Genomic DNA, 54,925 nt, shown 5'->3' on the forward strand with positions numbered 1-54,925 from the left:
TTGTAGTGAAACGCCACGTGCGCGCCCTCCCGGGCGAAACCCAGCCCGAGCGCCCGGCCCAGACCCTGCCCCGCCCCGGTGACCAGCACGACCGTGCCGGCAAGCTGCAGATCCATCGGTGTTCCTCCTAGAGAGCCTGAAAGACGGGGTGGCCGGCGTCGCTCACGCGGACGCCTCGCCCGGCGTCACGACGGTGCGGATGCCCCGGCCGGCTGCGAGCTCGTCGAGCGCGGACTCGACGTCGGTCAGGTGCCCGTGGCCGGTGACCATCCGGCGCAGGTCCAGCTTGCCGGTACGCACCCACTCGAAGAACTCGGGCATGTCCGTGGTGGCGTCGAGCGAGCCGGCGACGCAGCCGCGCAGGGTGCGGGCGAAGTGGAACAGCTCCAGCGCGCTGAACGACACGGTGTCGTCCTTGCCGCCGATGCCGACGACGGTGCACGAGCCGCCGCGGCGGGCCATCGACCACATGTCACGGATCGTGCGCGCCGAGCCGACGCAGTCGAACACGAAGTCCGCGCCGCGCTTCTCGGTCAGCCCGCGGACGGCCTTCTTGGTGTCGTCGTCGGCGACGAGGAAGTGGGTTGCGCCGGCGGCCAGCGCGAGATCGGCCTTGTCCGGGTTGCGGTCCACCGCGATGACGGTGCCCGCCCCGGCCAGCTTGGCGCCCTGCAGCACCGACAGCCCGACCCCGCCGAGCCCGATCACCAGCACCGACGACCCCGCGGTGACACCCGCGGTGCGGGTCACCGCGCCGACGCCGGTGGTCACCGCGCAGCCCAGCAGCGCGGCGTCGGTGGTGTCGATGTCGTCCGGGACTCCGATGACCGCGCCGCGCGGGACGACGGTCTGCTCGGCGAAGGAACCGACGGTCAGCCCGGGGTAGACCGGCTCGCCCTGCTCGGTGACCGCGTAGGGCTCGCCGGCGCGGCTGGAACCGTTGGCGCACAAGTGCGGCTCGCCGTGCTCGCAGTGGAAGCACTCCCCGCACGGGGTGATCCACAGCAGGATCACGCGCTGCCCCTCGGCGATGTCGGTGACGCCCTCGCCGACCTCGACGACGGTGCCGCAGGCCTCGTGCCCGAGCACCGCGGGCAGCGGCTGGGCCAGCACCCCGCGGGCCAGCGACAGGTCGGAGTGGCACACGCCGGTGGCGTCGATGCGGACCCGGACGTCGCCCGCTCCGACTGCGCGCAGCCGGATCGTCTCCACCGCCATCGGCTCGCCGACCGCGCGCAGCAGCGCCGCGCGCACCGCGTGCGGGTAGGCCGCCTCGTCGATCGCCACGCTCGTCGAGTTCTCCGCCTGAACCGTCATCGCTGCACCGCCTTGATCTCGAGGACGTCGGCGATGCCGTACTCGCCGATCTCACGTCCGATGCCGGACTGCTTGAAGCCGCCGAACGGCGCGCCGGGGTTGAACGCCCCGCCGTTGACGTCGACCTGACCGGTCTCGATCCGCGCCGCCACCGCGAGCGCGGCGTCCTGGTCGGCACCCCAGACGGCCCCGCCGAGGCCGTAGATGCTGTTGTTGGCCAGCGCCACCGCGTCGTCGTCGGACTGCGCGGCGAAGATCGACAGCACCGGCCCGAAGACCTCCTCCTGGGCCAGCCGCGAGTCCGGGTCGACCCGGCTGATCACCGTGGGGCTGACGTAGTAGCCGCGCTCGGGGAGCTCGGCGCCGCCGAAGACGGTCGTGGCCCCCGCGCCGGCGGCGGCCGGGTCGAGGAAGGACTCGACCTCCTTGCGCTGCCCGGCGGAGATCAGCGGGCCCAGCCGCGAGCCGGGCACGTACTTGGCCGCGGCCTCGGCCGCGAGGGTCTCCACCTGCTCGAGCCGGTCCGCCGGCACGATCAGCCGGGACAGCGCGGTGCAGGTCTGGCCACCGTTGAGGTAGCAGTTGGCCACAGTGATCTTGACCGCCTTGGCCAGCAGCTCGTCGGTGGCGTCGGCGAGCACCACGCTCGCGGACTTGCCGCCGAGCTCGAGGGTGACCCGCTTGAGGGTCTCGGCCGCCGCGGCGGCGATGGTCCGGCCGACCGGGGTGGAGCCGGTGAACGACACCTGGTCGACGCCGGGGTGCCGGGTGAGCAGGTCGCCCACCACCCGGCCGCTGCCCGGGACCAGGTTGAACACGCCGTTGGGCAGGCCGGCGGCCTCGAACGCGCGGGCCAGCTCGAACGCGGCCAGCGGGGTGAGCCCGGCCGGCTTGAGCACGACGGTGGTGCCGGCGGCCAGCGCCGGGATGACCTTCACGACGACCTGGTGCAGCGGCAGGTTCCACGGGGTGATCGCGGCGACCACACCCACCGGCTGGCGCAGGATCAGCGAGTTGCCGATCTCGCTGGTGAACGGGAACGCCTCCAGCGCGTCGATCGTCTTGTCGAGGACGGCGACCGGGGTGTCCACGTGCAGGGCGCGGGCCACCTTGGGCGGCGATCCCTGCTCGCGGTTGATGAGGTCGGCGAAGTGGTCGGCCCGCTCGACGATGACGTCGCGGATCCGGCGCAGCACGGCGGCGCGCTCGGCGACCGGGGTGGCGGCCCACGCCGGGAAGGCGGCCCGGGCGGCGGCCACCGCGGCGTCGACATCGGACTCCGACGCCTGGGTGATCACACCGGTGACCTCCTCGGTCGCCGGGTTCTCCACCTCCAGGTCGTCCCCGCCGCCGGGCACCCAGCGCCCGTCGATGTACAGCGCCGGCTCACGCAGGATGTCGGCCATCTCCGCGCTCCTCTCTTCTCGTCGGTCGTTGGTCGTCGTGGTGCGGCCGCAGATCAGGCCGGTCGCCGGGTGGCGCCGCCGGCGCGGCGGGCGAACCGCCAGCCGAGCAGCACGGCCAGCAGGGCAGCGATCACCGGCACCGCCCTCGGGAGGCCCGCGCCGTCGCGGGCCGGGATCGGGTCGGGCGCGCTGACGGCGGGCTCGCGCGGTGCGGCGGCCTCCCCGGCGGCCGGAGGGGCGGCGGCACGCAGCGCGGCCTCGAGTCGCTGCGCCGCCTGCCCGACCAGCTTCGCGACCGCGCCCGCGATCACGCCGCGGCCGGTCCGGGCGGTCGCGCCACCCGGGGTGAGGCCGGTCTCGACGCCGATCCGGGTACCGGTGCCCTGTGGCTGCAGGGCCACCCGGACCGTCGCCGACACGCCCCCCTCGACGCGCAGCACCATCCGGTGCGCGTCGTCGTCGCGCTCGACGATCCGCGCCGTCACGTCGTCGCGGCACAGCGGTGAGTGCCACGCCACGGTTGTTTGATCATGGTCGTGAGGACCGTGCTGTGGCACTCGGCGTGCGTCCGGCAGGTACGACACGACCTGCCGCAGGTCCGTGACGGCCGCCCAGGTGCGGTCGACCGGCGCGTCGACCGTGACGGTGCTGATCAGTTCCACGACCCTGCCCTCTCCGCTAACTAGCGCTCATTAGTCACCGTAGCGCAGCACTGTGCCCACCGCTACGGGTGGCGATGGGCCAGTACGTCACACGGACCTGCCTGCCAGCTGCTGCTGCAACCGGAAGCGCAGGATCTTGCCCGAGCCGGTCCGCGGGATGGTGTCGATCTCGATCACTTCCGCGGGCACCTTGAAGTACGACAGCCGCTCCCGGCACACCGCCAGCACCTGCTCGGCGTCCAGCTCGCCGGGCCGGCGCGCGACGACGAACGCCACCGGGACCTCGCCGAGCTGGTCGTGCGGCGCCCCGACCACCGCGGCATCGCCCACCGACTCGCTGGCCAGCAACGCGTCCTCCACCTCGGCCGGGTAGATGTTCTCCCCGCCACGGATGATCAGCTCCTTGGTCCGGCCACTGATCCGCAGGTAACCGTGCTCGTCACGGCGGGCCAGGTCACCGGTGCGGTACCAGCCGTCGACCAGCACCGCGGCCGTCGCCTCCGGCAGGTTGTGATAGCCCGGCGTCACGTTCGGGCCCTGCACCCACAGCTCGCCCTCCTCACCGGGGGGCACGTCACGCCCGGTGTCCGGGTCCACCAGCCGCACGGTAAGGCCCGGCAGCGCAAGCCCGCACGAACCCATCACCCGGGTCCCGGTGGGCCAGTTCATGGTCACCATGGTCGAGGTCTCGGTGATGCCGTAGCCGTCGAGCAGCGGTACCGCGAACGCCTTCTCGAAGCCCTCGTTCAACGCGGCCGGCATGATCGCCCCCGCCGAGACGCACATCCGCAGCCGCTTCGCGCCCAGGCCGTCCGCCCCCGCGCGGTCGAGCAGGTAGTGGAACATCGTCGGCACGCCGGGGAACACGGTGACGTCGCCCTCGGGCCCGCCGCTGCGCAGCCGCGCGAGCACGTCCTGCACCGAGAACCGGGGCAGGATGCGCTCGGTCGCGCCGACCGCGGCGATCCCGAGGACGCACAGCACGAGCGCGTAGGAGTGGAACAACGGCAGCGGGGAGAGCACGACGTCGTCCGGGCCGAGGCCGGCGATCGGCGCCCAGCACGCGGCGACCACCCAGAAGCAGCCGCGCTGGGTCAGGTACACGCCCTTCGGCCGGCCGGTGGTCCCGGACGTGTAGAGCATCCACGCCGTGTCGTCGAGCCCGAGGCAGTCCCGCGGGGCCGGGGACTCGCGGGTCAGCAGCTCGGCGTAGGAGAGTCCGGAGCCGTCCGGGAAGCCGTCCGGCAGCTCGCCTGCCACGACGACCGCCAGCACGCCGTCGCGCTCGGCGACCAGGCCGCGCACCACGTCCAGGTGCGCGGCGTCGGTGATCACGATCCGGGAGCCGCTGTCGTCGAGGATGTGCGCCACCTCGGCCGTCGCGGCCTGCGGGTTCGCGCAGACCGCGATGCCGCCGGCCCGCGGGATGGCCAGGTAGGCCTCGGCGGTCTCCACCCGGTTGTCCATGTAGATCAGGGCCCGGTCGCCCTGCTCGAGCCCCAGGTCCTGCAGATGCCCGGCCAGCCGGGCGGTCGTGCCGACGAGGTCGCCGTAGGTGACCGCGCGATGGTCGTCGACGAACGCGACCTTCTCCGGGCGCCGTCGTGCGTGATCCGCCAGCAGCTCCGGCACCGTCCGGATCAATTCCGTGCGCAGCACCGCGCCTCCTCGTCAATTAGGGTCGATCAGCGTCGAACAGGTCGATCAAGGTCGAAAAGCTGGTTCACCTCCGGTGCCGCCGCGACATCGCACCGGCACCGGAGGCGCGTTCGGGGAGCGGTCAGTGCACCGCAACGGCCCCCTCGGAGCCCAACCCGGTCTGCGAGCGCACCTGCAACTCCTCGAAGGAGCGCTCCGCGCCCTTCTCCGAGGACAGCAGGCTGCCGATCCAGCAGGCCAGGAAGCCAACGGGCAGCGCGACGAGCGTGGGGTACTCGATCTGGTACGGCGCCGACTCCGCACCGCCCGGCCAGACCGAGGGGCTCAGCACGATGAGCACCACCGAGGTGGCCAACCCGGCGGTGATGCCGGCGATCGCTCCCGTGGTGGTGAACCGCTTCCACGTCATGGCGAGCAGCAGCGCCGGGAAGTTGGCCCCGGCCGCGACCGACAGCGCGAGCCCGACCAGGAACGCGACGTTGAACCCGGGCCCGGCCGCCAGCGTGATGACGATGGCCACCGCGCCGATACCCGCCGCCGCGATCCGGGCGACCTTCGTCTCGTTCACGTCGTCCCGTCCGCGCCGCACGACGTTGGCCCACAGGTCGTGGGCGACCGCACCGGACGCGGAGAGCACCAGCCCGGCGACCACGGCCAGGATCGTGGCAAACGCGACCGCGGAGACGAACGCGGTGAACACGTCGCCACCGAACGTCCCGGCGCCGCCGCCGAGGAACTCGGCGAGCAGCGGGGCGGCCAGGTTGCCGCTCTTGCCGACCTGCTCGCCGGCCTCCGCCGGCAGCACGGCCCGGGCACCGAAGCCGATGATCGCGGTCATCACGAAGAACGCGCCGATCAGCGCGGTCGCCCAGCCCGCGGAGCTGCGGGCCTGCTTCGCGTCGGGGACGGTGAAGAACCGGATGAGGATGTGCGGCAGCGCCGCGGTGCCGATCGCGAAGGCCAGCGCCACCGACACGGTGTCGAGGAAGGACCGCCCGGACCCGCCCGGGGCGAGGTAGGCGTCGCCCGCGGGGTGGTTGGCCGCGGCGGTGCTGAACAGGGTGCCGAGGTTGAACCCCGTCTTGATCAGGACACCGAGGGAGAGCGCGAGTCCGGCGACCATCAGCAGGACGGCCTTGATGATCTGCACCCAGGTGGTGGCGAGCATCCCGCCGAACACGACGTAGGCCAGCATCGCAATGCCCGTGACGATCACTGCCGGAACGAAGTTCAGGCCGGTCAGGGCCCGGATGAGCACGCCCGCGCCGACGAGCTGGGCCACCAGGTAGATGACCGCGACCAGCATGGTCGCCGACGCGGTGGCCGCGCGGACCGGGCGCTCGCTGAGCCGGAAGGACAGCACGTCGGCGACGGTGTAGCGACCCGCGTTGCGCATCCGCTCGGCGAACAGCAGCAGGATGAGCACGAAGGCGACGAGCGTGACCGACGGCATGATCCAGCCGTCGAAGCCGGAGAGGTACATCATCCCGGTGAAGCCGAGGAAGGTCGCGGCGGACATCAGGTCACCGGCGATGGCCAGGCCGTTCTGCGGCCCGGAGATCGAGCGGCCGGCCGCGAAGAACTCACTCGCCGAGCGGGTCCGCCGCGACGCCCACACGGTGACGGCCAGCGTGATGCCCACGAGGAGCGCGAAGGCGATGAGCCGGGTGGCGTTCACGCGTGGACCTCGCCGGTCACCGCCGGGGTCGCGGCTGCGAGCGCCGCGGCCTCCAGCCCGGAGAACACCGTGGCCGACAGCCTGAGGTAGCGCCAGGTCAGGAACCAGGCGAGGAGAAACTGGCTCAGGCCGAGCAGGAAGCCGACCGTCATCCCCGCCACCACGACCTGTCCGGCGAGGTCGGGAGCAGCGCCGACGACGAGCAGGAAGACCGCGAACCAGCCCAGCACGGCGGTGGCCGCCGCGCGGACGAAGCTTCCCCGGCGCGTCACGAGCTCCTGGAACGGGACGGACGCGTGCACGGCGCGCCAGTCCGGCGACACCTCCCCGCCGCCTGGCGGCGGGTCCTGCTGACTCATCATCGAGTACCTCCTCTGTGGGAGCACGACGCTAGCTAACGCTCGTTCGTACCACAAGAGTGGTTTCCGTCCGGTTATCCACGCGGCCCCGGCCCGGCCGCAGCTGTGATCTGGAGCGCGATCGTTCGCGGCCCGCGGGCCGCAGCCACCAGGGTGGGCCGATGCAGTCGAGCGAGGTGGCCGCGTGCCACCGGTAGGAACGAGCAACGAACCCCGGCAGGCGGTCAGCGGGAGCGCGGTGCTGGACACCGCCCTGACCCTCTTCGCGCAGCGGGGCTACCACGGGACCGCGCTCAGCCAGATCGCCGAGGTGCTGGGCATCCGCACGCCCAGCCTGTACAACCACATGCGCTCCAAGCAGGAGCTGCTGCAGACGATCATCCGCCAGACCCTCGACGGCGTCATGGACGACTTCGAGGCCGCCGTCGCCGGAGTGGACGACCCGGTGGAGCGGCTCCGGCGCGCCACCCGGGTCTACGCGCTGCGCCACGCCACCCATCGCCGGGAGGCACTGGTCGTCAACCGGGACACGGCCAGCCTCGAGGAGCCGGTGCTGTCCGCCCTGCGCGCCCGGCGCCGCGAGCACGAGCGCGCCTTCCGCGCCCTGATCTCGGACGGCGTCGAGTCCGGCGCCTTCACCGTCGACTCCCCCGCACTCGCCTCCTTCGCGATCCTCGAGATGTGCGTCAGCATCGCGCGCTGGTTCCGCGACGGCGGCCCGCTGCCGGCCGAGGGCGTGGCCGAGCAGTACACCGGGTTCGCCCTGCAGATCGTGGGCGTGCAGGTCTGACGCCGTTCGCGCGGCGCCACGTTCTTCCCCTGGCGATCCCCTTCTGGGACCCTTTCGGTGAACGGCTCATCTCGCCGGTGGCCGTCGCGGGAGAACTCCCAGCTCGCCCGAGCCGATCATTGCCGACGAAGCAGACAGGCCGCCCCGAAGCGGAGCCGCTCTTCGATCAAGCTCCACGAGCGTGACGAGGGAGGCCCTCCCGTGAGCGACTACTACTCCGAGGAGACGCACGGACCCCACGAGTTCTTCGAACTCGGCGATGTCGAACTGGAGAGCGGGATCACGCTCCCGAACGCGCGAATCGCCTACAAGACGCACGGCTCGCTGAACGAGGGCCGGGACAACGCCATCCTGTTCCCGCACATGTGGTCGGGCACGCCGAAGGCGATGGAGATCTTCATCGGCCAGGGCCGGCCGCTCGATCCGAGCAGATACTTCATCATCCTGCCGGGACAGTTCGCGAACGGCTTCTCGTCCTCGCCCAGCAATACCCCGCCCCCGTTCGACGGCGGCGCCTTCCCGAACGTCACCATCGGCGACGACGTGCGCGCCCAGCATCGACTGGTATCGGAGCGTTACCGGATCGAACGACTCGAACTGGTGCTCGGCTGGTCGATGGGTGCCGAACAGACGTATGAATGGGCCGTGCGCTTCCCCGACATGGTCAAGCGGGCACTTCCGTTCGCCGGCACCGCCAAGACCACGCCGCACGACTACCTTTTCGTCCGGGCACACGAAGACGCGCTGAAGTCCGATCCGGCGTGGAACGACGGTTTCTACCGGGACTCCAGCGACGTGCACGTCGGGCTGCGCCGGCATGCCCAGATCTGGTCGGTCATGGGCCTGTGCCCGGAGTTCTACAGCGCGGAGGCGTGGCGCGGGGTCGGGTTCACTTCGGTGGAGGATTTCGTGAAGCGGTTCTGGGAGGCCTACTTCCTCCCGATGGATCCGAACAACCTGATCTGGATGGGCTGGAAGTGGCGCCACGGTGATGTCAGCCGGCACACCGGCGGCGACCTGGCGGCAGCCCTCGGCCGCATCACGGCCAGGACCTACGTCGTGCCCTTCGCACACGACATGTTCTTCCCGCCGGGCGACTGCGAGGCCGAGCAGAGATTGATCCCGAACAGCACGTTCCGCATCGTCGACAGCCTGTGGGCCCACTTCGCGATGTTCTGCATGACCGCGTCGGACCGGGAACAGATCGACGCCTGCATCGGCGACCTGCTGAAGGAGGAGGTCACCTGACCGCCGCGGGCGCGCCCTCGCCGGGCGGGTCTACAGGCTGAAGGCCTTCGCCTCGTCGATCCAGGTCTGGCACTCCTTCTCCGACAGGCCGACCACCTGGCCGTGCCTGGCCTCGATCATCTCCTTGAGATGGGCCGCGTTGCGGTGCCGCAACTCCTTGATCGAGTCCACGCCGATGCTCTTCAGCACGTCCGCGTACCGGGGGCCGATGCCCTTGAGGTTCGCCAGATCGTTCGGTACGTGGCCGTGGTGTCCACCTGACGACGTCGGCCCGGTTGATTCGGCCATGACGCCTCTCCCGTCCGTTGTGTCCCCGTCGGAACGTCCCAGCATGGCCGAGCCCCGGAGGGGTCGGGAAGGTCGAAGGTCCCGCGATGTCAGGCGCCGGCCGGGCTGATCACGGCCTGATCGCACCGGCGCGTGCGGGGCCGGCACCCTTGACCGTCCGTGACCGACCTCCTACTGTGCAGACGCGTTATCTGCTGAGCAGAAAAGGGGCGGTCGATGGGGATTCGCTGCGGACCACCGGCGGACGCCGGTCCCGGGCCTGGCAGGCGGGCCGGCAGGGCTCGCTCGGCACCGGTTCTGGCCGCCGTCGTCGCGGCGTTGGCCCTGGGCGCATCCGGCTGCTCGGCGGCCGCGGCAGACGAGTCGGTCTATCGCCTGGGCGTCATCACGAGCCAGACGGGAGCGGCGAGCCAACTGGGCCTGGGCGAGCTGCAGGGCGCGCAACTTGCGGCCGACACGATCAACGCCCGCGGCGGGATCAACGGTCGCCGGATCCAGCTCGTCGTGGCCGACGACCAGAGCACACCGGTGCAGGCCGTCCTGCAGGCCCGCCGCATGATCGGGAACGTCGACGCCGTCGTGGGACCGTCGGTCTCCTCGACGTGCAACGCGGTCACCCCGCTGGCCGAGAGCAGCCGCACGGTCGTCTACTGCCTGTCCCCCGGCATCAAGCCGAAGCCGAACGGCCACGTGTGGTCGGCCAGCGTCGCGACATCGGACCTCATCCGCCGGGCCCTGGAGCACTGGCGGGCCGAGGGGATCACCCGGGTCGCGATCCTGAACAGTACCGACGCGAGCGGCCAGGAGGGTGCGGCGTCGCTGCAGAAGGCGGCCGCCGCGATGCCCGGGACGCAGGTCGTCGGCGCCGCGACGTTCGAACCCGGTGCGGTCTCGGTGACGTCCCAGCTCCAGGCGCTGCTCGCCGCGCGGCCCCAGGCATTGATCGTGTGGAGCACCGGCGCCGCGGCGGCCGTCGCCCTGAAGGGCATTTCGCAGCTGAGCGTCCAGTTGCCGGTGGCCACCACCGACGGCAACCTCACCTACGCGTTCCTGCGCCGCGTCGCCGACTACACGCCGCAGACGCTGCTGATCCCCGCCACCCAGGACTTCTGGTGGCAGCAGTCGGACCGGCCCGCGCCCGCGCGCGAACTGGAGGAGGCCTACCACCGCGACTTCGAGGCCCGATTCGGCAGCCGGCCCGACTTCGGTCCCGGCGTGGCCTACGACGCGGTACTCGTGCTGGCCGACGCGCTGGCGCACGGCTCCGGCGAGCCGACCACGCTCAAGGAGACCCTGGAGCGGCGCACCGGGGTCGTCGGCGTGGTCGGGACCTACAACTTCAGCCCCGGCGACCACCGCGGGCTGAGCCTCGACGACGTCGCGATGGTCCGGGTGCACGGCGGCGGCTTCGTCCCCGAGAAGAGGAGGTGAGCGCGGTGCAGGCAACTCTGCAGGTGTTGCTCGGCGGGCTGGTCGACGGCTGCGTCTACGCGCTCATCGCCGTCGGCATGTCCCTGGTCTACTCGATCACCCGGGTGATCAACCTGGCGCAGGGCGGGTTCGTCGTGCTGGCCGCGCTGCTCGCCGCGTCCCTGCAGCAGGCGGGGATGAACCCACTGGTCACCCTCGCCGTGGTCGTCGCGATCTTCGCGGCCGGGTTGGCGGTGGTGGACCGGCTGGTGATCCTGCCGGCGTCCCGGCGGGCGACCCCGGAGCGGATGCTGCTGGTCACCGTCGGCGTGCTGCAGGCGGTCGGCGGCGTGCTGCTGCTGGTGTGGGGGAACCTGCCCTACACCGGCCAGCCGTTCACGCCCGGCGCGCCGCTGGACGTCCTCGGCGTGGCCGTGCAGCGCCAGCAGCTGTGGATCCTCGGTGCGCTGGCCGTCGCCGTCGTCGGCCTGACGCTGCTGCTGAACCGGACCGAGCTCGGCCTGACGATGCGGGCCACCGCGTCGAAACCCGATGCGGCCCAACTGGTGGGTGTGGACGTCGACCGGATCCGGCTGATCGCGTTCAGCCTCTCCGGGGCGATGGCCGCCCTCGCCGGCGCCGCCGTCATCCCGATCACGTTCCTGCAGTTCGACACCGCCACCTCCTATGCGGTCTCCGGGTTCGTCGCGGCGGTGGTCGGTGGGCTCGGCAGCGTCACCGGAGCCGTGCTCGGCGGACTGCTGCTCGGCGTCGCCGAGGGCGTCTTCGCCCGCTTCACCGGCGCGTCGCTCGCCGAGGTCGCCGCCATCGGACTGCTCATCGCCCTGCTGCTCGTCCGGCCCGCCGGGCTGCTGGGCCGCACCGCGGAGGTCCGCCGATGAGCACCGCAGACACCACCCGCGCCCGCCCCGGCGCCGTCCGCCCGGACGAGGTCGCGCCGACCGCGTCGGGCACACCCGGCCGCGGCCGGCGGCGCATCGGTCTCACCGTCGCGGCGGCGGCACTGTTGATCGCGCTGCCCTGGCTCACCCCGGGGTGGACCGAGCTGCTGGTGATCGTCCAGATCTTCCTGCTCGTGGTCCTCGGTCTCGACGTGCTCACCGGCCAGGCCGGCCAGGTCAGCCTGGGCCAGACGCTGTTCATGGCCATCGGCGGCTACGGCGCGGGCCTGCTCACGGTGCGCGCGGGCTGGCCGACCTGGCTCGCGGCCATCGCCCCCGCGGTGCTCGCCGCCCTCGTCGCCGCCGTACTGGGGCGGGCGTTCCTGCGGCTGCGTGGCTACTACCTCGCCCTGGCCACCCTGGGGCTCGCCGTCGTCACCCAGGCCACCACCACCGGGTGGGGCGCGGTCACCGGCGGTCCGTCCGGCCTCGTCGGGGTACCCAGCCTGAACTTCGGCAGCTGGGTGGTCTTCTCCGACGAGGCCAACTACATGGTGCTGCTGGTGCTGTGCACGCTCGGTGCGGTGTTCACCACGAACCTGCGCAACAGCCAGACCGGCCGGGCGCTGGCCGCGGTGGCCCACGACCCGCAGGCCGCCGCGATGCTCGGCATCGACGCGGCCCGCTACCGGACCGGCGCGTTCGTGGTCTCCGCCGTCTTCGCCTCGCTCGCCGGCAGCCTGTACGCCTACTACCTGCGGTTCATCTCCCCCGACGTGATCAACGTGACCGTCGCGCTGTCCATCGTGGTCATGCTGTCCCTCGGTGGCGTCCGGTCGGTGGTCGGGCCGCTGCTGGGCGTGCTGCTGCTGCAGGGGCTGCCGCTCGTCGGGCAGTCCTTCGCGCTCTGGCAGCCCCTCGTCGCCGGCATCGTCCTGATCCTGGTGCTGACCTACCTGCCCGAGGGGCTGTGGGGCGGGCTGCGGGCACTCACCCGGCGCGCGCTCGACCGGGGGAGGAACCGATGACGGCCGCCACGCACGTCCAGCCGACCCCACCGGCCACCGGCCCGGAACCGATCCTGCAGGTCACCGGCCTGACGCGGCGCTTCGGCGGGCTGACCGCCGTCGACCACGTCGATCTGACCGTGCGCCCGGACACCGTCCGCGCCGTGATCGGCCCGAACGGGGCCGGCAAGACCACCCTGCTGGACCTGATCACCGGCTTCACCCGGCCCGACGAGGGCAGCGTGACCTTCCTCGGGCAGGACGTCCTGGCGCTCGCGCCGCACCGGCTGCCCGGGATCGGCCTGATGCGCACCTTCCAGTCCGCGCGGCTCGTCCCCCGGCTGTCCGCCCGGGAGAACGTCATGCTCGGGGCCCATCACCTGACCCGCTCCGGGTTCCTCGCCGACGGCCTGCGGCTGCCCCGGTCCCGGCGCGAGCAGCGGGCCCTCGCCGAACGCGCCGACGCCGTCCTCGACTTCCTGGAGCTGCGGCGGTTCGCCGCCACCCCGGGATCGGATCTCCCGACCGGGGTGCAGCGCCTGCTCGAGGTCGGACGGGCGCTCGCCGGCGCCCCGAAGCTGCTGCTGCTCGACGAGCCGGCCGCCGGTCTCGACGGTACCGAGACCCGGGAACTGGCCGCCGTGCTGCGCGCGGTCTCCCGGGCGGGCACCGCGATCGTGCTGATCGAACACGACGTCGAGATGGTGATGTCGATCAGCGACGACGTCCTGGTACTGGATGCCGGCGCGGTCGTCGCCGACGGGCCACCCGCGGCGGTGCGCGCCGACCCAGCCGTGCTGGCGGCCTACCTCGGCCAGCCCGACGAGCGCGGCCAGGAGGACTCATGACACTGAGCATCGCCAACCTCGACGTCCGCTACGGCGCGGTCCGCGCGCTGCGCGGGGTGTCCCTGCGGGCCGAGACCGGTCGCGCCACCGCCCTGATCGGGGCGAACGGCGCGGGCAAGACCAGCCTGCTGCGCACCGTCGCCGGTCTGCACCGTCCCGCCGGTGGCCGGGTCGAGCTGGACGGCGCGGACATCACCGGCGCCCCGGCGCATCGGCTGGCCCGGCGCGGGGTGTGCCTGGTGCCCGAGGGCCGCCAGCTGTTCACCGAGCTCACGGTCGCGGAGAACCTGCGGATGGGCCTGCACGGCACCGGCGTCCGCGGTGCCGAGGCGAACGCCCGCATCGAGGAGGCGTGCGGCCTGTTCCCGGCCCTGCACGACGCCCTCGGACGCCGATCGGGACTGCTCTCGGGCGGCCAGCAGCAGATGGTCGCGATCGCCCGGGCGCTCGTCCGGCGGCCCAGCGTGCTGCTGCTCGACGAGCCCTCCCTCGGGCTCGCGCCCCGGCTGGTCACCGAGATCCTGACGACGGTGCGCCGGCTGGCCGACGACGGGGTGACCGTCCTGCTCGCGGAGCAGAACGCCGCCGCGACACTGCGGGTCGCGCACCGCGGCGTCGTCGTCCAGAACGGTGAGATCGTCCGCGACGACGAGGCCGCCGCGCTGCTGGCCGACGACGAGGTGAGCCGGCACTACCTCGGCTCGTCGGCGCCGCCGGCGTCGGACGACGCCGGGTACGCGGGCACCCCGGCCGAACTCCCGGCCGTCCTGCGCGGCCCGCTGCTGCCCTCCTGACCCCCGGCCGACCGCACAGAATGCTGAGGACACCGTGACCGACGTGGACGCACTCCGCCACGACATCGCCGCCGCCTGCCGGGTCCTGGCCGCCCGCGGGCTCGCCGACGGCATCCTGGGCCACATCAGCGTCCGCATCGACGCCGACCACCTGCTGATCCGGTGCCGGGGGCCGCGCGAGCGGGGGCTGGCGTTCACCGAGTACGCCGACATCCGGTTGGTGAACCTCGACGGCGAGGGCGACCTCACCGGTGGGTACCGCCCGCCCAACGAGCTGCCGCTGCACACCGAGGTGCTGCGCGCGCGGCCCGAGGTCGGCACCGTGGTGCACGCCCACCCGCCGGCGGTGGTCGCGGCCGATCTCGCCGGGATCCGGATCCGCCCCGTCGTCGGGGCGTTCGACATCCCCGGCGCGCGGCTCGCCGAGGGTGGGGTCCCGGTCTATCCGCGCGGCGTGCTGGTGCGCGACCGGCGGCTGGCGAAGGAGATGACCGCCGCGATGGCCGACCGGCCCGTGGTGGTGCTGCGCGGACACGGCCTCACGGCGGCCGGCGACTCACCGGCCCAGGCCGTGCTGCGCGCGATCAGCGTGGACACCATCGCCCGGATGTCGCTGGCCGTGGTCGGCGCGGGCGGCACCCTGGTGGATCTGCCCGCCGAGGACATGGCCGAGCTGCCGGACCTGGGCAGCGGGTTCAACGAGGCCACGGCGTGGCGCCACGAGCTCGCCCGGCTCGGCGGGACCGCACCGGTGTGAGCGCCGCGGCTAGGCTTCTGCTGTGAAGAAATCCTCTGCGGCCTTACACGGCGCCGCGGGAGCGCGGGTCCCGCAGTACCCCATCGAGTCGGTCGACAATGCGCTCAAGGTGCTGCTCCTGCTCGGCGAACGCAGCGAGCTGCGCCTGACCGAGGTGAGCGAGTACCTGGGGGTCGCCTCGTCGACCGCGCACCGGCTGCTCGCCATGCTGCAGTACCGCGGGTTCGTGCGGCAGAACGAACGCACGAAGGCCTACGGTCCCGGCACGGCGCTGACCGGGGTGGCGTTCTCGATCATGCAGCGGTTCGATTTCCGGAGCGTGCTGCGGCCCTATCTGGAGAGGCTCAACACCGAGCTGGCCGAGACGGTGCACCTCGGACTGCTCGACGGCGCCATGGTGCGGTTCATCGACGCGGTGGAGAGTCCCCGTGCCGTCCGGGTGGCCTCGCGCCTCGGGCTGTCCATACCCGCCCACGCCACCTCGACCGGCAAGGCGATGCTCGCCCAGCTCACCCCGGACGAGCTGCACACCCTGTATCCGGAGGAGGAGCTCGAGGGGCTCACCGAGCGCAGCATCCGCAGCCGCTCCCAGCTGGAGGAGCAGCTCGCCACGGTGCGCCGCCGCGGCTACGCGACGAGCACCGAGGAGAGCGAGAGCGGGGTCTCCTCGGTCGCCGTCGCCTTCCCGTACCGCGGGACGCCGGCGCGGATCGCGTTCAACGCCGCGGTGCCGGCGAGCCGGATGTCGGCGGCCGACCAGCGTGCGATCGGGGCGGCACTGCGCGCCGTCGTGGACGAGGCCGCGCCGCTGCTGCACGGCTGACCGGTGATGGGTGCCGCTCAGGGTGGCGGGGCCGGGCGCCGCCGCCGGGGCTGCTCGTGCAGCCTCGACCGCAGCTCGGCGAGCCCGGCACCGGCGGCGAGGGCCTTGCGGCCGGCGACCAGCGCCCGCGGCCAGTTGACGGTGACCAGCCCGGACAGCGCCGAGTCCCCGGCGTCGGTGTAGAGCACGGCGAACCGGGGATCCGTCGTCGGGTCGCCGATGATCTCGTGGTGCGCGGTTCCGGTCCGCCCGGCGATCTGGATCTTCCAGTCGTACTGGTCGCTCCACACGTACTCCACCGGCGCGTACGCGCGCAGGTCGTCGGGGTGCACGATGTTGTGCGCCACCAGCGCGGCCTGCTCGACAGCGTTGGTCCAGTGCTCCACCCGCACCCGCGCGCCGTGCCGCGGGTGCCACCAGCGGGCGACGTCACCGACCGCGTGCACGCGCGGTTCGTCGAGCGCGCGGCAGTGCTCGTCGCACACCAGCCCGTCCTCGACCAGCAGCCCGGAGGATGCGAGCCAGCCGTCGTTCGGGGTGGCGCCGATGCCGACGACGACCGTCGACGCCTCGATCACCCGGCCATCGGTCAGCGTGACCCGCAGCGCCCCGCGCTCGCCGGCGATGTCGGCGACCCCGGCCCCGAAGTATGTGGCGACGCCGTGCCGCTCGTGCAGCCCCGTGATGATCCGCCCGACCTCGATCCCCAGCAGCCGCGACATCGGGACCTCGACGGGATCCACCATGGACACCTGCAGACCGAGCGTACGGGCGGTCGCCGCCACCTCGGCACCGACGAAGCCACCGCCCACCACCACGAGGTGCCCGCCGGCGAGCAGGTCCTCGCGCACCGCGCAGGCGTCGTCCAGGGTGCGCAGGACGTGCACGCCGGGCCCGGTGCCCCAGGGTGCGGGACGGGCGCTCGCCCCCGTGGCCACCACGAGGTCGTCGAACCCGAGACGCTCACCGCCGTCGAGCTCGAGTTCGCTCGCGGCCACATCGAGCCGCTCCGCGCGGCGACCGAGCAGCAGCCGGAGGCCCGCCTCCCGGGCCGCGTCGTCGGTGAGCAGCGCGATGCCGGCCTCGGCGCCGGCGAGCACGGCCTTCGACAGCGGCGGCTTGTCGTAGGGCAGGCGCTGCTCCTCGCCGATCAGCACCACCTCACCGGCGTAGCCCGCGGCGCGCAGCGCCTGCGCGGTCCGGACGCCGCCGATGGAGGACCCGACGACGAGCGTGGTCGGGCCGCTCACGCGTCCTCGACCACCAGCGCCGAGACCGGGCAGCTGCGCGCGGCCTCCTCCACCCGGGGCCGGTCGGCCTCGTCGATCTCGGTGCGCAGCAGGACGACGACACCGTCGTCGTCGATGTCGAACACGTCGTCGGCCCCGACGACGCAGTTGGCGTAGCCCTGGCACGCTTCGAGGTCGGCCTTGACGACGGGCATGACGACCACCTTTCGTGAGTGGCCCGTGCGCGGTAGGTGGTGGCAGAGCACCGCTTGCCGCGCACAGGGCTATTTGACGCCGATTCCGCCGTCGGGGTGCACGACGCCGCCGGTGATCCCGCGGGACCGTTCGGAGGCGAGGAAGACGTAGCTCCACGCGTGGTCGGCGCCGGACAGGGCGACGCCGAGCGGGACCCGGCCGGCGAGCTCGGCCGCCCGGCCCGGGGTGTCGTCGAGCCGGCGGTCGTTCAGCCCCAGGCTGTTCAGTCCGCGCAGATCCGTGTTCAGGGTGCCGCCCGGCGCCACCCCGTTGACCCGGATCTCCGGCGCCAGCTCGTGCGCCAGCGCAGTGACCAGCCCGCGCACGGCGAACTTGGACGACACGTACAGCACGCCGCCGCGGCCGGGGTAGTAGGCCGAGGTCGACTCGGTGAGCAGGATGGTGCCGCGCGACGCGCGCAGGACCGGCAGCGCGGCCTTCACCCCGTGCAGGTGGCTCTTCACGTTGACCCGGAACATCTCGTCGAACGCGTCGTCGAGCCGGTCGGCGTCGAGCGCCTCGATGCCCTGGTAGAAGTCGAAGATCCCGACGCAGTTGACCAGCACGTCCAGCCCGCCGAAGGCGTCGACGGCTGCCGCGACCGCCTGCTCGTTGGCCTGCCGCGTCGTCGCGTCCCCGGTGACCACCGGAACGTCCGCGCAGTCCGCGGTCAGCGCCGCGCACTTGTCCGGGTCGCGTTCCAGGGCGGCCACCCGGGCGCCCTCGGCGCGGAAGGCGTCCACCACCGCCCGGCCGATTCCCGAGCCGGCGCCCACGATCAGGGCGCGGCGGCCCTCCAGCCAGCCGGGCATCAGTCCTCCTCCCCGACCAGGGGCCCGAACGGGCTGCCGATCATCGCGGAGAACGTCGCCGGGCCCTGCCAGGTCAGCGCCTCCAGCTCCAGCGGGCACAGCGCAACCCACTGCCCCGAGCGCGGCGACTCGATCAGCAGCCGCGAACCGTTGCGGGTCTCGACCCGGCTGACCCGGATCTCGGCGAACTCGTTGCCGAGCACGATCGGCTCCCCGACCGCGTGTGCGGCCAGCTCCGCACGCCGGGCCGCGGCGCGCCGCGCCGCCTCCCGGTCCTCCTGCTCACCCTCCCAGGTGAGGCCGGGGCGCCCGGGGTTCACAGGAACACCGCCAGGTTCTGCATCCGCAGCACCGACTCGTCGACCAGGATGGTGCGCCGGGCGAGCTGCCAGGTGTCCCCGACGCGGCGAAGCAGGTCCTCCCGCCCCGCGGACACCAGCGCCGACTCGCGGACGTCACCCCGGTTGCGGAACAGCAGCACCGCCGAGTCGGCGATCAGGTGGTCCGGTTCCTCGGTGGCGAAGGTCCGCACGTTGGACAGGTGGTGGCGCATCCGCGACGGCGGGTCCTCGGTCCAGGCGTGCTCGGTGGCGAAGCGGGCCACCCGCCGGTCCAGCGAGTACTTGTCCTCGTCGAAGTGCGCCATTCCCGGCGCGGTGTCGAAGCCCGACCCCAGGGCCGTGGTGACCCGGACCGGCATCAGGTAGTGGATGTCGTCGGTGAGCAGGTCGAGCCAGGCGCGGTAGTCCTGCGCGTCGAGCAGGTAGGTCTCGTCCACCAGCCAGCGGTGCGCGAGCAGGTGCCGCGGGTCGTCGAAGGGCAGCGAGCGGCCGACGCGCTGCAGCGTCGGCGCGTGCCCGCCCAGCGGCGACCGCGAGGAGTGCGTGCCGGCGGCGGGATCGGCCGTGCTCGAGGTGGAGGCGCTCATGACGACACCGCCCCGTTGACCGCGGCCGGCCGGGCGTCGGCCGGGGCCTGGCCGACCTGCAGCCGGGCGGCGTCACCAGGCGGTCGCTCGAGATGGTCGGCCCACCGGTTGAGCAACTCGCGCTGGTTGAACTCGCTGTATCCGACGTGCGCGACACCCGGCCCGGCGAACTGCTCGGGAGTCAGCTGCGGCGAGACCTCGGTCCCGTCCTCCAGCAGGCCCATCCGGCTGTTCAGCAGCAGCCGGCGCGCCATCGTCCCGGCGGCGGTGTTCGTCAGCGACACCCAGTTCTCGACGTCGTCCTGCTCGAACATGCCGGTGCTGCCGAAGCACATCAGGTACGCCTTGTAGGACAGCCGCTTGAACTCCTCGGGCGCCTCGGCGTCCACGGCGAACCAGGACAGCACCTCGGTCTCGTCCTCGCTGATCGGCTGCCACTGCCGGATCGAGATGAACGGCAGCACCTCGTCGGAGTCGGCGACCCGCGGCCAGTTGTGCACGAGCGACAGGTTCGGGAAGACCGACGCCGCGGAGATCATGAAGCCGTCCTCGCCGACCACCCGCAGCTGCTCGGGCGAGAGGTTCTGCTTCATCCGCTCGACCATCTCGTCGGGGTAGCCGACGTAGCGCAGCCGCTCCTCCAGCGTTCCCGGCGGCAGCTTGTAGGTCGTGCCCCCGCCGTTGCCCGCCCAGTAGGTCGCGCCGTCCTTGCGCTTCTCGGCCTTCGGCTCGCGGAACAGGCCGATCTCCACGACGGAGGTGTGGGTCTGCGGCGTGTGGTACATGTCGCCGGCGAAGTTCTCGGCGCCGATCTTCCAGTTGGCCTTTACCCGCCAGCGCTGCGGGCCGCGCAGCTCGATCCCGCTGGGGCTCTGCTTGGTGTAGTAGTCCAGATAGAACCGGAAGTCGCCGAGGAACTCCTCCAGCGGCGGGGCGTCCGGGTCCATGCTGATGAAGATCAGTCCGTTGTAGCTGGCCAGCGCCGGGGCCGGCAGCAGCGTCTGGCCCTTGCGCTTGAAGCCGTCCTCGCCGCCGTAGGCATCCTTGTGAAAGGGCAGCCCGACGATCCGGCCGTCGTTGCGGTAGGACCAGCCGTGGTAGGGGCAGCGGAAGTGCGACGCGTTGCCCATCTCCGCACGACAGACCTGCATCCCGCGGTGCAGGCACATGTTGAACATCGCCCGCACCTCGCCGTGCTCGTCACGGGCGATGATGAAGGAGTCCTCGAGCACCCGGCGGACCACGTAGTCCCCCGGTTGCGCCACCTCGGACTCGTGCGCCACGAACAGCCAGCTCCGGCTGAACAGACGCTCCCTCTCGAGCCGGAAGATCTCCGCGTCGTTGTAGATGTGCGCCGGGATCATGCCTCGGCGCACGTCGTCGAGCACTCCGGACTGGTCCGTCATCGCTGGCTCCACCCCTGCGGCGACCGTTGGGCCGTACCGCGCTACGGCTTTTCTGTTCAGCAGAGAGGATTTCCTCTTGCGAGAGAGCATTGCCGACACACCGCACACCGTCAAGTGGTTGACCGTGTGTGACCGGCTACTGCGCCCGAGAGCGTGAACGGCCGCAGACGACGTGCGGCGGGCAGCCGGGGCCGGGATCAGGGCTGCAGTTCCGCGAGTACGAGAGGTGCCTCGTCGAGGAGTTCGCGGGCCAGGAGCCCGAACAGGCCGGGCCCGATCAGGACCGCCGGGGCCGAGCCCAGCAGGTCGGTGAGGAAGTCGACGGCGTCACCGGACACGGAGCCCTTGTCCGTCTCGGGGCCGAGAGGGCGAGCGCGCGGTGCCGCGCGTCTTCTTGTCGCCGTCCCCGGAACCGGCAACGGCCAGCTGCGGAGGGCGGCGGGGGTCGGGATCCGGCGGTCAGGCTGATGACGCTCGGACATCGGGTTCCACCCTGGATGTGGCACCGCGCTCGTGGAGCATCCCGGTGGCGTTGAAAGCGACGAGTCGCAGGCCCCCGTCCGGGCCGCGCTCGTACATGGTCAGCGAACAGTGGGCCAGTCTGGTCGAGCGGGCGATCGTCATGAGCTCGCCCTCGGAGAGCTCCTCGACGATGTAGCGGGTCAGCAGGATCGGTGCTTCGTGGGTGAAGCAGACGACCCGCTCCCCCGGGAGGTCGAGGCTCACCTCGCCGAGCACCGAGCGCAGCCGCAGCACGACATCGGCCCACGACTCCCCGCCGAGCGGCCGGAAGTAGAACTTCCCCAGCCGCCGGCGGCGGACGGCCTCCTGCGGGTGCCGGGCCTCGATGCCGGCCTTGGTGTGCAGGTCGAAGACGCCCAGCTCCCGGTCACGCAGCCGCTCGTCCGCGTGCAGCGGCACCGCCCCCAGCGCCGCCAACGCCTCGTGCGCGGTGTCCAGGGCCCGCCGGTACGACGAGGACACCGCAACCGTCGGGCGCTGCTCGGCGGGCAGTCCGGCCAGCCATTTCCCGAGGTCGCGCGCCTGCCGGCGTCCTCGATCGGTGAGCGGTACGTCCGCGTCACGCTCGGCGAGGTCGAGCAGCTCGAAGCCGCCACGTTCGGCCACCTCCCGAGCGACGTTGCCCGTGCTCTCGGCGTGCCGGACGAGCCACAGGGCGGCGGGACCATTCCGTCGCATGGCTCAGTGGCTACCCGCCGGCGCCGCGGGAAAACACGAGCCGCCGCGGCGCGCCCCCTCCGGCGAACTCAGACGGCTTCGAGCGCCTCGCCCACGCCCCGGGCCAGCCGGAAGTGTTGCTGGTCGGCCAGCACGTGCCCGACGGTGATGATCAGCGCGATCGGCCATTCCACCAGCCCGAGCGCGGCGAGCACCCCGATCCCGGCGTAGAAGGCCACCTTCTCGGGCGGAGGCACGATCACCGTGCCCAGCACCGGCACCTGCACGGGCGTGCCGACGTACTTGTGGATCGCCTCGGGCGTCAGGTTCGCCATGGCCAGCCTCCCGTCCACCATCATGCTGCCACGCCGCCGACCGCCACGAAATCGAACACGACAGGTGCTGCACCAGCTCGCACAGCACGACCCCGCCCGCGTGCGGGCAGACCGGCACCCCGTACGCCGCCGCGAGCAGCACCGCGACGGCCTCAACCACCGGATGTCGAACGGTGCCAGCGCCTCCATCCACGCGATCACCTCACCGACGCCGGGGGTCTGATTGGCGTCGACCATCAGCCGGCGGTCCGGACCGATGGCCGGATGGGCCCCCTCCGCGTTGCGGACGCTTCGTCACTGTGTCGCGCCGGCCGTCGACGCCGAACCGGCGCACAGCCGACGACATCGGACTCGCCGGGATCGCTCCGCCCAGCGTGATCCGCCGCTGCGACGCATCCTCGGACGACGCGATCCTGCGGGCGAGAGGCAGCGCAGATCGGCGGCGTGCTGATGCTTACGGCGGGCATCGTCGGCTGGGCGATGTGGATCAGCTACGGGGGCAACCCGCCGACGGAGGCGGCCGGGGTGGTGCAGTCTGGATCTCCATGATGCTGATCGCGATCGGTGTCGTCGTCCATGCGGGCATCTGGCTGCGCGGCAGGCGGATGACGACCGAGCTCGCCGGCGGGCGGTGACTGATCACCTGCCTGGTCCTGCTCACCGCGCTGGCCGGCGTCGGCAGCCTCGGCGGGCCGAGGCGGACGCGGATCGGGGCGACGAACCCAGCACGGCATGAGGCTCGTCGTCGGCTCCGTCAGCGCGACGACCTCGGCGAGTGTTGCGGGTCGCTCCGGCGAGTAGCGTCGGGGTGCATGGTCGACCAGAGTCTCAACGAGCAGGCCCGGGAGGCCATCTTCCGGGCGATCATCAAGTCAGCCCCGACCGTCGGCAACAGCCCGTCAGGGATCCGTGATCTGGCCCAGGCGTTCGCCTTGCTGGCCGAACCCGGTCCCCAGCGCGCCGATGGTGCCGGGCCGGGCCTGAGAGCCGACGCCAGACACCCCGGCCGCCGGGATGCCCTCAGCCCGCGTGATTCCGCTCAGCCGGGCACGGCGTAGGCGACCACGTTGTCGGCGTATTGCCGGGTGTGCCGGTCGAACGACCCACCGCAGGTGATCAAGGCCAGGCGCGGTGGGCCGTCGATCGCGAACAGGTCCGGCGGCGGCGCGGACTTCGGGAAGCTGCGCAGCGCGCGCACCACATAGCCCTGTGTGCCGCGGTCCGTGCCGAGCTGGACCCGGTCGCCGAGCCGCACTGCGCGCAGGTGGTACAGAGCGCCGGGCCCCGCGACCGCGCTGTCGACGTGGCCGTCCACCACCACCGTTCCGTGTCCGCTGCCGGGCCGGGCGCCGGCCTGCCACCAACCGAGCACACCGGGGTCGTCAGGGACCACCAGCGCGCCGCCCGCCGCGACGCCGACCGGCACGACGGGGGCGTCCACGCCCAGCGACGGCAACCGCAGCCGCTGCGGGGTCGCCGGCACCGGGACGGGCGCGGATGACGCTGCGATCGCCTCCGGGTCAGCAATCGGGCTCCGGCCCCGGCGACGAGCAGGGAGCCGGCGGCCACCCCGCTCGGTGTGACGCCGAGTTGCCGCTGATGGATTCTTGATGGCCGGAGATCTCGGGCTGCAGGTAAGCGAGGTCGAATGCGGTGCCGGTGGCTCCGGTGAGCTGCTGCAGCGCCTGCTGATGATCACTGACGGGCGTCTGGGCGGTCTGCTTGATGGCTGCGGTCGTCCCCCGTTGGGCCGGCAACCGAGGTAGGCGGATGCGGGACAGCAGGCATCGGAGCGCCCCCCGTTCCGGAGGTCCCGAGTCTCCATGTGGGGCATCCCCCGAAGACGGTGCGCCGCCGGCTCCACGCCGTGCCTCCGGGGTGGGATCCACCGTCCTCACCACCCCACCCCGTGGCAAGACTCCGGCCGGACGCGGCGGCGGGGCGGAACGGCGGGTCAGGCGATCCGGTCTACCTCGGCGAGACGGACCGCGCTCTCGGAGACCAGCCCGAACTGCACGATCTGACGGCCGGCCACCACATCGGCGAACCAGTCGAGCACTACCCGCGACCGGCCGGTCGGCAGCGCCGCCAGGTGGTAACCGCGGGTGATGGACTTGGCGAGCGGGCCGGTGACGGGAACGTGCAGCGGGTCGGCGACGGCCTCCCGGCCGCCCAGGTCGACCGTGAATCCCAGGTCCCTGTGCCGGTAGCGACGCGGCTGTCCGTATCCCAGCGATGCGGCCACGTTGATCCCGGCCACGTGGCCCTGGCGCTGGGCGTGTTGCGCGGTCATCGGGGTGATCTGGCCGGGGTGGGCCGGATCCGGCACCGCCGCCGCGTCACCCGCGGCGAACAGGCCGTCCTGGCCGGGCACCGTCAGGTGGTCGTCCACAGCCAGGCGGCCTTCGCGGGTCGGGAGGCGGAGGACGTCCACGAGCGGGTCGGGGCGTACCCCGACACACCACACGACGGTGCGGGTGGGGATCTCGGTGCCGTCGCTGAGGCTGACGCAGGTGTCGCTGACCTCGCTGACGGTGGTGCGCAGCCGGACCTCGACACCTCGCCGGCACAGCACCCGCTGGGCCGGCCCGGACAGCCGCGGATTGAGCCCGGGCAGCACCCGGGAGGCCAGATCGACGAGCAGCCAGCGCACCTCGTCGGCGCGAAGGCCGGGGAAGAAGCGCAGCGCGTCGCGGGTGAGCAACTGGCCCTGCCCGACGACCTCGGTCCCGGTGTAGCCGGCACCGACCACCACGAACGTGGTCCGGGCCGCCCGTTCGGCGGCATCGGTGGCCTGCTCGGCCAGCTCCAGCTGACGCAGGATGTGGTCACGCAGGTAGACCGCCTCGGCGATGGACTTGAAGCCCATGGCGTGCTCGGCGACCCCGGGGACCGACAGCAATCGGGTGACCGCCCCGCAGGCGAGCACCAACCGATCCCACCTCAGGACCGTGGGCCGACGCTCGACGTCGATCACCGAGCATGTCCGCGCCGCGAGATCGATCCCCGAGACGTTGCCGAGCACCACCCGGGTCCGCGCCAGCTCCGCTCGCAGCGGCACGGCGACCCGGCGCGGCTCCAGGATCGCGGCCGCCACCTCCGGCAGCAGCGGCACATAGAGCATGTAATCCGCGGGATTCACGACGACGAGTTCGGCCGCCCCCGCGGGCAGGCGGTTCTCCAGGGTCCGCAGACAGTGGAACCCCGCGAACCCCGCGCCCACGACCACCACCCGCGGGCGATCCGCTTCGCCGTTCACTCGTCGTACCCGACCATCACAGCCCCCGCAGAATGCGTACCGGCCCAGGTGGGCGAGCGTGCCCGGGCCGGCCCGAGCGAGCCTTCGGCCCCGGGGCGCCAGATCCGCCGCCCGGGGTCGACCTGCCGAGACCTATGCCGGTGCCGGGGTATCTCGCCCGCCCCGTACAGCTCACCCGCCGAGGTCGACGTCGGCGGACATGAGCGTGGTGATGAGGTCGTGGCCGAGATCGGTCGCCGAACCGCAGCTCATGGGGAGGGCGCTCTCGGCGAACCATTTCTCGGTCGCTTCGGGATGTGGGCCGACGACGCCGACGGCACCCGCCCCGTACGGCACCACCGCAGCTGCGATGGTCCCGTTGTCGTAAGTGGCGAGAATCGTCGTGCCGGGAGCGGGTTCGAGCAGGAAATGGGGGCCGTCCTGGAAGAAGAGGGTGCGACGCCGGCCGCGCCACGTGACGGTGATCGTCGTGTCGGCCTCGGTGCGAACGGTGGCGCCGGGCGAGGTGATGTATTGGTCGGTGTCTCCGGGCAACAGCCGGAAGCCGGGCCGTGCGCCACAGAGGTAGGCACCCAGGCACACTCCCAGGTATCTGCCGCCTCGGTGGACGAAGGCCCGGATGTCGTCCGCATGACGGCGAAGGTGCCTGTAGGCCTCGTCGAGGCCGGCGCCGCCGGGTTGGGCGTAGAGCGCGGCGCTCTCGAGCGAGGGGCCGGACAGCTTCCGGCCCTCGTTCGGGCCGACGAAGCTCACCGCGAATCCGAAACCGTCCAGCAGAGCGGCGACCGCTTCGGGACAGCCGCGGCCGGCGGCCGGGCCTCGGTACACCACAGCGACCGGCGGCGAATCGGTGGTGGGGCGGGGATGGTGCTGGCGCCGAGTCCCGACGGTCATCGTTGCTCCATCCTCTCCCGTTCCCGCCGAGCGGGCGCACCACCCGTGCATCCCGTGGCCGACAACATCCCGAAGGTCGCTGGGTCGCGCCCGATGACCGGGCGCCGGCATCCGCACACCACTCGGCGGCCACGTCGTGTTCGCCCATCGGTCGCGACGACGATCCCGGCGGCGCGCCGGCCCGGCACACCGGCGTGGAGCGGCCGCAGGTCGCCGGGTCGCTGCACATCATGCCGAGCGTGCACGCACTGGTATCGCGGCCGGATGCTGCTGGTCGGCGACTCCGCGCACGCGCCGTCCCGACAGCTCCGGCCAGGCGCGTCCCCTGGCCATCGAGAGCGCGATCGAGCCGGCCCGTTGCCCCGTGCCGGGCGGTGTGGGGGCGCGGGACGGCCGTTTCACGCTCAGGGCCGGCTGCGGCTCGTCGCCTCGACGGCGCTCAGGATCAGCCGCGTCGCGCCCTCCGGCTGCGAAACCATGGACGCGTGCGACGCCGCCACCTCCTCGATCCGCGCCTTCGCACGCTCGGCCATGAATCGCTGAGCCGCGGGCGGGATAGCTCGGTCCTCCGTGCCGAGCAGATACCACGACGGGATGGACCGCCATGCGGGCGGGCCCGAGGGCGTGGCCGCCGCGGCGCCGCTCCACGGTCGCTGCGTAGCCGCCATCACGCCGGCCGTCTCGGGGCCGACATCGTGGGCAAACGCCGCGTGGAACGCCTCGCGATCGAGGTAGAGGTCCACGCCGTCGCTCCCGTCCGGGTTCCTGATCGGCACCGGTCTGATCGCCGGCGGAATCAGACTGCCCTGGAAGATCTCGGACTCGATGAGCTGCTGGATGCTCTCGCCTTCGTCGGGCATCCACCCATTGAGGTAGACGAGCGCCGTCACCTGCTCGTTCCCGGGAGCGGCGTTGGTGATGACCGCGCCGCCGTAGGAGTGGCCGACGAGGACAACGGGCCCGGGGATGCTCCGCAGCAAGTCCGCGAGGTACGCGGCGTCGTCCGTCAGGTGGCGAAGCGGGTTGGCCGCTCCGATGGCGACAAACCCGCGGTCGCGCAGGCCGCGAATCACCCCGCCGAAGCCGGTGGCGTCGGCCCACGCGCCGTGGACGAGCACGATCGTCGGGGCATCAGGAGTCATCGCCGTCACCGCTCCTCCCTTGACTGTGACCGATGCCGCGACGGTACGCCGCAGGCGTGCGCGCAGCCTGGAGATCTGCCCGGCCGGCGAGGGCGAGCACCGCACTCCTGAAGCGATCCTGCCGCGCCGGCCACCTGCGGGAACTCTCCCGAACCGCGGATCTGTTCCGGCCGGATGTGCCCCCGTTGTGTCGGTGGTGCGGTGGTGTGGGTCAGCGTCAGCTGTTGAATTGGCTGTAGGCACCCACGAACAAGGTGTATGGATTTCCGTAGTGCGAGTATTTCGCCATCATGGTGTCGATCACTTCGGGTGCTGAACCAGACCCCGCGACCGCGCGGTCGAAATCCTCGATGTAGCTCCGGGATTGGTCGAGCAGCCGCTGCGCGTCGTCGTCGGGGGCGTCCGGATCCCTGTGTCCGGTGATGATCGTCGCCGGTTCGAGCGCGGCGATCGCGTCGATGGAATGCAGCCAGGTCGCGCGGCTGTGCGGTGTCGAGTTCCACAACCACATGTGGATGTTGTTGTAGACGGCGTCGCCCGAGCAGATCGTGTCGCGGTCGGGAACATGGACGATCGTTGCGAACGCACCGTCGGCACCGCCGACGGCGATCAGATTCACCGGATGACCCTCGATCTGCAGCTCGCCGGTGTTCAGGGCGGTCGGGATCGCAGGATCGCGGTCGAACTGGTCGCCGAACCAGCCGGTCCAGTTGTCCAGCACCGCCGGTCGGGTCTGCGCGCGGGCCTCGTCCACGACCTGCGCGGTCATCGCCACGACCCGCGCGTCGGGGAACGCAGCCAGGATCGGTCCGGCGCCGAAGAAGTGGTCTCCGTGCCCATGGGTGATGACGATCAGTGACGGGTCTTTGCCGGCGCCTGTGACCCAGGCCGCCAGTTGTTCGCCTTCCCTGGTGGTCATCAACGCGTCGACGAGGATGGCGTCGCGATCACCGGCGATCAGTGTGGCGGTGGAGGCAGGCCAGGTTGCCTGCCGGGTGGGATCCCAGCCGGGACCCCCGTTGACGGGTAGATATCCGCTGTTGAAAACACTGATGGACAGGGAATCCGGCATGGTCGCTCACCCTTCACATCTGTTCAGTGGCCTCCGCCGGCCAGGTGGCGGCCAGAGTTCGGCCTGCCCTGCGCCCTGGGCCGGGCCGAGGCTGTGCGGGCCGTGGGCGAGAACATGCCGGGCGCGGGATGGGACGTCGGCGTCGTCGGCGGTGTGCCACGGCAACATCGGCGGCGCCGTCGGGGTGACCGGACGGTCGAGACTGGTGACCAACCGAGCCTCGATGGTCGGAGCGTCGCCCAGGGCAGAGTCGCCCAGTGGGAAGTCTTGGGCTGAGCGGTACGTGGCCAGTTCCATCGAGGTGACGCAGTAGCCGAGCACGGCGAAGCCAGGGCGCGGCTGCGGTGTGCAGCCGTGCGCCAGCGCGGCGAGCGTTCAGCGCCCCGGGGTGCCGCGTCTGCAACGGGTAACGGAACACGCTGGCGTCGTGTCCCAAGGTTTCGAGCCAGTCGACGATCGGCTCGGCCTCGTGGGAGACGTGCGACGAGTACCCGGGGCCCGACAGCACCACGATGTGTACGGTCATCGGCAAGTTGTTCCGTTCTGCGCCGTTGGGCCGTCCTGACCTGGGCGGGGATCCGGGAGGGCCATGCCCGGCCGCGATCAGGTTCGCGGAAGGTCGGGAAGCTGAACCGCGCACACGGCATCGGGGAGTGCCTGAGCGAGAAGCACTGGATGTCGTCGGGCTCGAGCACTGCCAGTCCTCACCTCCGGAGCCAATGCGGCGGCACCGAGCGGGCGTCCGCCACCGGGGTAGGAATCCGGGAACCGTTCCCCATCGTGACCGGCCGGCGCATCACCTACCGAGGATGAGGCATCCGCAGCGGAGGGCTTCTGCTTCTGCACGGTCGGCGGTGGGCTGGTTCACCGCTCCCCTCGGTGGCCTGCGCGATCCGTCCACCACACCGGCGGACCTGCGAGTGGTCTTCGAGGCAGCCGACTACCCGTGGGTGACCTCGCACGTCTACCGCAAGACCGTGGCCACTCTGATGGACGAGGCCGGCCTCAGCGCCCGAGCCGCCGCCGACCAGCTCGACCATGCCAACGTCTCGATGGCACAGGACAACTACTTCGGCCGGAAGGCCGCGCGGACGGGCGCCGCCACCGTCCTGGAGGGGATCGCGACCACGCCGAAGAAGTTCCGCGAAGATAAAGGAGGGGCGTGATCTTGCTGGCGGCTCTGATCAGGCCTCTGAGCTGGGGGGAAGCTCCTCCGACTGGACTCGAACCAGTAACCCTGCGAAACAAGATCCACTCTGCTCGACGACTGCGCTCGTCTGCCGTTGTGGCTCGTACGCTGTATGACTCCGCCCCGGGACGATCTCGTCCCGGGGCGTCCGTCGTGGACTTCTGTCGTTGATTTCTGGGGGTAAAGGAGGGGTGCCCCTCCCCTGCCTGCTGAGTGCCATCCCGTCGACCTGGCACAGCCCGACCGCGCGGTCGCTCGTGGGCGGCCCTCGACGTCACCGCACCCGAGCTTGCCAGGCTCCGCCCACGAGAGGCCGGGTGGTAGCCCTCCGGGAGGTCGTCGGGATGGCACGGGACGCCATCCTGGAGACCTGCCCGCCCGGCGAGGGCAGCTGGTTCTGCCGCTTGACCCGCCTCGGCCTGCCACGTTCGAGGGAACCACGCTCCGCGCGTTGACCACACTGGAGCGATCATGTTTCGCTTCGAATCGACGTTCAATGTCCGGTACTTCGGGGGGCAGTCGTGCGGATCAGAGGCATTACATCAGTTGCCCTTATGTTGGCGATAGGTGCCGTCTTGGTGACCGCCTCACCGGCCAGCGCCGAACCAGCACCCCCTGGCTACCGCAGGCGCTCGCTGGCGCATCGGGAAGCCCAGAAGGCCAGCGAAGTGATGCCAAGGTCCACACAACTAGGTCCTACGAGGCACAGAAGTGATGACAGATCGCCACAATCATGACAGCAATTGGTACGCGGATTTTGTTGGGGCGTTGGACTCCCTACTCCGAGAGAAGGAGTCTGCTGGCGTCCTTGCCATAGATCGCTTGGTCCGTCAAGGCGGCAAGGTGACCACCGTCCTGCAAGTTCCGCCCGGGAGCGGTCAGCGATACGGCCGCGTTGTCGACCTGGACCATTTCCGGTCACTCTTCGTGCCCGATCGCCCAACAGCTGTGGCGGAGGCTTGGTTTCAGTCGATCTATCCGCCGGACGGAACACCCGCACAGGCCGTCGACGGCGTGATGTGGCATGAGGGTGAGCGACCTCAGTAGCCAGCGCGCGCGGGGACCGGCCGGAGGCCGCAGCCCCGCGCAGCCGGCGCCGGAGGCGCCCTTGACCAGGTAGAGAAAGTCTGAACCCCGCGGCCCTGAGCTGCGCGAAACTGCAGGTCATGGCGGCTTCCGGACAGAGAGCCAGCGAGACGCGGTCTCAGTTGATGGGTGACAGGGCGGGCTGCCAGGCGACGATGGTCTTGTCATCGTGGCGCTTGGATCGGGGCAAGGCGGTCCCGTCCGGATCTGCCTCGGTCTCCCAAGCGTGCGCGTCCTGAAGGAACGCGGCGAGCTGGTCGTTGCCCTGGCTCGCCACGGCGTCCCATCGGCCACCGAGCCGGTCGATGTGCTTCTGGATCCCGTCGGTGGCGAGCACAACCCAGGAGACAACCTCGGGTGGGAACGAGCGGATGAGCAGCTCGTCGGCGGCCGCCGGATCGGCCTCTGCGATCCAGTAGCCCCCGGGCCGGTTGCGGTGTGGGAACTCGCTGCGCTGCAACTCGCGCAGACGGTCGCGATGCTCGGGGCCGAAGCCGCTCCCCTGTCGTAAGTGCTCGCGGTAGGCACGACGCTGGGCGGCTCCGATGTGTGAGAGGCGGTCGTCGGACAGGCGAGTCGTGGTGCCGTCGGGGTGGCCGATGACTGCGGTGCTGTCGCCGAGTGCTGCGACCTCTATGGCCTCGTCGCCGAGTCGCAGCAGCAGAACCGTCGACGACGGCGCCGCACCGGGAAGCAGTCCCAGGGCATTGGCGGCCTCGGTGATCGCGTCGCGCAGGACGGTTCGGAGGTCGCCGTGGTCGAGCCGGTCGAGGATCGCGGGTAGCAGCCGGTCGACGTAGGCGCTGGCGTCCGGGGCCTCGGGGCTGTGCGAGCTGGCTCCGTCGAGGACGACCGCGCCCCGTTGGCTGACGCCCCAGCGGTCCTGCCCTGGCGGCTCTCCCCCGGGCAGCGTGGCGGTGTGGGCGATCAGGCCCATGCGCGCGGCGGGACGATCACGTCGACGCTCCTGGGGATGAGGCCGTCGAACTCGGCGGTCACGGCCATGCTGAACGACTCGTCGGGGTGCTCGACGTACAGCTCGGCCAGGTGCTCGGTCAGGTAGTGCGCGGCGCCGATCGAGCCGAGGGCGTGGACTCCGGCGATGTGGGTGATGACCTGGCCGTCGCGGACGTGGCGCGCAAGATAGGCCACGCAGGCCCGGCGGGGCTCGGGGTCGTCCATCGGCGAGGCGAACCGCTCCCCCGTCGTCTTGTCCACGATGTACCAGCGGCCCCCGTCGGCGATGGTCATGCCGAGTACCGGGTCCTCGCTCATCAGCGCGTTGCCGATGTGCGCCGACGCGGGGCCGCACACCACGATCGCGTCGCCGGCCGGCTCCCACTCCTCGCGCGGGTCGATGACCAGTCGCTCGGCGGTGAACGCGAGCTGCTCGGCCTCAGCGATCAGGTGCGCGCCTACCGCGTCGTCCTCGGCGGCGATGACCATGTCCTCGCGCTCCAGGATGCGCCGGCCGACCACCGCGACGTCGAGCGGGCCGACCCCGAAGAACGCCCGGTGCGCGGGCGGGGCGCTGTTGCGGATCTGCGTGATCCGGCCCTTGGTCAGCCCGAAGGCCTTGGCGACCTCGGTGTAACTGCCGCCGAGCTGGTCCCGGGCCTCCTCGATCGCGGCACGCCGTAGGCGCGCCAGCTCCACCGAGCGCTGCTGGTAGGTAGCCAGGAGCTCGGTAGCCCTGCGCCCTCGTCGCACCGGGTCAGGCTCCCGGCGCAGGCGTTCGAACTCCTCATCCACGCCCGCGAGTTTAGGCCCCTTGACAAGTAGGCTCGCCGCGGGCAACATCAGTTTAGCCCCCTCAACGTCACTGCTTCAGACGTTTAGGGGCCTACACGAACCGACCGAAGGAGCAAGAGCGATGCGAGACATTCCGGTGAACCTCGGCGGCTACAAGCTCACGATCGTGGAGCCGCCCGCCCCGAAGATGCGCGATGACGTCAACGGCGCCCAGATTCCCGTGACCGACCGCGACGGCGCCACGCAGTTCACGGTGTCGCTGTTCGCGAAGCTGCGGGTCAAGCCGGGCGAGCGGGCCCCGAAGGGCGAGGAGATCAAGGTGACGCTGGCGACCGATCCCGGGCCGGACTTCGGGGAGGACGCCCGGGTCGAACTGATCGACGTCCGCGTCTCCCCCTACCAGCTCGAGTCCGCGGGCCGGGTCAACTCCGGACTCGCGTGGCGGGCCGTGGGCCTCAAGCACGCCTCAGCCCCGGCGCCGCGCCCGAGCAGCGACAAGTAGCAGCACCGGGCCTGACGGCCCACCTCCCGGCGGCCTGACCGGCCGCGCTCGGGCACGGGGCAGCCGACCCCTCATTGATCGGCGAAATCACCGCAATTGCGCAGTGGCTGCCCCCTGCCCGAAAACAAGCCACCACCAGCACCGGAGGCCCCTGATGACCACCACCGCGACCACCACCGCCGTCTGCGGCGGCTGCTCGGGCTCCGGCTCGTGCGACGTCTGCGACGGCTACGGCACCACCCCGGACGCCTCACCCGGCGCCGGTGACGGCCGGGACTGCCCCGCCTGCCCCGGCGACGGTGCCTGTCCCGGCTGCCACGGCACCGCAACCCCCTGCACCGCCACCACTCCCGAGGAGACGACATGTCCCTGACCGCCACCGAGAACAGCGTCCGGCACGGCCGGGTCCGTCAGCCCGCCAACGGCGTCGGGCGCCTGGTGCGCCGCCTGGACCGCGAACGCCGCCGGTTCCTGCACGCCACCACCCCGGAGGTCCCGACCGAGCAGGCCTGGCGTGCCGGGGTCGCCGAGGGCCTGCGCCTGGCCCAGCTCGCCATCCGCAAGGGAGTCTGATCATGGCCCGACCGCTGCACCGCCCGTCCCTACGCCACGCCGAGGCCCACCACCGCCCCACGGTCCGGCACTCCTCCCGCCCGGTCGGCGGCGAGTTCCGCGGCCTGGCCTGGCTGGCCCGCCACCCCCTGTTCCTGCTCGTCCCTGCCGCCCTCGTCGCGGCCGCGGTACTCGTCGGCCCGGTCCCGGCCGCGATCAGCCTCGGCTCGCTGCTGCTGGCCGTGACCCTGTGGGGGCGGCTGCACCCGCCCACGTTTGACCGCTTCGCCGCCCCCATGTTGCGTGCGGCCTGGCGGCGCTGGACGACCTACCGCGGCCGCCGCTGGGCGGCCCTGCTCGCCGACTGCGGCCTCGCCAGGACCAACCACCACACCGGGCGCATCGACGCCCCGCGGGTAGTGCGGGTCCGCTCGGCGACTCGCTCGATCGACACCCTGCGGGTCCGTCTCGCCCGCGGCCAGGACCTCACGCTGTGGGCGGGGCGCACCGAGACCCTCGCCGATGCGATGCGCGCCCACCGGGTCGCCGTCACCCGCCACCGCCCCGGCGTGCTCACCGTGGTGGTCGAGCGGGAGATGCCGTTCCGATTCTCCATCCCCGCACCCGCGATCCCGACCGACGCCACCGCGGTCGACCTCGCCGCGCTCCCGGTCGGGGAGGACGAGTACGGCCACCCCTTCACCCTGGGCGTGCCCGGCCGCCACGTCCTGGTGGCCGGCGCCACCGGCTCCGGCAAGGGCTCGCTGATCTGGGCACCGCTGTGCGCGATGGGACCCGCGATCCGCGACCGGCTGGTCCGGGTGCACGTGATCGATCTCAAGGGCGGCGCCGAGACCCACCGCGGAGCGCCGCTGTTCCACCGCCACGCCACCACCCCCGCCGAGGCCATCGCGCTGCTCACCGCCGTGCGGGACGAGATGAAGACCCGCCAGGCCCACATGGCCGCCCACGGCCTCCGGCGCCTCGACGTCACCCCGGAGACCCCGCTGGACCTGGTCGTGATCGACGAGATGGCGATGCTCACCGCCTACGGCGAACGCGGCGACGTCCGCGAGGCACTACGTCTGCTCGCCGAGATCCTCACCCAGGGCCGCGCCTGCCTGGTCTCGGTCATGGGCTACGTCCAGGAACCCTCCAAGGACGTCGTCGACGTCCGCGAGCTGTTCCCCACCCGGATCTGCCTCGGCGTCACCGCCAGCTCCCACGTCGACATGGTCCTCGGCGAAGGGGCCCGGGAGCGGGGCGCGCTGGCCGACGAGATCCCCGGCGACCAGGCCCACGCCGGGATCGGCTACGTGATCGACCAGCACTCGCGGCTCCCGATCCGGTTCCGCGCCGCCCTGGTCACCGATGAGGAGATCGACGAGCTCGTCGCCCGCTGCACCCCGCCCGCGCCGCCGGAGCTGCGTGCGATCGATGGGGAGGCGGCGTGATGTGGGCCGTCACCGGATGGGCCGCCGCGACCTGGCTGCGCCTCACCCTCGCCCTCGCCGCCGCCATCGGGGTGCTCTGGCTCGTGCTCGGCACTGGCTCCGGCTGGTTCTGGGCCGCCGTCCTCGGCGCCGCCCTGATCGAGTACCGGGCGACCCGCGCGCTGGCCGCTGAATGGGGCGCCGAAGCCCGCTACTCCTGGTGGTGGACCCGATGACCCGCGTCCCCCGCCCCCGCCGGGAGGCGGCCGGGCAAGCCCTGCTGTTCGACGACGAGACCACCGACCGTGTCCTGCGCGACGCCCGGGACCCCGGCTACGTCCTGGTCGGCATCGGCGAGACCGTGCACACCCGCCACATCGGCACCCGCGCCGCCGAACACGCCATCCCCACCCGCCCCGACATCGCCGCCACCGTGCACCACCTCCTCAGCGCCGGGCGCCTCGTCCACGGGTCCCGGGTCACCGTCACCGTCGACGGCCGCGCTGAACCCGAAGCCGCCACCGCTGTCGACGTCGCCGTCGCCGCGGCCTCCGACGCCCAGCCGGGTGATCGGGTGCGGGTGTTCGTCGACGTCGTACGTCCGGGGCACGGCCTGGTCACCGCGGATGAGTTCTCCGGCGCCATCGTCCGCGAGAACGGCAGCTACCTCGTCGAGACCAGCGCCGGGGAGGTCATCGGGCGGGCCCGCTCCTACCGGGCCGGGGCCGAACGCCTCGCCCGCCAACACGGCTTCCGCGCCGACCCCGTCGAGATCGAACACGAACACGAGGTCTACCCACGATGAGCGACCTGGACCTGACCTCCCGGCTGCGCTCCTTCGACTACCCGACCTGGCGGGCCCGCATGGAAGCCACCGGCGGCTGCGCCCACCCCGTCCGGCTGCGCGGCTCCTCGACCATCACCACCCGCGACGGGCGGGTCCTGGCCCAACGGACCGGGGAGGTGTGGGCGCCGTGCGGGAACCGGCGCGACACGGTCTGCCCGGCCTGCTCGGACCGCTACGCCGCCGACGCCTTCCACCTCATCCGCGCCGGACTCGCCGGAGCCGAACGCGGCATCCCCGCCACCGTCACCGACCGACCCCGCCTGTTCCTCACCTTGACCGCGCCCTCGTTCGGGCCCGTCCACACCCGACGCCTCACCGCCCGCGGACGGGTCATCCCCTGCCGCTGCGGCACCCACCACCGCGACCACGACCCGCGACTCGGTGGCGCGATCGACCACGACAGCTACGACTACACCGCCGCGGTGCTCTGGCAGGCCCACGCCGGGAAGCTCTGGCACCGCTTCACCATCGCCCTGCGCCGCGCGCTCGCCGCCCGGCTCGGGGTCTCCGGACGCCGCTTCGGACGGGTCGCCCGGCTGTCCTACGCCAAGGTCGCCGAGTACCAACGCCGCGGACTCGTCCACTTCCACGCCGCCATCCGCCTCGACGGCCCCGACGGACCCGCCGACCCACCCCCAGCCGGACTGACCGCCGAAGCCCTACGCGACGCCGTCCACGAAGCAGCCACCGCCACCAGCCTCGACGTCACCCGGCCCAACGGCACCACCCTCACCCTGCGCTGGGGCGCGCAACTCGACCTGCGCGAGATCACCCCCACCGCCCACGACGCGGTCACCGACGACAGCGGCGAGATCACCGACAGCCGGTTGGCCGGCTACATCGCCAAATACGCCACCAAAGGCACCGGCAAGACCGACGGCCACCCCGACCGCCCCATCCGCTCCCTGGCCCACCTCGAGCGGATGCACCTCGCCACCCACCACCGGCGCCTCATCGAGACCGCCTGGCACCTCGGCGGCCTCGACCAGTACGCAGAGCTGAACCTGCGCAAATGGGCCCACATGCTCGGCTTCCGCGGCCACTTCCTCACCAAGAGCCGCGCCTACTCCACCACCTTCCGCACCATCCGCCACGACCGCCGCGCCTGGCGCCTCGCCGAACAGCTCGACCAACTCGGCCACCCCGCCGACGACCCGGTGACCGTCGTCAACGACTGGCACCTCGTCGGCATCGGCCACCACACCGACACCGACCGCGAACTCGCCATCGCCCACGCCGAACGCATCCGCGAACAGCGCACCAGCAGGAGGACGTCATGAACGAGCGGCTGTGGGGCGTCAGGGACGTCGCCGAGTACCTCGGCATCCCGGTGCAGACGATCTACCAGTGGCGCACGAAGAGCTACGGCCCTCCCGGCCGCCGCATCGGCAAGCACGTGCGCTTCGTGCCCGAGGAGGTCCGGGCCTGGGTCGCGTCGCTGAACAAGGACGTGGCCTGATGGGGCGTCCTCCCCTGCCGATCGGCACGCACGGTCAGATCCGGGTCTACCGGCTCGGTCCGGGGCGGTTCCGGGCACGCGCCTGGATCCGGGATCACGATGGCGTGGTGCGCGACATCGAGCGCACCGGCACGAGCCGGGCCGACGCGATGAACCTGCTCAAGGTGGCAGCTCGCGACAGGGGCCGCGTGACACGAGACGGTGAGATCACCGGTGACTCCACGGTCGTCGCGCTCGGGGCCCTGTGGCTGGGCGAGATCGACCGCGCCGTCGCCCAGGGGAAGCGCTCCCCGACGACCGCCCACCAGTACCGGTACCGCTTCGACCGGCATGTCCGCGACGGCATCGGACAACTCCGGATTCGCGAGCTGACCGTGTCGCGACTGGATCGTCTTGTTGCCGAGGTGCACGACCGGTACGGGGTCGGGGCCGCCAAGACGACGCGGACCGTGCTGAGCGGCATGGTGGGCCTGGCCGTGCGGCATGACGCCCTGGACCGCAATCCGGTGCGTGACGTCGGGAGGATCGAGAGCACGGCGTCCTCGGCGAAGGCGTTGACCGTCGAACAGGCCGTCGAACTCCGCACCAAGATCCACGCCGACCAGCGGTGCCAGGACTGGGACCTGGTCGACCTGACCGACTTCATGCTGGCGACCGGACTACGCATCGGCGAGACATCGGCAGTCACCTGGGACGCCTTGAACCTCGACGAGGCGACCGTGGAGGTCCGCGGAACGGTCATCCGGGTGAAGGGCTCCGGGTTGACGATCAAGTGGCGCCCGAAGAGCAAGAGCGGGTACCGGACGCTCGAACTGCCACGGTGGGCTGTCGAGATGCTGCGAGCTCGTCGAGCGCGCGTCCCGGCCAACGAGTGGGGTGTCGTCTTCACGGCCCCGATGGGCGGGCTACGGGACCCGTCGAACACCCAGGCAGACCTTCGGGTCGTGTTCGCGGCCGCCGGGTACGGCTGGGTCACCTCGCACGTCTACCGAAAGACCGTTGCAACGCTCATGGACCACGCAGGCCTCACCGCTCGCCAGGCCGCCGACCAGCTCGGCCACGCCAAGGTATCGATGACCCAGGACAACTACTTCGGTCGCAAGGTCGCCCGGACGGGGGCCGCGCAGGTGCTGGAGCAGTTCGCGGACAAGCCGAAGAGTTCGGAGAATTCTGGGGGTAAACCGGGGGCGTCGACTCGACGAGAGGCCCGATCAGGCCTCTGAGCTGGGGGGAAGCTCCTCCGACTGGACTCGAACCAGTAACCCTGCGATTAACAGTCGCATGCTCTGCCAATTGAGCTACGGAGGACCGTTGGCTGCGGGCGGGGCTTCCGCTCGCTGGCCTGCAAACCATAGCGCACCCCTTGAGGGCGGTCTGCAGCCCCCCCGATCAATGCCTGTGGGGTCCCCGGCGTCCATGCCCCGAGCTGGGCTGAGGCAGGATGGGCCGTCCACGGACGACCGGGAGGCGACATGCTGAAGTTCCTGTTGGGTGCGGCCGCCGGCTACGTGCTGGGGGCCCGGGCCGGCCACGAGCGTTACGAGCAGCTCGTCCGGACGTACCACCGGGTGGCCGACCACCCGGCGGTCCAGGGCGCGGCGGGCGTCGTTCGGGCGCGCGTCGAGGAGGTCATGAACGGCCCCCGGCACACCGTCGACTCGACGGCCAACGGCCACCGGCACTGACCGCGCGCCGGCCCGCGCCGCGGTCCCGGCGAGTTCCTGCCTGCGCGCCGAGTCGTACGACAACGTCGCCACCGAGATCGAACGACTCGACGCCGAGTCCGGAGGTGGCCGTGGCAACCTGGACGGCTACGGCGGGGTGTCGTGTCCCCGCACCACCGCTCGCACGGTCAGTCGTTCCTGGACCTGCTCGCCCACCGCCTTCGGACCGGCGGTTTCTCTCTGATGGACGAGCCGGAGGCGCTGCGCACCGTCCGCTACGACGACGCCCTCCCGGTTCGCACGACGCGCGTCTTCCTCGACGACCCCGAACGCACCCTGCGTCACCTCCTGGGGCCGGCGGGGCGGTTCAGCTGAACCGCACGGGCGCGTTCCCAGTCCCCCTTGACGTTGAGGATCTGGCGGAGGGTGTGGTCGACGGTCACGAGGTCCCGGGCGTCCTCCATGACCTGGTCGATGTCCTTGCACGCCCCCGGGATCTCGTCGAGGAAGGCCTCGGCGTTGTCCGAACGCCACTCGATGCCCTTCATCGCGTCGGCCAACTCGCGCGTCGAGCCTGCTCTCGGGTGGCTGCACGGCGCAGTGGTGTCACCCGCGGGCGGCACCGCGGCACCGATTGCGCCGTGGCCTGCGGAGACGGCTCGAGGGTCGCTCGATCAGGGAGTCCGGGCCACCGCGAAGATCCGCCGGAACGGGAACCACGTCGTCCCGTCCGCGCCCGCCGGGTACGCCGCGCGCAGCCGCGGCGCCAGCTCGGCGCGGAAGGCCGCCCAGCCCGCGTCGTCGAGCGCGTCGCGGACCGGGCGCAGCGCCGTCGAGGTGATCCAGGCCAGCACGGGATCCTCGCCGGTCAGGCGCTGTACGTAGGTGCTCTCCCAGACGTCGACATCGGCCCCCGTGCCCGCCAGCAGCTCGGCGTACTGCACCGGCGACGGCACCGGCTCGTCCCCCCGGTCAGGCACCGCGCCCCGCCACCGCGGCTCGGCCAGCAGCTCGCGGACCAGGGCGTGCGACGGCGCCTCGACGTTGCCGGGTACCTGCAGCGCGAACCATGCCCCGCGGGGCAGCGCCGCGATCCACCGTGGCAGCAGCTCGGGGTGCGTGGGCACCCAGTGCAGCACCGCGTTGGTCACGACCACGTCGGTGTCGGGGCCGGGCATCCAGTCGACGACGTCGCGCAACTGCGCCGCGACCCCGCGGGTACGCGCCGCCGCGACCATCTCCGGTGAGGAGTCCAGCGCTTCGACCGTCGCGTCCGGCCAGCGCGCCGCAAGCACCCCGGTCAGGTGCCCGGGCCCACACCCCAGGTCGACGACGCGTCGCGGCGCCGTCGCCCCGACCCGGGCGAGCAGGTCGTGGAAGGGCCGGGCACGGTGATCGTCGAAGGCGAGATACCGCGCCGGGTCCCAGGTCGTGTCGCTCATGGGGCCAGCTTGCGCGCCACGTCGGCGGCGACCTGCCGCACCACGGCCTCGTCGGTCCCCGGGTCGGCGCGCACCTGCAGCACCGTTCCGTCCCGGCCCGGGACCTTGCGCTGCAAGAACCAGGCACCGCCGCCGGGCAGCTCGCGGTGGTGCCGGAAGCTGATCGACCCGGTGACGCGCTCGTGCACCACCTGCGGCACCCGCCCGGGCTCGGCGAGCCGCAGCGGGCGCGGCGGCCGGTCGACGATCAGCATCGCTCCCCCGGCGTCCCCGGACTCCTCGGCCTCGACCAGCACGATCGTGCCGCCGGACCAGGTCGCCTTGCTGATCAGGTGCCAGCCGATCCGGCGCGGGGCGTCACCGGGCAGCCAGACACCCCACGACGTGGCGACGACGTGCCCGCCGCCTGCGATCCCGCCGACGGCCAGCACTCGTTCTTCGGGCTCCAGCCGGCCGCCGAACCCGGCGGGAAGCTCATCGCGCCCGGTGAACCGGGCGACCACGCGCGCGAGAAGACCCACTACACCGCCCCCATCGCCTTCTCCCGCAACGCGATCCGGTACTGCTCCAGCGGCACGAGGTCACCGAACAGCTGGTGGTAGGCGTCGGCCTCCTCCAGCGGATTGGTGCGCTGCAGACGCGACTTCAGCTCCGCGACCTGCGCCTCCACCAGCGCCAACCGCACACCCGCGACGACGCTGGCCACGTAGCGGGCCTCGTCGGTGTTCTTGCGCGGCAGCTCCAGCGGCTCGACGGCCAGCTCACTGACCAGCCGGCGCACCTCCGGCGGGCACTGCGCGCCGACCGCCTCCAGCCACGCCGGGCCCTGCAGCCCGCTGCACACTCCCCCGGCCGCCTGCACCGCGCGGTGCACCCCGGCGAACGCCGGGTGGGTGAAAGCCTGCTCGGGCAGCTCGTCGTAGGTCGGCCCGGCGATCGAGGGGACCTGCAACGCGGCCTTGAGCGCCTCGCGCTGCAGGTGCAGCCGGGGGTCGTCCTTCGGCGGCGGCGCCGGTGCCTCGCGCCTGCCGCGGATCCGCTCGGGCGCGGCGCCCGCGCTCTCCCGCACCCGCCGCACGACCATCGCGATGTCGTCCCAGCTGGTCCAGCCGGCGAGCCGGCGCGCGTACTCGTCGCGCAGTTCTTCGCGGCGGATCCGGGCGACGAGCGGGATGGTGCGCTGCAGCGCGGCGACCCGGCCCTCGGCGCTGTCCAGATCGTGCTCGCGCAGCATCGAGCGGATCGCGAACTCGAACAGCGGCTCCCGGCGGGCGACCAGGTCGCGCACGGCGGTGTCACCGTGGTTCTGCCGCAGCTCGCAGGGATCCTGGCCGTGCGGGGCGATGGAGACGAACGTCTGTGCGGCGAAGGACTGGTCCCCCTCGAACGCCTTGAGCGCGGCCGCCTGGCCCGCGGCGTCGCCGTCGAAGGTGTAGATGACCTCGCCGAGGTCGAACGAGTCGTCGCCGATCAGCCGGCGGATCACACTGATGTGCTCGGCGCCGAACGCGGTGCCGCAGGAGGCGACGGCGGTGGGCACGCCCGCGAGGTGCATGGCCATCACGTCGGTGTAGCCCTCGACCACGACCACCTGCCGGCGCTTGGCGACCTCCCGCTTGGCCAGGTCGAGTCCGAACAGGACGTGAGTCTTGCGGTAGACCGGCGTCTCGGTGGTGTTGAGGTACTTGGCCTCGATCTGGTCGTCGTCGAACAGCCGCCGGGCCCCGAAGCCCACCACGTCGCCACCGAGGTCGCGGATCGGCCAGAGCAGCCGGCGGTGGAAGCGGTCGATCGGGCCGCGCCGGCCTTCCTTCGACAACCCGGCCTTCATCAGTTCCTCGAGGGAGAAACCGGCGGCGAGCAGGTGCTTGGTGAGCGTGTCCCAGCCGGCCGGCGCGAACCCGCAGCCGAACAGCTGCGCAGCGCTCGCATCGAAGCCGCGGCTGGTGAGGAACTGAACGGCCGGGGCCGCCTCGGGGGTGCGCAGCTGGGCGGCGTAGAACTCGGCGGCCTTCCTGTTGGCCTCGAGCAGCCGGGAGCGAGTGCCCCGGTCGCGCTGCACGGAACTGCCGCCGCCCTCGTAGACGAGGCGGACCCCCACCCGATCCGCCAGCCGCTCCACGGCCTCCACGAAGCCGACGTGCTCGATCTTCATCACGAAGTCGATGACGCTGCCGCCCTCGCCGCAGCCGAAGCAGTGGAACGTGCCGTGCGTCGGGCGGACGTTGAACGACGGGGTCTTCTCGTCGTGGAACGGGCACAGGCCCTTCAGCGCACCGGCCCCGGCGCGGCGCAGCGCGACGTAGTCGCCGATGACCTCTTCGATGCGGGTGCGGTCGCGGACCTCGGCGATGTCGCTGTCCCTGATCCGGCCCGGCACGGGGGTGAGTCTAGTTCCCCGCCGGTCGCCGCCTGCGTCACGCGGTGGGAAACCCGCACGGCTCCGGCCGCTGATCCGGCGATCACCCGGCGCAGGACGAGTGGACCGGCCGCACGGCGACCCTGGAACCCGGACGGTCCCGCTGCGCCGCAACGACCGCGGCGCCGGGCGTCCCCGGCGCCCCGGTCGGCAGCGCGGCGGCACGGCGGCCCTGGTGCGGCAGCAGCGGCACGGCGGCCATGATCAGCATCAGCAGAATCCCGGTGCCGCCGCCGAGAAACGCGCTGAGGTCCGCGAACGTCGTCATGACGACGACTCTGCCCGCGCAACCTGTGTGTCACCTCGGTCGCAAGGATGGATCCTCCATGCGCGCATCGGTCGTCCGGCCGAGGCGGGCGTAACGTCGCGGCGTGCCCGCAGACGTGGCCGCCCTCGAGGAGCACCGCGCCCATCTGACCGGCATCGGCTACCGGCTCGCCGGGCGCGGGCTGGGCCCCTGGTGGTGAACGGCGAGCTCGGGTTCGGTATCCCGCCGACCTCAGCGGGGCCGGTCGCCGCGGTCCTGCCCTCGGTCGCCGACGGCCGGATCGTCGCGCTCCACCAGGTGATCAAGCCGGACAAGCTTCGCGGATTGTGACGCATCCGGCGCGCTCCGCCGCGTGTCGTTCGCCCGGCCGCGGGCCGGACCCGGACATGATCCGGCGGTGCGTGCAGTCAGTCGTGTTCGGATGGTGCAGGCGCTGCTGACGGCGGCGCTGGTGATGCTGCTCGGCTCTGGCTGTGCCGCGTTCCCCGACGGGTTCGCGATCACTGCGCCCGACGCGGGGGCGGCCACCCCGACGGCCACCGGGAACGCGGCCACCGCGCTGGCGAGTCTGCCCGTGAAGGGCCGCGCGCCGAAGACCGGCTACACCCGCGACCAGTTCGGGCCGAGCTGGGCCGACGTCGACCGCAACGGCTGCGACCAGCGCAACGACGTGCTCGCCCGGGACATGACCGACGAGACGTTCAAGCCCGGCACGCACAACTGCGTAGTGCTCACCGGCCGGCTGCACGATCCATACTCCGGCAAGGACATCGCGTTCACCCGCGGCCAGGACACGAGCAGCGCGGTGCAGATCGACCACGTCGTCGCACTGTCCAACGCGTGGCAGACCGGAGCCCAGCAGCTCGACCCCGCGACCCGCCAGCTGCTCGGCAACGACCCGCTGAACCTGCTCGCCGTCGACGGCCCGCTCAACAATCAGAAGGGCGACGGCGACGCGGCCACCTGGCTGCCGCCGCAACGCGGCTACCGCTGCACCTACGTGGCCCGCCAGGTGGCGGTGAAGGTCAAGTACCACCTGTGGGTCACCGCGGCGGAGCGCGACGCGATCAACGAGATCCTGCAGCGCTGCCCCGGCGAACCGCTGCCGGCGGAATCAACCGTGCGACCGGCACCGGCCGCCTGAACCCCGGCCGGGCGCTACAGCCGCACCCGGCACGCCGCGTCGAAGCCCTGGTCGGTGATCCCCAGGGCGTGGTTGGCCCGGGCGCGCATGTTCTCCAGCGCGATCGCGGCGGTCAGCTCGACGAGCCCGGCTCGGCCCAGCTCGGCCTCCAGTTCGGCGACCTGGCCGTCGGTCGGTGGCGGGCAGGGCCGTCATGGCGGCGGCGCAGGCCGGCGCGAGCCGCTCCACCGGCTCGTACAGCGGACTGGTCCGATACTCGTCGATGTGCCGCAAACGGCCGGCGTCGAGGCCGTCGAGGCGCTGCAGCATGGTGCCGAAGTCGACGCACCACGAGCAGCCGACGACCGTCGCGACCCGGTAGACGGCGAGCTCGCACAACCGGGCCGGCAGCACCGTCGACGCCCTCTCGTAGGCCAGTTCGGCCACCATGCCGGTCCAGAACAGCGTCCGGTGGTGCCGGGCGACCGCGAACGGCTCCGGCACGTCGCCGAAGCGACGCCGGGCCAACCGGTACACCAGCCGAGCCGCCACACCGGCGTCGTTCTCCGGTACCGCAGGGATGCGTGCCATCTCGTCCTCCTCGCTCGTCGCTGTCGAGGGGTGGACGGGACGCGGCGACGATTCGTGACGGACTGTGTACGCATCACTCCCCGGGCATCGGCAGCCCGATCGAGCGGGCCCACAGCCGGGTGAGCGTCGCGATGGACTCCTCCTTGTCGAGGTCCTGCCCCATGACCAGCCAGAAGTAGACGTACTGGGTGACCATCGAGTTCAGCGCGTGCGCGGCGAGCTCGGGGTCGAGCTTCGGATCGGCCAGCCCCCACTCCTGCAACCGCCGGATCCCGCCTGCGGCTCGGGCGACCGAACGCTGGCGCAGCTCGAGCCGGTAGCGGCGCAGCTCGTCGTCGAACGAGGCGACCTGTTCGAACAGCGCGAGCAGCCGCCGGTCGCGCTGGAAGAGCTCGATGTAGCGGCGGTTCGACTCGTCGATGCGCCGCACCGCCTCCTCCGCGGTGGGGGCGCGGCCGTCGGCCCGCGACTCCGACGGACGCCCGGGCGCGTAGAGCCCGCTCTCCATCACCTCGTTGATCAGGGTGCGGAAGGCCTCGGCCTTGGAGTCGAAGTAGGTGTAGAAGGTGCCGTGCGCGGTGCCGGCCCCGGCGGCGATATCGGCCACCCGGGCGTTGAGGAACCCGTCGCGCTCGAAGACCGCGCGGGCCGCCGCCAGCAATTGCTGGCGGGTGCGGCGCCCACGCGCGGTGCTCGGCTGGTCGCCGATGCTCGCGCGCCGCTGGCTGCCCACACCACTGCCCACGGCCGCCGCGGACGGCCGGATCTGAGCCGGAATGCCGGTGACCGGCGGCGCGGGCCCGGCGGGCTCGCCGGAGCGGCGCGTCATCGCGCCAGGATGACATGCACAATCCTCACCCGAAAGTCTTGTAGTCGACATCGACGTCGACTTACGGTGTTACCCGGGCCACAGCGATCCGCACCCGGCCCACCGGATGGGACGGCGTCGCTCACACGGGCGCTGCACCGCTGTCCACCAGGGGAAACAGCACCGGACGACCGCCTTGCAGGCGCGCTCGACGGCGCCCGCGACGAGGAGGTCCGGGAGTGACCGACACGGTCAGCGCCACTCGGACGGGGGGCGCCCACACGGCACCGTCTCCCGTCGGCCCGACCGACTGGAACCGGGTCTTCCGGCCCCGCGCGGTGGCGGTGCTCGGCGCGACCGGTCGCCCGGACAGCCCGATGGCCCGGCCGCTGCGCTGGCTCGCCGACCGCGGCTACACGGGGCGGGTCTACCCGGTCAATCCCAAGTACGGCGAGCTGGCCGGGCTGCCCTGCTACCCCGGCCTCGCCGACGTACCCGGGCCGGTCGACCTGGTACTCGCCCTGGTCCCGGCCGGACACGCCGTCGACGCCGTGCGCGAGGCGGGCGCGGCCGGCGCCGCGGCGATCGTGGTGTTCGCCTCCGGGTTCGCCGAGACCGGTCCCGACGGTGCCGCACTGCAACAGCGCCTCGTGGAGACCGGCCGGCAGGCCGGCGTCCGGGTGCTCGGGCCCAACTGCCAGGGCATCGTCTACACGCCGGCGCGGCTGTTCGCCACGTTCTCCGCGGCGGCCGAGCGGCCGCTCGCCGGCAGCTGCGGGATCGCCTACGTCGGACAGAGCGGCGCCGTGGGCGGGTCGGTGCTCGACATCGCCGCCGAGCGCGGACTCGACCTCACCGCGTGGGTGAGCACCGGCAACCAGGCCGATGTGGACCTCACCGATATCGGCCGGCACCTCGTGCGCGACCCCGAGGTCAGCGTGCTCACCGTCTACGCCGAGTCCGTTCGCGACGGCGCCGCCTACGAGCGGCTCGCGGCGGAGGCCGCCGCGGCGGGGACCGCGCTGGTCGTGCTGCGTTCGGGCCGGTCCGCGGCAGGGCGCCGGGCGGCGGTCTCGCACACCGGGGCGATGCTCGGCGACGACACCGCGTTCACCCTGGTCTCGCGGCGGCACGGCGTGGTGCTGGTCGACGACGTCGAGGAACTGCTGGCCGTCGCCACCGTGCTGCGCGGGCAGCCCCGCCCGGCCGGACGGCGGATCGCCGCGGTCAGCACCTCCGGGGGCGCCGGAATCCTCGCCGCCGACCGCTGCGAGGGCCACGGCCTGACGCTGCCCGAGCTTGCCCCGCACACGCAGGAGAAACTCGCCCGGCTGGTGCCCGACTTCGGCGCGCTGGCCAACCCCGTCGACGTCACCGCGCAGCTGTTCAACCGCGGCGAGCGCGCGTTCGGCGAGGTCTGCTCCATCGTCTGCGCCGACCCGCAGGTCGACGCGCTGCTCGTGCTGCTCACGATGGTCACCGGCGACGCCGCGGTCGACCTCGCCGAGGATCTCGCGGCCGCGGTCGCAGCGACCGACGTGCCGTGCTCGGTGGTATGGCTCGCCGGCCAGGACCAGACGACCGCCGCCCGCGCCGTCCTCGGCGCCGCCGGGATCCCGGTGTTCTCCTCCATCGCCGTCGCGGCGCGGGTGGCGGGGGCACTCGCGCCGCCGGCGCAGCCGGGCACCGGCGCCGCGCCACCCCGCTCCCCCGTCATCCCCACGCTGCCCACCGAACTCCCCGGAACCGGGCTGCCCGCAGACCAGGCCGGCTGGGCGCTGCTCGACGCGCTCGGCGTGCCACGACCGGACGGCCGGCTCGCCCGCACCCCGTTCCAGGCCGCGGAGGCCGCCCACGCACTGGGCGGGACCGTGGCGATGAAGGTCGTCGCGCCCGGGCTGGAACACAAGACCGACGTCGGCGGCGTCCGGCTCGGTGTGCCGGCCGACCGGGCCGCCGGCGTGTTCGCCGAGCTCGCCGGCGCGGTCGCCGACCCCGACGGCGTGCTCGTCCAGCGGATGATCCCCGCCGGACTGGAGCTGCTCGTCGGCGCCGCCGGCGGGCAAGACGGCTGGCCGCCGGTGCTCACCGTCGGCCTCGGCGGGACCGGCACCGAGGTGCACCGCGACCTGGCCACCGCCCTCGCCCCGGTCACCCCCGAGGCGGCGCTGGCGTTGCTGCGCGAGCTGCGGTCCTGGCCGCTGCTCGCCGGGCACCGCGGCGCGGCCCCGCTCGACGTCGCCGCCGCCGTCGAGGTGCTCGTCCGCGTCGGGCGCGCCGTCGCCCACTGGCCGCAGCTCGCCGAGCTCGAGATCAACCCGCTCATCGTCGGGCCGGCCGGGGCGGGTGCCGTCGCGGTGGACGTGCTCGTCGCCACCCGGAAGGACATGGAGCGCTGATGGGCTCGATCGTGCTGGAGAAGTCCGACGGGATCGCGACCCTGACCGTCGACTCGCCGGAGGTCCGCAACGGGCTGACCCCGCAGATGGGCCGCGAACTCGTCGCGGCCTGCGGGGAGATCGACGGCACCGGGCCGCCGAGATCGGGATGGCCTGGGCCGCGGTGCCCGACGACGAGGTCGAGGCCACCGCGCAGCGGCTGGCCGCCGCCCCGGCCAAGGATCCGGCACTGGCCCGCGTCCTCGCGCTGACGCGCCCGTGCGCGGAAATAGCTGCTCGGGCGACTATTTCCGCGCACGGGCTGCGCCGCCACCACCGCCGTGCTCGCGAGCTCGGCTTCACCGATGACGAGGTGACGCAGTTGGCCCGGTAGGGCGCTGCGGTCACCGCCACCGAGACAGGGAGCAGCCGATGATCTTCGCCCCGACCGTGCTCACCCCGGAGGAGGAGCGGCTGCGGCTCGAGGTCAGGGAGTTCCTGGCCGCCGAGCTGCCCCCGGACTTCCGGCCCGGGTTGGGCCTGGGCGGCCGGCACGACCCGGAGTTCTCCCGCAAGCTGGCCGCCCGCGGCTGGGTCGGCATGTCGATCCCGACCGAGTACGGCGGCGGGGGCCGCACCCCGGTCGAGCGGTTCGTCGTCGTCGAGGAGTTGCTGGCCGCGGGCGCGCCGATCCTGGCGCACTGGGTGGCCGAGCGGCAGACCGCACCCACGCTGCTCGCCTTCGGCACCGAGGAGCAGCGCCGCTGGTTCCTGCCCCGGATCGCGGCCGGTGAGTGCTGGTTCTCCCTGGGCATGAGCGAACCCGACGCCGGCTCCGACCTGGCCTCGGTGCGCACCGCCGCCACGAAGGTCGACGGCGGCTGGGTGCTCAACGGCACCAAGATCTGGACCAGCGGCGCGCACCTCAACCACTTCTTCGTCGTGCTGTGCCGCACCTCCCCCGCCGAGGACCGCCATCACGGGCTGTCCCGGCTGATCGTCGACCTGCACGCCGACGGGCTGAAGGTGTCGCCGATCCACTACCTCGACGGCAGCCACCACTTCAACGAGGTCGTCTTCGAGAACGTCTTCGTGCCCGACGACCGGGTGCTCGGCGACGTCGGCGCCGGCTGGCACCAGGTGACCTCCGAGCTGGCCTACGAGCGGTCCGGCCCGGACCGGTACCTGTCGGTGTTCGGGCTGCTCACGCACTTCGTCCGCGAGTTCGGCGGGTCCCTGGACGACGCGCAGCGGGCCGCCGTCGGCCGGGCGTCGGCGAAGCTCTGGGCGATCCGGCAGCTCTCCCTCGCCGTCGCCCGGTCGCTGGAGCGCGGCGGGGCGCCGGCGATGGAGGCGGCGCTGGTCAAGGACATCGGCACGGTCTACGAGCAGGAGGTGGTGGAGGTGCTGCGGCACGTCGCCGGTCAGGAGATCGACCCGGGCGGGCCGGGCGTGTTCGAACGGTTGCTCGCCGAGGCGGTGCAGACCGGGCCGGCGTTCACGCTGCGCGGCGGCACCACCGAGGTGCTGCGCAGCATCGCCGCCAAGGGGCTGGCCCGATGACGACGGACGCGGACCTGGTGGCCGAGGCCGTCGGCGAGCTGCTGCGCGACCGCTGCACGCAGGAGACCGTGGCCGCCGCCGAGCAGAGCGGGTGGGCCCCGGAGCTGTGGGATGCGCTGGCCGCAGGCGGGTTCCCGTGGATCTCGGTCGACGAGGACGCAGGCGGGGCCGGTGGTTCGGTCGCCGAGGCGTGCGCGGCCCTCGAGCAGGCCGGGCGCTACGCCGCGCCGGTTCCGCTGGCCGAGACCGGGCTCCTCGCCGGCTGGCTGCTGTCCCGGGCGGGACTGGAGGTGCCCACCGGTCCGGCGAGCACGGCGCCCGGGAAGCCGATCACGTTGCGCCGCAACAGGAGTGGCCACAACAGGAGCGACTGGATCGCCTCCGGGTCGGTGGCCCGGGTCCCATGGGCCCGGGAGGCGTCGCGGCTCGCGCTGCTCGGCCGGGCGGAGGGGATCACGGTGGTCGTGTCGATCGACCCGGCACTCGCCCGCATCGAGCCGGGCACCAACCTGGCCGGCGAACCGCGCGACACCGTGCACCTCGACGGCGTCCCGATCGCCGACGCCGACGTGGCCGCCGCGCCCACCGGGGTCGACCGCGACGCGCTCGTGCGGCGCGGGGCGCTGTCCCGGGCTGCCCTGATCGCCGGCGCGGCCGGGCGGATCCTCGACATCACCGTGACCTACACCGGCGAACGGGTGCAGTTCGGCCGTCCCGTGGCGCGCTTCCAGGCCGTCGGTGCGCACCTCGTCCGGCTGGCCGAGCAGACCGAGGCGGTGCGGATGGCGGCACGCGTGGCGGCGGCGAACTCACGCGCCGGGGGCGGGCCGTCGTTCTTCGACGTGGCCGCCACGAAGACCGTCGCGTCCGAGGCGGCCGGGGTGATCGCGGCCGCGGCGCATCAGGCCACCGGGGCGATGGGCATGACCCGGGAGTACGAGCTGGGCCAGCTCACCCGGCGGCTGTGGTCGTGGCGTGAGGAGTACGGCGGCGAGCGGTGGTGGAGCACCCGGCTCGGCGGCGCGCTGGCCGAGGCCGGGGCCGCCGCGTTGTGGCCGACGATCGCCCATGGGGTTCGCGCGTGCGCGTCGCGGTGAGGACCGAGAACGGCCTGCGCGTCGCCGTCGCCGACCGGGTCGCCACCGTGACCCTGGACCGCCCCGAGCGGCTCAACGCCCTGTCCACCGGCCTGCAGGCCGACCTGGTCCGCGCGTTCGACGGTCTCGACGCCGACGACGACGTGTGGGCGGTCGTGCTCACCGGTGCCGGGGAGAAGGCGTTCTGCTCCGGCGTCGACCTCAAGGAGGTCCGGGAGAACGACACCGGGCCGGCGCCCGGGCTGCGGCCGATGGCCGGGTTCTCGCGCAACGTGTTCGAGACCGTGCTGGAGTGCGGCAAGCCGACGATCGCGGCGCTCAACGGCTGGGCCCTGGGCGGGGGCTGCGAGCTGGCGCTGGCCTGCGACATCCGGTTGGCGGCCGAGCACGCGCAGATCGGGCTGCCGGAGGCCAAGCGCGGCATGGGCGCCAACTTCGGGGTGCACCTGCTGTCCCGGATCGTGCCGCGCGGTATCGCCTACGAGCTGCTCTACACCGGGGAGGCGATCAGCGCGGCGGAGGCGGCGCGCTGGGGGCTGGTCAACCGGGTCGTCCCCGGCGCCGAGCTCGCCGCCACGGCCGCCGCGCTGGCCCGGCAGATCGCCGGCAACGCCCCGCTGACCGTGCGTCGCTACAAGGCCGCGATCGGCAAGGGCGGCGAGCTGCCGCTGGCGGCGGCGTTGCGGCTCGGCGTCGGGCCGGACCCTTACCACAGCGCGGACCGGGTCGAGGGCGTCGCCGCGTTCGTGGAGAAGCGCCCCCCGGTCTGGCTCGGGCGCTGACGCGCTCGTGCGCGGAAATAGTCGCGGGAACAGCGTTATCCGCTCACGGGCGCCGTAGGCGCCGGTGCCAGGCCACGGCCTGCTGGTCGGTGAGCATCGCGATCTGGTCGATCACCACCCGCAGCCGGGCGGCGTCGTCCGGGGCCGCAGCCCAGTCCTCGGCGCGGACCGGGTCCAGGGTGTTCGGGGCGCCGGCCAGCAGGGCCGCCGCAAGCTCGGCGAGCAGTTCGCGCTGGCGGGCCTGCATCGCGAGCCGATCGGGGTCACTCATCACGTAGCGCAGCGCGACCGCCTTGAGCAGTGCGACCTCCGCCGCCGCCCGCGGCGGCACGACGAGGTCGGCGGTGTAGCGGCGCAGCGGGAGCCCCCCGTAGGTGTCCAGCGTCGCGTCGCTCGCCGCCCGCACGAACCGCCCGACGAGCTCGCTGGTCAGCCGCTTGAGCGCGACGTGCGCGCTGCCCGGCGCGGACGGGGCGTGGAACCCGCGCACCGCGTCGACCGCCGGCAGCGCCAGCAACTCGACGGCCGCGTCCTCGAGCGCGCCGGCGTCGGCGCCGAAATGCGTGACGGCCAGCACGGCCAGCGCCGCCCGCTCCCCCGGCGAGCCCAGCGCGGCCAGGTCGATGCGGCCGGCCAGGATCCCGTCCTCGACGTCGTGCACCGAGTAGGCGACGTCGTCGGACCAGTCCATGATCTGCGCCTCGAGGCTGCACCGGCCCTCCGGGGCGCTGTCGCGCACCCAGTCGAACACCGCGCGGTCGGCCTCGTAGACACCGAACTTGCGGGTGTCCCCGCGGCGGCCCCAGGGATACTTGCACGAGGCGTCCAGGGTGGCCCGGGTCAGGTTCAGGCCGCCGGCGTCCTCGCCGTGCCCGACCTTCGGTTCGAGCCGGGTGAGGATCCGCAGGGTCTGCGCGTTGCCCTCGAACCCGCCACAGGCCGCGCCGACCTCGTCGAGCGCCCGTTCCCCGTTGTGCCCGAACGGCGGGTGCCCGATGTCGTGGGCGAGCCCCGCGGTGTCGACGACGTCGGGATCGCAGCCCAGCTCGTCGGCGATGCCGCGGCCGATCTGGGCGACCTCGAGTGAGTGCGTCAACCGGGTGCGCGGGATGCCGGTGACCTCGGCGCCCTCGCCCGGCCCGACCACCTGTGTCTTCCCGGCGAGCCGGCGCAGCGCCGCGGAGTGCAGCACCCGGGCCCGGTCGCGGGCGAACGGGCTGCGTCGCCCGACGCGCTCGCTGCGCCCCTGCTCGGCGCGCTTGGTCGGTTCCGGGTGCAGCCGCTCCCGGTCGTGCTCGGTGTAACCGGAGGTGGTTCCCGTTCCGGCCGCACCTGGCGTGGAGATGGTCATCGCGTGGCCGTTCTCCGGGCTATCCCAGCCCGGTGGTCTCGGTGTCCACGGATGCGTGGGTCAACCGGTAGTACAGCAGGGCTGCGGTCTCGCGGACGATATAGCGCGCCTGGGTCTCCCGGGTCTGCACGACCGGGCCGCTGCGGGTCGGCGACGTCCACGCCTCGAGCCCGCTGTCCTGCGCCATCGTCCGGGCCCGCAGCGAGTGCCACGGGTCGCTGACGATCAGCGTGGTGCTCCAGCGGTCCCGCGCGGCGACCGCGGCGACGGCCTGCATGCTGGCCAGGGTGTCGGAGCCCTCACTCACCGGAACCACCGCGCTGGGCGGCACCCCGCGGTCGACGAGGTAGCGCTCACCCGCCTGGGCCTCGGTGTAGACGTCACCGGTGCGACGGCCACCCACGGTGATGATCCGCGGCGCCAGGCCCTGCTGGTAGAGCGTCAGGGCGTGCCGCAGCCGGGCCGCGAAGACGGGGCTGGGGTTGCCGTCGTACTGCGCCGCCCCGAGCACGACGACCGCGTCGACGTGCCGGTCGCCGTCGACCCGCGCGATCTGCCACACCCGGAACGCGGTGCCGCCCACGAGCAGCGCCACGATGAGCACCGCGCCGACCAGCAGCCGCCGCGGCCAGCGGAACCACGCCCGCCGCGGGGGCCGGGGCTCGCGGTCCTCCGTGGTCTGCAGCGGGACCGTCGGCTCCTCGGCGGTGATCGGGTCCGGGCCGGAGGAGGGCGAGCGCCGCGATCCGGCCGCGGGCGCGCTCACCCCCCGATCCGGCCGTCGGTGCCGGCGAGTGCGGACGCGCTGCGCCCGGAACGGGCGGCGATGACCTGGGCGACGATCGACACGGCGGTCTCGGCCGGCGTGCGGGCGCCGAGGTCGAGCCCGACGGGGCCGTAGATCGAGGCGATCTCGTCCTCGCTCAGCCCGGCGGCCAGCAGCCGCTCGCGGCGGGCGGCCTGGGTGCGCCTCGAGCCCAGCGCGCCGATGAACCCGCGGCTGCGGCGCACGCCGTCGATCAGCATCACGTCGAAGGACGGGGCGTGGTCGAGCAGTACCACCACGTCGGCGTCGGAGAAGTCTGCGACGGCGGCGCGCGCGTCGTCGAGATCGGTGACCCGGCGGCCGCCCCAGCCGAGCAGCGCCGCCTGCGCGAGCAGCGCGTCGCCGATCGCCCCGGAGCCGACGACCAGCACCGACGGCACCGGAACCCACAGGTCGAGCAGCAGGTCGGTGCCGGCGGCGCTGATCCGCTCGGTGACGGTGGCGCCGCGGCGCAGCAGGCGGCGGGCCGCCTCGACGGCGGCCTGGTCGACGCCCGCGTCGCCGAGCGAGCCGTGCACCTGCTCCAGCTCGGGACCGGCCAGCACCAGCACGGCCGTGCCGTCCGCGGGGGACACCAGCGCGGCCGGGAGCCCGCGCTCGAGGGCGGCCCCCAGCACGGCGGCCTCGGCGGCCGGCAGCGGGTGCCCGAGCAGGGTCGCGCCGCCCGCGCAAGCGAGCCCGGCCGCGACGGCCGGCGCCTCGGTGACGTGGACGTTGCGGGTCTGTGGGCCCTCGGCGGCGGCCGCAGCCAGCGGCACGGCGGTGGCGTCGAGCGCGCCGAGGTAGAGCAGGCCCGCGGTGGATCCGGACGAGGTGCCGGCGATGAGCTGCCCGGACTCGACGGTGCCGAAGCCGTGCCGGTCGAGCACCCGGACGACGCCGATCGGGGCACCGGCACCGCCGGCTGGGCCAGCGGCGCCGTGGCCGGCCCAGCGCTGCAGAGCAGCACCGAGCTCGCGGCGGGGATCCGGGGACGGCACGGACGGCGGCACGGTCGCGGCGGTCACACCGGTCAGGGTAGCGAGCCGGGGACCACCCGGGCGGGACGGTCGCCGGGCGGGCCTACGACCAGCCGCGCTCGTCGGCGATCCGCACCGCCTCGGCCCGGTGGGCGCCCCGCACGGCGTCCACGAGTTGCTCCGGCGGGGAGTCCTTGACCACGAACCCGACCGCCCCGGCGCGCAGTTGCGCGTTGGCCCGGATCAGCCCGAACAGCCCGAACAGCCCGAACAGCCCGATCATCGCGAAGGTCATGGCCAGCAGGGCACCCAGCGCCCCGGTGCGCCGGGGCAGCAGCGCGATCACCGCGACGACCAGGAAGCCGACGGTGCAGA

At 72.7% G+C, this 54,925-nt stretch carries 62 protein-coding genes, 1 tRNA gene and 3 pseudogenes; 29 read left to right on the forward strand and 37 right to left on the reverse strand.

What is annotated here, in order from left to right; genetic code table 11:
- Positions 1–162 precede the first annotated feature (162 nt).
- The 6 genes from HF526_RS21460 to HF526_RS21485 all read right to left on the reverse strand — a co-directional run bounded on the left by HF526_RS21460 (position 163) and on the right by HF526_RS21485 (position 7,084).
- Positions 163–1,317: a Zn-dependent alcohol dehydrogenase gene (locus HF526_RS21460; RefSeq protein WP_169383347.1), complete on the reverse strand. Its 1,155-nt coding sequence runs from the start codon at positions 1,315–1,317 to the stop codon at positions 163–165.
- The gene (locus HF526_RS21465) at positions 1,314–2,723 is read right to left on the reverse strand and encodes an aldehyde dehydrogenase family protein (RefSeq protein WP_169383348.1); all 1,410 of its coding nucleotides are present in this window, start codon (positions 2,721–2,723) and stop codon (positions 1,314–1,316) included. The genes HF526_RS21460 and HF526_RS21465 overlap by 4 nt, the downstream gene beginning before the upstream one ends.
- Before the next feature lie 53 nt (positions 2,724–2,776).
- Positions 2,777–3,385, reverse strand: coding sequence for an SRPBCC family protein (locus HF526_RS21470; RefSeq protein WP_169383349.1), 609 nt, complete (start codon positions 3,383–3,385; stop codon positions 2,777–2,779).
- Between the two features lie 87 nt (positions 3,386–3,472).
- Entirely contained in the window at positions 3,473–5,044 is a 1,572-nt protein-coding gene (locus HF526_RS21475) for an AMP-binding protein (RefSeq protein ID WP_169383350.1), read from the reverse strand.
- A gap of 121 nt (positions 5,045–5,165) precedes the next feature.
- Entirely contained in the window at positions 5,166–6,722 is a 1,557-nt protein-coding gene (locus HF526_RS21480; protein ID WP_169383351.1) for a sodium:solute symporter family transporter, read from the reverse strand.
- The gene (locus HF526_RS21485) at positions 6,719–7,084 is read right to left on the reverse strand and encodes a DUF485 domain-containing protein (RefSeq protein ID WP_169383352.1); all 366 of its coding nucleotides are present in this window, start codon (positions 7,082–7,084) and stop codon (positions 6,719–6,721) included. Before HF526_RS21485 ends, HF526_RS21480 begins: the two co-directional genes overlap by 4 nt.
- Before the next feature lie 181 nt (positions 7,085–7,265).
- Here HF526_RS21485 and HF526_RS21490 point away from each other — a divergent pair, with 181 nt between their 5' ends.
- Both HF526_RS21490 and HF526_RS21495 read left to right on the forward strand, forming a co-directional pair.
- On the forward strand, positions 7,266–7,871 hold the full coding sequence (locus HF526_RS21490; RefSeq protein WP_169383353.1) for a TetR-type transcription factor C-terminal domain-containing protein: 606 nt from the start codon (positions 7,266–7,268) through the stop codon (positions 7,869–7,871).
- Between the two features lie 201 nt (positions 7,872–8,072).
- Positions 8,073–9,119, forward strand: a complete 1,047-nt coding sequence (locus HF526_RS21495) for an alpha/beta fold hydrolase (RefSeq protein WP_169383354.1) — start codon at positions 8,073–8,075, stop codon at positions 9,117–9,119.
- A 30-nt stretch (positions 9,120–9,149) separates the two neighbouring features.
- Here the strand turns inward: HF526_RS21495 and HF526_RS21500 are convergent, their stop codons facing one another.
- On the reverse strand, positions 9,150–9,407 hold the full coding sequence (locus HF526_RS21500; RefSeq protein ID WP_169383355.1) for a DUF4332 domain-containing protein: 258 nt from the start codon (positions 9,405–9,407) through the stop codon (positions 9,150–9,152).
- 318 nt (positions 9,408–9,725) lie between these two features.
- On the opposite strand from HF526_RS21500, the gene HF526_RS21505 reads away from it, so the two are divergent.
- From HF526_RS21505 to HF526_RS37025, 7 genes are read left to right on the forward strand one after another with little or no spacing between them, the layout of a single operon-like run.
- Positions 9,726–10,838, forward strand: a complete 1,113-nt coding sequence (locus tag HF526_RS21505; RefSeq protein WP_169383356.1) for an ABC transporter substrate-binding protein — start codon at positions 9,726–9,728, stop codon at positions 10,836–10,838.
- Complete coding sequence (locus tag HF526_RS21510; RefSeq protein WP_169383357.1) at positions 10,835–11,719, forward strand: ABC transporter permease subunit; 885 nt, start codon at positions 10,835–10,837, stop codon at positions 11,717–11,719. Before HF526_RS21505 ends, HF526_RS21510 begins: the two co-directional genes overlap by 4 nt.
- Positions 11,716–12,747: a branched-chain amino acid ABC transporter permease gene (locus HF526_RS21515; RefSeq protein WP_169383358.1), complete on the forward strand. Its 1,032-nt coding sequence runs from the start codon at positions 11,716–11,718 to the stop codon at positions 12,745–12,747. Before HF526_RS21510 ends, HF526_RS21515 begins: the two co-directional genes overlap by 4 nt.
- Positions 12,744–13,574, forward strand: a complete 831-nt coding sequence (locus HF526_RS21520; protein WP_169383359.1) for an ABC transporter ATP-binding protein — start codon at positions 12,744–12,746, stop codon at positions 13,572–13,574. The genes HF526_RS21515 and HF526_RS21520 overlap by 4 nt, the downstream gene beginning before the upstream one ends.
- Positions 13,571–14,368, forward strand: coding sequence for an ABC transporter ATP-binding protein (locus tag HF526_RS21525; protein ID WP_169383360.1), 798 nt, complete (start codon positions 13,571–13,573; stop codon positions 14,366–14,368). Before HF526_RS21520 ends, HF526_RS21525 begins: the two co-directional genes overlap by 4 nt.
- A 43-nt stretch (positions 14,369–14,411) precedes the next feature.
- On the forward strand, positions 14,412–15,125 hold the full coding sequence (gene phtC, locus HF526_RS21530; RefSeq protein ID WP_338051647.1) for a 3,4-dihydroxyphthalate decarboxylase: 714 nt from the start codon (positions 14,412–14,414) through the stop codon (positions 15,123–15,125).
- Between the two features lie 22 nt (positions 15,126–15,147).
- Positions 15,148–15,948 carry an IclR family transcriptional regulator domain-containing protein gene (locus HF526_RS37025; protein WP_169383362.1) on the forward strand — a complete coding sequence of 267 codons (801 nt, stop codon included), beginning with the start codon at positions 15,148–15,150 and terminating at the stop codon, positions 15,946–15,948.
- 17 nt (positions 15,949–15,965) lie between these two features.
- Here the strand turns inward: HF526_RS37025 and HF526_RS21540 are convergent, their stop codons facing one another.
- The 10 genes and pseudogenes from HF526_RS21540 to HF526_RS35570 all read right to left on the reverse strand — a co-directional run.
- Positions 15,966–17,198, reverse strand: coding sequence for an FAD-dependent oxidoreductase (locus HF526_RS21540; RefSeq protein ID WP_169383363.1), 1,233 nt, complete (start codon positions 17,196–17,198; stop codon positions 15,966–15,968).
- Positions 17,195–17,392 carry a ferredoxin gene (locus HF526_RS21545; protein ID WP_169383364.1) on the reverse strand — a complete coding sequence of 66 codons (198 nt, stop codon included), beginning with the start codon at positions 17,390–17,392 and terminating at the stop codon, positions 17,195–17,197. The genes HF526_RS21540 and HF526_RS21545 overlap by 4 nt, the downstream gene beginning before the upstream one ends.
- A gap of 69 nt (positions 17,393–17,461) precedes the next feature.
- Positions 17,462–18,244 (reverse strand): 3-(cis-5,6-dihydroxycyclohexa-1,3-dien-1-yl)propanoate dehydrogenase, encoded by a 783-nt coding sequence (gene hcaB, locus HF526_RS21550; RefSeq protein WP_169383365.1) that lies wholly within the window; start codon positions 18,242–18,244, stop codon positions 17,462–17,464.
- Complete coding sequence (locus tag HF526_RS21555; protein ID WP_169383366.1) at positions 18,244–18,564, reverse strand: hypothetical protein; 321 nt, start codon at positions 18,562–18,564, stop codon at positions 18,244–18,246. Before HF526_RS21555 ends, hcaB begins: the two co-directional genes overlap by 1 nt.
- A complete protein-coding gene (locus HF526_RS21560) occupies positions 18,561–19,172 on the reverse strand; it encodes a 3-phenylpropionate/cinnamic acid dioxygenase subunit beta (protein ID WP_169383367.1) in 612 nt (203 codons plus the stop codon). Before HF526_RS21560 ends, HF526_RS21555 begins: the two co-directional genes overlap by 4 nt.
- Positions 19,169–20,578 carry a Rieske 2Fe-2S domain-containing protein gene (locus HF526_RS21565; RefSeq protein WP_169383368.1) on the reverse strand — a complete coding sequence of 470 codons (1,410 nt, stop codon included), beginning with the start codon at positions 20,576–20,578 and terminating at the stop codon, positions 19,169–19,171. Before HF526_RS21565 ends, HF526_RS21560 begins: the two co-directional genes overlap by 4 nt.
- A 197-nt stretch (positions 20,579–20,775) precedes the next feature.
- Positions 20,776–20,916, reverse strand: coding sequence for a hypothetical protein (locus tag HF526_RS21570; RefSeq protein WP_169383369.1), 141 nt, complete (start codon positions 20,914–20,916; stop codon positions 20,776–20,778).
- Between the two features lie 121 nt (positions 20,917–21,037).
- The gene (locus HF526_RS21575) at positions 21,038–21,778 is read right to left on the reverse strand and encodes a histidine phosphatase family protein (protein ID WP_169383370.1); all 741 of its coding nucleotides are present in this window, start codon (positions 21,776–21,778) and stop codon (positions 21,038–21,040) included.
- 68 nt (positions 21,779–21,846) lie between these two features.
- Positions 21,847–22,092: a hypothetical protein gene (locus HF526_RS21580; protein ID WP_169383371.1), complete on the reverse strand. Its 246-nt coding sequence runs from the start codon at positions 22,090–22,092 to the stop codon at positions 21,847–21,849.
- Positions 22,093–22,124: 32 nt separating this feature from the next.
- Positions 22,125–22,380 (reverse strand): annotated as a pseudogene (locus HF526_RS35570) (hypothetical protein); the annotation flags it as partial.
- A gap of 524 nt (positions 22,381–22,904) precedes the next feature.
- Here HF526_RS35570 and HF526_RS21585 point away from each other — a divergent pair.
- Entirely contained in the window at positions 22,905–23,150 is a 246-nt protein-coding gene (locus tag HF526_RS21585) for a hypothetical protein (protein ID WP_169383372.1), read from the forward strand.
- Here the strand turns inward: HF526_RS21585 and HF526_RS37030 are convergent.
- From HF526_RS37030 to HF526_RS21615, 6 genes are all read right to left on the reverse strand, one after another.
- On the reverse strand, positions 23,132–23,575 hold the full coding sequence (locus HF526_RS37030) for a sortase domain-containing protein (RefSeq protein WP_169383373.1): 444 nt from the start codon (positions 23,573–23,575) through the stop codon (positions 23,132–23,134). The two genes, HF526_RS21585 and HF526_RS37030, sit on opposite strands and share 19 nt — an antisense overlap.
- Before the next feature lie 37 nt (positions 23,576–23,612).
- Positions 23,613–23,993: a DUF4142 domain-containing protein gene (locus tag HF526_RS37495; RefSeq protein WP_420821648.1), complete on the reverse strand. Its 381-nt coding sequence runs from the start codon at positions 23,991–23,993 to the stop codon at positions 23,613–23,615.
- 53 nt (positions 23,994–24,046) lie between these two features.
- On the reverse strand, positions 24,047–25,351 hold the full coding sequence (locus HF526_RS21600) for an NAD(P)/FAD-dependent oxidoreductase (protein WP_338051648.1): 1,305 nt from the start codon (positions 25,349–25,351) through the stop codon (positions 24,047–24,049).
- Between the two features lie 171 nt (positions 25,352–25,522).
- The gene (locus tag HF526_RS21605; protein ID WP_169383375.1) at positions 25,523–26,245 is read right to left on the reverse strand and encodes a BPL-N domain-containing protein; all 723 of its coding nucleotides are present in this window, start codon (positions 26,243–26,245) and stop codon (positions 25,523–25,525) included.
- A gap of 404 nt (positions 26,246–26,649) precedes the next feature.
- Complete coding sequence (locus HF526_RS21610; protein ID WP_169383400.1) at positions 26,650–27,387, reverse strand: alpha/beta fold hydrolase; 738 nt, start codon at positions 27,385–27,387, stop codon at positions 26,650–26,652.
- Positions 27,388–27,604: 217 nt separating this feature from the next.
- The gene (locus tag HF526_RS21615; RefSeq protein ID WP_169383376.1) at positions 27,605–28,459 is read right to left on the reverse strand and encodes an MBL fold metallo-hydrolase; all 855 of its coding nucleotides are present in this window, start codon (positions 28,457–28,459) and stop codon (positions 27,605–27,607) included.
- An 854-nt stretch (positions 28,460–29,313) separates the two neighbouring features.
- Here HF526_RS21615 and HF526_RS21620 point away from each other — a divergent pair.
- The gene (locus HF526_RS21620) at positions 29,314–29,625 is read left to right on the forward strand and encodes a site-specific integrase (RefSeq protein ID WP_169383377.1); all 312 of its coding nucleotides are present in this window, start codon (positions 29,314–29,316) and stop codon (positions 29,623–29,625) included.
- A 1,227-nt stretch (positions 29,626–30,852) separates the two neighbouring features.
- On the opposite strand, the gene HF526_RS21625 is transcribed toward HF526_RS21620, so the two are convergent.
- Positions 30,853–31,671 (reverse strand): protein phosphatase 2C domain-containing protein, encoded by an 819-nt coding sequence (locus HF526_RS21625; RefSeq protein WP_169383378.1) that lies wholly within the window; start codon positions 31,669–31,671, stop codon positions 30,853–30,855.
- The gene (locus HF526_RS21630) at positions 31,662–32,486 is read right to left on the reverse strand and encodes a hypothetical protein (RefSeq protein WP_169383379.1); all 825 of its coding nucleotides are present in this window, start codon (positions 32,484–32,486) and stop codon (positions 31,662–31,664) included. Before HF526_RS21630 ends, HF526_RS21625 begins: the two co-directional genes overlap by 10 nt.
- A gap of 121 nt (positions 32,487–32,607) precedes the next feature.
- Between HF526_RS21630 and HF526_RS21635 the strand changes: the two genes are divergently transcribed.
- From HF526_RS21635 to HF526_RS21675, 9 genes are all read left to right on the forward strand, one after another.
- Positions 32,608–32,988, forward strand: coding sequence for a hypothetical protein (locus HF526_RS21635; protein WP_169383380.1), 381 nt, complete (start codon positions 32,608–32,610; stop codon positions 32,986–32,988).
- A gap of 154 nt (positions 32,989–33,142) precedes the next feature.
- A complete protein-coding gene (locus HF526_RS21640; protein ID WP_169383381.1) occupies positions 33,143–33,361 on the forward strand; it encodes a hypothetical protein in 219 nt (72 codons plus the stop codon).
- The gene (locus HF526_RS21645; RefSeq protein WP_169383346.1) at positions 33,352–33,561 is read left to right on the forward strand and encodes a hypothetical protein; all 210 of its coding nucleotides are present in this window, start codon (positions 33,352–33,354) and stop codon (positions 33,559–33,561) included. The genes HF526_RS21640 and HF526_RS21645 overlap by 10 nt, the downstream gene beginning before the upstream one ends.
- Before the next feature lie 2 nt (positions 33,562–33,563).
- Positions 33,564–34,994: an FtsK/SpoIIIE domain-containing protein gene (locus HF526_RS21650; protein ID WP_169383382.1), complete on the forward strand. Its 1,431-nt coding sequence runs from the start codon at positions 33,564–33,566 to the stop codon at positions 34,992–34,994.
- A complete protein-coding gene (locus HF526_RS21655; protein WP_169383401.1) occupies positions 34,994–35,209 on the forward strand; it encodes a hypothetical protein in 216 nt (71 codons plus the stop codon). Before HF526_RS21650 ends, HF526_RS21655 begins: the two co-directional genes overlap by 1 nt.
- Complete coding sequence (locus HF526_RS21660; protein ID WP_169383383.1) at positions 35,206–35,778, forward strand: hypothetical protein; 573 nt, start codon at positions 35,206–35,208, stop codon at positions 35,776–35,778. Before HF526_RS21655 ends, HF526_RS21660 begins: the two co-directional genes overlap by 4 nt.
- Positions 35,775–37,100 (forward strand): replication initiator, encoded by a 1,326-nt coding sequence (locus tag HF526_RS21665; RefSeq protein WP_169383384.1) that lies wholly within the window; start codon positions 35,775–35,777, stop codon positions 37,098–37,100. The genes HF526_RS21660 and HF526_RS21665 overlap by 4 nt, the downstream gene beginning before the upstream one ends.
- Positions 37,097–37,279 carry a helix-turn-helix transcriptional regulator gene (locus HF526_RS21670; protein WP_169383385.1) on the forward strand — a complete coding sequence of 61 codons (183 nt, stop codon included), beginning with the start codon at positions 37,097–37,099 and terminating at the stop codon, positions 37,277–37,279. Before HF526_RS21665 ends, HF526_RS21670 begins: the two co-directional genes overlap by 4 nt.
- Positions 37,279–38,502, forward strand: a complete 1,224-nt coding sequence (locus tag HF526_RS21675) for a site-specific integrase (RefSeq protein ID WP_169383386.1) — start codon at positions 37,279–37,281, stop codon at positions 38,500–38,502. Before HF526_RS21670 ends, HF526_RS21675 begins: the two co-directional genes overlap by 1 nt.
- Before the next feature lie 12 nt (positions 38,503–38,514).
- On the opposite strand, the gene HF526_RS21680 is transcribed toward HF526_RS21675, so the two are convergent.
- Positions 38,515–38,587 (reverse strand) — tRNA-Asn (locus tag HF526_RS21680).
- Between the two features lie 164 nt (positions 38,588–38,751).
- On the opposite strand from HF526_RS21680, the gene HF526_RS21685 reads away from it, so the two are divergent.
- The gene (locus tag HF526_RS21685) at positions 38,752–38,964 is read left to right on the forward strand and encodes a hypothetical protein (protein WP_169383387.1); all 213 of its coding nucleotides are present in this window, start codon (positions 38,752–38,754) and stop codon (positions 38,962–38,964) included.
- Positions 38,965–39,105: 141 nt separating this feature from the next.
- The gene (locus HF526_RS21690) at positions 39,106–39,318 is read left to right on the forward strand and encodes a hypothetical protein (protein WP_169383388.1); all 213 of its coding nucleotides are present in this window, start codon (positions 39,106–39,108) and stop codon (positions 39,316–39,318) included.
- Here HF526_RS21690 and HF526_RS21695 read toward each other — a convergent pair.
- From HF526_RS21695 to HF526_RS21715, 5 genes are all read right to left on the reverse strand, one after another.
- Positions 39,285–39,566 (reverse strand): RtcB family protein, encoded by a 282-nt coding sequence (locus tag HF526_RS21695; RefSeq protein ID WP_338051649.1) that lies wholly within the window; start codon positions 39,564–39,566, stop codon positions 39,285–39,287. The two genes, HF526_RS21690 and HF526_RS21695, sit on opposite strands and share 34 nt — an antisense overlap.
- Positions 39,567–39,617: 51 nt before the next feature.
- Positions 39,618–40,385, reverse strand: a complete 768-nt coding sequence (locus HF526_RS21700; protein WP_169383389.1) for a trans-aconitate 2-methyltransferase — start codon at positions 40,383–40,385, stop codon at positions 39,618–39,620.
- Complete coding sequence (locus tag HF526_RS21705) at positions 40,382–40,906, reverse strand: hypothetical protein (protein WP_169383390.1); 525 nt, start codon at positions 40,904–40,906, stop codon at positions 40,382–40,384. The genes HF526_RS21700 and HF526_RS21705 overlap by 4 nt, the downstream gene beginning before the upstream one ends.
- Positions 40,906–42,765, reverse strand: a complete 1,860-nt coding sequence (gene dnaG, locus HF526_RS21710) for a DNA primase (protein ID WP_169383391.1) — start codon at positions 42,763–42,765, stop codon at positions 40,906–40,908. Before dnaG ends, HF526_RS21705 begins: the two co-directional genes overlap by 1 nt.
- An 82-nt stretch (positions 42,766–42,847) precedes the next feature.
- Positions 42,848–43,072 carry a hypothetical protein gene (locus HF526_RS21715; protein WP_169383392.1) on the reverse strand — a complete coding sequence of 75 codons (225 nt, stop codon included), beginning with the start codon at positions 43,070–43,072 and terminating at the stop codon, positions 42,848–42,850.
- A 192-nt stretch (positions 43,073–43,264) separates the two neighbouring features.
- Between HF526_RS21715 and HF526_RS21720 the strand changes: the two genes are divergently transcribed.
- Both HF526_RS21720 and HF526_RS21725 read left to right on the forward strand, forming a co-directional pair.
- Entirely contained in the window at positions 43,265–43,402 is a 138-nt protein-coding gene (locus HF526_RS21720) for a hypothetical protein (RefSeq protein WP_169383393.1), read from the forward strand.
- A gap of 67 nt (positions 43,403–43,469) precedes the next feature.
- The gene (locus HF526_RS21725; protein WP_338051650.1) at positions 43,470–44,216 is read left to right on the forward strand and encodes an HNH endonuclease family protein; all 747 of its coding nucleotides are present in this window, start codon (positions 43,470–43,472) and stop codon (positions 44,214–44,216) included.
- Between the two features lie 14 nt (positions 44,217–44,230).
- Here the strand turns inward: HF526_RS21725 and HF526_RS35580 are convergent.
- Positions 44,231–44,786: pseudogene (locus tag HF526_RS35580) on the reverse strand (carboxymuconolactone decarboxylase family protein).
- Positions 44,787–44,859: 73 nt separating this feature from the next.
- Entirely contained in the window at positions 44,860–45,615 is a 756-nt protein-coding gene (locus tag HF526_RS21735) for a TetR/AcrR family transcriptional regulator (protein ID WP_169383394.1), read from the reverse strand.
- Between the two features lie 218 nt (positions 45,616–45,833).
- Here HF526_RS21735 and HF526_RS21740 point away from each other — a divergent pair, with 218 nt between their 5' ends.
- The 5 genes from HF526_RS21740 (at position 45,834) to HF526_RS21760 (ending at position 51,414) form a co-directional block, all read left to right on the forward strand.
- Positions 45,834–47,993, forward strand: a complete 2,160-nt coding sequence (locus HF526_RS21740) for an acetate--CoA ligase family protein (RefSeq protein WP_211177604.1) — start codon at positions 45,834–45,836, stop codon at positions 47,991–47,993.
- Between the two features lie 148 nt (positions 47,994–48,141).
- Entirely contained in the window at positions 48,142–48,366 is a 225-nt protein-coding gene (locus HF526_RS21745) for a hypothetical protein (RefSeq protein ID WP_169383395.1), read from the forward strand.
- A 38-nt stretch (positions 48,367–48,404) separates the two neighbouring features.
- A complete protein-coding gene (locus tag HF526_RS21750) occupies positions 48,405–49,535 on the forward strand; it encodes an acyl-CoA dehydrogenase family protein (protein ID WP_169383396.1) in 1,131 nt (376 codons plus the stop codon).
- The gene (locus HF526_RS21755) at positions 49,532–50,632 is read left to right on the forward strand and encodes an acyl-CoA dehydrogenase family protein (protein WP_169383397.1); all 1,101 of its coding nucleotides are present in this window, start codon (positions 49,532–49,534) and stop codon (positions 50,630–50,632) included. The genes HF526_RS21750 and HF526_RS21755 overlap by 4 nt, the downstream gene beginning before the upstream one ends.
- A complete protein-coding gene (locus HF526_RS21760; protein WP_338051651.1) occupies positions 50,617–51,414 on the forward strand; it encodes an enoyl-CoA hydratase/isomerase family protein in 798 nt (265 codons plus the stop codon). The genes HF526_RS21755 and HF526_RS21760 overlap by 16 nt, the downstream gene beginning before the upstream one ends.
- A gap of 43 nt (positions 51,415–51,457) precedes the next feature.
- Here the strand turns inward: HF526_RS21760 and HF526_RS21765 are convergent, their stop codons facing one another.
- The 4 genes and pseudogenes from HF526_RS21765 to HF526_RS37500 all read right to left on the reverse strand — a co-directional run.
- A complete protein-coding gene (locus HF526_RS21765) occupies positions 51,458–52,765 on the reverse strand; it encodes a deoxyguanosinetriphosphate triphosphohydrolase (protein WP_169383398.1) in 1,308 nt (435 codons plus the stop codon).
- Between the two features lie 19 nt (positions 52,766–52,784).
- Positions 52,785–53,450, reverse strand: coding sequence for a YdcF family protein (locus HF526_RS21770; protein WP_239028988.1), 666 nt, complete (start codon positions 53,448–53,450; stop codon positions 52,785–52,787).
- Between the two features lie 77 nt (positions 53,451–53,527).
- Positions 53,528–54,598: an XdhC family protein gene (locus HF526_RS21775; RefSeq protein ID WP_338051652.1), complete on the reverse strand. Its 1,071-nt coding sequence runs from the start codon at positions 54,596–54,598 to the stop codon at positions 53,528–53,530.
- Positions 54,599–54,683: 85 nt separating this feature from the next.
- Positions 54,684–54,776, reverse strand: a pseudogene (locus HF526_RS37500) (DNA-binding response regulator); the annotation flags it as partial.
- Positions 54,777–54,925 lie beyond the last annotated feature (149 nt).

Origin of the sequence: Pseudonocardia acidicola, from assembly GCF_012911935.1 — a bacterium.
Lineage (GTDB): Bacteria > Actinomycetota > Actinomycetes > Mycobacteriales > Pseudonocardiaceae > Pseudonocardia > Pseudonocardia acidicola.

What these genes read in the sequence shown, in the direction of transcription:
- HF526_RS21615 (WP_169383376.1), bottom strand. Translation starts at nt 28,459, where the DNA reads ATGCCGGATTCCCTGTCCATCAGTGTTTTCAACAGCGGATATCTACCC.
- HF526_RS21700 (WP_169383389.1), bottom strand. Translation starts at nt 40,385, where the DNA reads ATGAGCGACACGACCTGGGACCCGGCGCGGTATCTCGCCTTCGACGAT.
- hcaB (WP_169383365.1), bottom strand. Translation starts at nt 18,244, where the DNA reads ATGCCCGGCTGGCTGGAGGGCCGCCGCGCCCTGATCGTGGGCGCCGGC.
- HF526_RS21755 (WP_169383397.1), top strand. Translation starts at nt 49,532, where the DNA reads ATGACGACGGACGCGGACCTGGTGGCCGAGGCCGTCGGCGAGCTGCTG.
- HF526_RS21500 (WP_169383355.1), bottom strand. Translation starts at nt 9,407, where the DNA reads ATGGCCGAATCAACCGGGCCGACGTCGTCAGGTGGACACCACGGCCAC.
- HF526_RS21655 (WP_169383401.1), top strand. Translation starts at nt 34,994, where the DNA reads ATGTGGGCCGTCACCGGATGGGCCGCCGCGACCTGGCTGCGCCTCACC.
- HF526_RS21565 (WP_169383368.1), bottom strand. Translation starts at nt 20,578, where the DNA reads ATGACGGACCAGTCCGGAGTGCTCGACGACGTGCGCCGAGGCATGATC.
- HF526_RS21635 (WP_169383380.1), top strand. Translation starts at nt 32,608, where the DNA reads ATGCGAGACATTCCGGTGAACCTCGGCGGCTACAAGCTCACGATCGTG.
- HF526_RS21580 (WP_169383371.1), bottom strand. Translation starts at nt 22,092, where the DNA reads ATGGCGAACCTGACGCCCGAGGCGATCCACAAGTACGTCGGCACGCCC.
- HF526_RS21520 (WP_169383359.1), top strand. Translation starts at nt 12,744, where the DNA reads ATGACGGCCGCCACGCACGTCCAGCCGACCCCACCGGCCACCGGCCCG.
- HF526_RS21605 (WP_169383375.1), bottom strand. Translation starts at nt 26,245, where the DNA reads ATGACCGTCGGGACTCGGCGCCAGCACCATCCCCGCCCCACCACCGAT.
- HF526_RS21670 (WP_169383385.1), top strand. Translation starts at nt 37,097, where the DNA reads ATGAACGAGCGGCTGTGGGGCGTCAGGGACGTCGCCGAGTACCTCGGC.
- HF526_RS21665 (WP_169383384.1), top strand. Translation starts at nt 35,775, where the DNA reads ATGAGCGACCTGGACCTGACCTCCCGGCTGCGCTCCTTCGACTACCCG.
- HF526_RS21460 (WP_169383347.1), bottom strand. Translation starts at nt 1,317, where the DNA reads ATGACGGTTCAGGCGGAGAACTCGACGAGCGTGGCGATCGACGAGGCG.
- HF526_RS21515 (WP_169383358.1), top strand. Translation starts at nt 11,716, where the DNA reads ATGAGCACCGCAGACACCACCCGCGCCCGCCCCGGCGCCGTCCGCCCG.
- HF526_RS21560 (WP_169383367.1), bottom strand. Translation starts at nt 19,172, where the DNA reads ATGAGCGCCTCCACCTCGAGCACGGCCGATCCCGCCGCCGGCACGCAC.
- HF526_RS21685 (WP_169383387.1), top strand. Translation starts at nt 38,752, where the DNA reads ATGCTGAAGTTCCTGTTGGGTGCGGCCGCCGGCTACGTGCTGGGGGCC.
- HF526_RS21650 (WP_169383382.1), top strand. Translation starts at nt 33,564, where the DNA reads ATGGCCCGACCGCTGCACCGCCCGTCCCTACGCCACGCCGAGGCCCAC.
- HF526_RS21525 (WP_169383360.1), top strand. Translation starts at nt 13,571, where the DNA reads ATGACACTGAGCATCGCCAACCTCGACGTCCGCTACGGCGCGGTCCGC.
- HF526_RS21735 (WP_169383394.1), bottom strand. Translation starts at nt 45,615, where the DNA reads ATGACGCGCCGCTCCGGCGAGCCCGCCGGGCCCGCGCCGCCGGTCACC.
- HF526_RS21640 (WP_169383381.1), top strand. Translation starts at nt 33,143, where the DNA reads ATGACCACCACCGCGACCACCACCGCCGTCTGCGGCGGCTGCTCGGGC.
- HF526_RS21660 (WP_169383383.1), top strand. Translation starts at nt 35,206, where the DNA reads ATGACCCGCGTCCCCCGCCCCCGCCGGGAGGCGGCCGGGCAAGCCCTG.
- HF526_RS21645 (WP_169383346.1), top strand. Translation starts at nt 33,352, where the DNA reads ATGTCCCTGACCGCCACCGAGAACAGCGTCCGGCACGGCCGGGTCCGT.
- HF526_RS21765 (WP_169383398.1), bottom strand. Translation starts at nt 52,765, where the DNA reads ATGACCATCTCCACGCCAGGTGCGGCCGGAACGGGAACCACCTCCGGT.
- HF526_RS21610 (WP_169383400.1), bottom strand. Translation starts at nt 27,387, where the DNA reads ATGACTCCTGATGCCCCGACGATCGTGCTCGTCCACGGCGCGTGGGCC.
- HF526_RS21625 (WP_169383378.1), bottom strand. Translation starts at nt 31,671, where the DNA reads ATGGGCCTGATCGCCCACACCGCCACGCTGCCCGGGGGAGAGCCGCCA.
- HF526_RS21575 (WP_169383370.1), bottom strand. Translation starts at nt 21,778, where the DNA reads ATGCGACGGAATGGTCCCGCCGCCCTGTGGCTCGTCCGGCACGCCGAG.
- HF526_RS21750 (WP_169383396.1), top strand. Translation starts at nt 48,405, where the DNA reads ATGATCTTCGCCCCGACCGTGCTCACCCCGGAGGAGGAGCGGCTGCGG.
- HF526_RS21545 (WP_169383364.1), bottom strand. Translation starts at nt 17,392, where the DNA reads ATGCCCGTCGTCAAGGCCGACCTCGAAGCGTGCCAGGGCTACGCCAAC.
- HF526_RS21585 (WP_169383372.1), top strand. Translation starts at nt 22,905, where the DNA reads ATGGTCGACCAGAGTCTCAACGAGCAGGCCCGGGAGGCCATCTTCCGG.
- HF526_RS21485 (WP_169383352.1), bottom strand. Translation starts at nt 7,084, where the DNA reads ATGATGAGTCAGCAGGACCCGCCGCCAGGCGGCGGGGAGGTGTCGCCG.
- HF526_RS21675 (WP_169383386.1), top strand. Translation starts at nt 37,279, where the DNA reads ATGGGGCGTCCTCCCCTGCCGATCGGCACGCACGGTCAGATCCGGGTC.
- HF526_RS21465 (WP_169383348.1), bottom strand. Translation starts at nt 2,723, where the DNA reads ATGGCCGACATCCTGCGTGAGCCGGCGCTGTACATCGACGGGCGCTGG.
- HF526_RS21745 (WP_169383395.1), top strand. Translation starts at nt 48,142, where the DNA reads ATGGCCTGGGCCGCGGTGCCCGACGACGAGGTCGAGGCCACCGCGCAG.
- HF526_RS21715 (WP_169383392.1), bottom strand. Translation starts at nt 43,072, where the DNA reads ATGACGACGTTCGCGGACCTCAGCGCGTTTCTCGGCGGCGGCACCGGG.